The organism is Sanguibacter sp. TS_SC_8, from assembly GCF_055361235.1.
The window spans coordinates 2,169,704-2,225,012 of sequence record NZ_CM143955.1 but is presented as its reverse complement, the minus strand read 5'-3'; the positions used below and the strand labels follow the sequence as shown (position 1 = coordinate 2,225,012).

56 protein-coding genes (2 of these 56 cut by a window edge) are annotated in these 55,309 nt (G+C 71.7%); 28 read left to right on the top strand and 28 right to left on the bottom strand.

The window, feature by feature from the left end; translation table 11 throughout:
* Positions 1 to 142 carry the 5' portion of a tyrosine-type recombinase/integrase gene (locus ACWA15_RS10090; RefSeq protein WP_464054989.1) on the bottom strand. It extends 380 nt beyond the left edge of the window, so the window shows 142 of its 522 coding nt (coding positions 1–142); its start codon is at positions 140 to 142; the stop codon falls past the left edge of the window.
* Positions 143 to 518: 376 nt separating this feature from the next.
* Here ACWA15_RS10090 and ACWA15_RS10085 point away from each other — a divergent pair, with 376 nt between their 5' ends.
* The 6 genes from ACWA15_RS10085 to ACWA15_RS10060 all read left to right on the top strand — a co-directional run bounded on the left by ACWA15_RS10085 (position 519) and on the right by ACWA15_RS10060 (position 5,107).
* The gene (locus ACWA15_RS10085; RefSeq protein WP_464054987.1) at positions 519 to 1,007 is read left to right on the top strand and encodes a thioredoxin family protein; all 489 of its coding nucleotides are present in this window, start codon (positions 519 to 521) and stop codon (positions 1,005 to 1,007) included.
* Positions 1,004 to 1,465, top strand: coding sequence for a DUF4395 domain-containing protein (locus ACWA15_RS10080; protein WP_464054985.1), 462 nt, complete (start codon positions 1,004 to 1,006; stop codon positions 1,463 to 1,465). Before ACWA15_RS10085 ends, ACWA15_RS10080 begins: the two co-directional genes overlap by 4 nt.
* Positions 1,466 to 1,560: 95 nt before the next feature.
* Entirely contained in the window at positions 1,561 to 2,703 is a 1,143-nt protein-coding gene (locus ACWA15_RS10075) for an LLM class flavin-dependent oxidoreductase (RefSeq protein ID WP_464054983.1), read from the top strand.
* Positions 2,700 to 3,185 (top strand): MarR family winged helix-turn-helix transcriptional regulator, encoded by a 486-nt coding sequence (locus ACWA15_RS10070; RefSeq protein WP_464054982.1) that lies wholly within the window; start codon positions 2,700 to 2,702, stop codon positions 3,183 to 3,185. The genes ACWA15_RS10075 and ACWA15_RS10070 overlap by 4 nt, the downstream gene beginning before the upstream one ends.
* A 34-nt stretch (positions 3,186 to 3,219) precedes the next feature.
* Positions 3,220 to 3,864 carry an FMN reductase gene (locus ACWA15_RS10065; RefSeq protein ID WP_464054980.1) on the top strand — a complete coding sequence of 215 codons (645 nt, stop codon included), beginning with the start codon at positions 3,220 to 3,222 and terminating at the stop codon, positions 3,862 to 3,864.
* Positions 3,865 to 3,973: 109 nt separating this feature from the next.
* Positions 3,974 to 5,107, top strand: coding sequence for an ATP-grasp domain-containing protein (locus tag ACWA15_RS10060; RefSeq protein WP_464054978.1), 1,134 nt, complete (start codon positions 3,974 to 3,976; stop codon positions 5,105 to 5,107).
* Between the two features lie 92 nt (positions 5,108 to 5,199).
* On the opposite strand, the gene ACWA15_RS10055 is transcribed toward ACWA15_RS10060, so the two are convergent.
* Positions 5,200 to 5,655, bottom strand: coding sequence for a tellurite resistance TerB family protein (locus tag ACWA15_RS10055; protein ID WP_464054976.1), 456 nt, complete (start codon positions 5,653 to 5,655; stop codon positions 5,200 to 5,202).
* A 184-nt stretch (positions 5,656 to 5,839) separates the two neighbouring features.
* Here ACWA15_RS10055 and ACWA15_RS10050 point away from each other — a divergent pair, with 184 nt between their 5' ends.
* Positions 5,840 to 6,856: a magnesium and cobalt transport protein CorA gene (locus ACWA15_RS10050; protein WP_464054975.1), complete on the top strand. Its 1,017-nt coding sequence runs from the start codon at positions 5,840 to 5,842 to the stop codon at positions 6,854 to 6,856.
* 68 nt (positions 6,857 to 6,924) lie between these two features.
* A complete protein-coding gene (locus ACWA15_RS10045; protein WP_464054973.1) occupies positions 6,925 to 8,457 on the top strand; it encodes an SDR family oxidoreductase in 1,533 nt (510 codons plus the stop codon).
* Between the two features lie 26 nt (positions 8,458 to 8,483).
* Here ACWA15_RS10045 and ACWA15_RS10040 read toward each other — a convergent pair whose 3' ends face one another.
* From ACWA15_RS10040 to ACWA15_RS10015, 6 genes are all read right to left on the bottom strand, one after another.
* Positions 8,484 to 9,284 (bottom strand): ABC transporter ATP-binding protein, encoded by an 801-nt coding sequence (locus ACWA15_RS10040; protein WP_464054972.1) that lies wholly within the window; start codon positions 9,282 to 9,284, stop codon positions 8,484 to 8,486.
* Positions 9,281 to 10,006, bottom strand: a complete 726-nt coding sequence (locus ACWA15_RS10035) for an ABC transporter ATP-binding protein (RefSeq protein WP_464054971.1) — start codon at positions 10,004 to 10,006, stop codon at positions 9,281 to 9,283. Before ACWA15_RS10035 ends, ACWA15_RS10040 begins: the two co-directional genes overlap by 4 nt.
* Positions 10,003 to 10,833, bottom strand: a complete 831-nt coding sequence (locus tag ACWA15_RS10030; RefSeq protein WP_464054970.1) for an ABC transporter permease — start codon at positions 10,831 to 10,833, stop codon at positions 10,003 to 10,005. Before ACWA15_RS10030 ends, ACWA15_RS10035 begins: the two co-directional genes overlap by 4 nt.
* Positions 10,830 to 11,765 carry an ABC transporter permease gene (locus ACWA15_RS10025; protein WP_464054969.1) on the bottom strand — a complete coding sequence of 312 codons (936 nt, stop codon included), beginning with the start codon at positions 11,763 to 11,765 and terminating at the stop codon, positions 10,830 to 10,832. Before ACWA15_RS10025 ends, ACWA15_RS10030 begins: the two co-directional genes overlap by 4 nt.
* A gap of 26 nt (positions 11,766 to 11,791) precedes the next feature.
* A complete protein-coding gene (locus ACWA15_RS10020) occupies positions 11,792 to 13,378 on the bottom strand; it encodes an ABC transporter substrate-binding protein (RefSeq protein ID WP_464054968.1) in 1,587 nt (528 codons plus the stop codon).
* 71 nt (positions 13,379 to 13,449) lie between these two features.
* The gene (locus ACWA15_RS10015; protein ID WP_464054967.1) at positions 13,450 to 14,583 is read right to left on the bottom strand and encodes an amidohydrolase family protein; all 1,134 of its coding nucleotides are present in this window, start codon (positions 14,581 to 14,583) and stop codon (positions 13,450 to 13,452) included.
* Between the two features lie 216 nt (positions 14,584 to 14,799).
* On the opposite strand from ACWA15_RS10015, the gene ACWA15_RS10010 reads away from it, so the two are divergent.
* The 4 genes from ACWA15_RS10010 (at position 14,800) to ACWA15_RS09995 (ending at position 18,922) form a co-directional block, all read left to right on the top strand.
* Positions 14,800 to 15,741, top strand: coding sequence for a carbohydrate ABC transporter permease (locus tag ACWA15_RS10010; protein ID WP_464054966.1), 942 nt, complete (start codon positions 14,800 to 14,802; stop codon positions 15,739 to 15,741).
* Positions 15,741 to 16,721, top strand: coding sequence for a carbohydrate ABC transporter permease (locus tag ACWA15_RS10005; RefSeq protein ID WP_464054964.1), 981 nt, complete (start codon positions 15,741 to 15,743; stop codon positions 16,719 to 16,721). Before ACWA15_RS10010 ends, ACWA15_RS10005 begins: the two co-directional genes overlap by 1 nt.
* A 66-nt stretch (positions 16,722 to 16,787) precedes the next feature.
* Positions 16,788 to 18,170 carry an ABC transporter substrate-binding protein gene (locus ACWA15_RS10000; protein ID WP_464054963.1) on the top strand — a complete coding sequence of 461 codons (1,383 nt, stop codon included), beginning with the start codon at positions 16,788 to 16,790 and terminating at the stop codon, positions 18,168 to 18,170.
* Positions 18,167 to 18,922: a glycerophosphodiester phosphodiesterase gene (locus ACWA15_RS09995; protein WP_464054961.1), complete on the top strand. Its 756-nt coding sequence runs from the start codon at positions 18,167 to 18,169 to the stop codon at positions 18,920 to 18,922. The genes ACWA15_RS10000 and ACWA15_RS09995 overlap by 4 nt, the downstream gene beginning before the upstream one ends.
* Before the next feature lie 51 nt (positions 18,923 to 18,973).
* Here ACWA15_RS09995 and ACWA15_RS09990 read toward each other — a convergent pair whose 3' ends face one another.
* Entirely contained in the window at positions 18,974 to 19,789 is an 816-nt protein-coding gene (locus ACWA15_RS09990) for a shikimate 5-dehydrogenase (RefSeq protein WP_464054959.1), read from the bottom strand.
* Positions 19,790 to 19,878: 89 nt separating this feature from the next.
* Here ACWA15_RS09990 and ACWA15_RS09985 point away from each other — a divergent pair, with 89 nt between their 5' ends.
* Genes ACWA15_RS09985 through ACWA15_RS09975 form a run of 3 tightly spaced genes read left to right on the top strand, consistent with a single transcriptional unit; the run spans position 19,879 to position 22,983 of the window.
* Positions 19,879 to 21,042, top strand: a complete 1,164-nt coding sequence (locus ACWA15_RS09985; RefSeq protein WP_464054957.1) for a type III polyketide synthase — start codon at positions 19,879 to 19,881, stop codon at positions 21,040 to 21,042.
* Entirely contained in the window at positions 21,039 to 21,770 is a 732-nt protein-coding gene (locus ACWA15_RS09980; protein WP_464054956.1) for a class I SAM-dependent methyltransferase, read from the top strand. Before ACWA15_RS09985 ends, ACWA15_RS09980 begins: the two co-directional genes overlap by 4 nt.
* On the top strand, positions 21,763 to 22,983 hold the full coding sequence (locus ACWA15_RS09975; protein WP_464054954.1) for an FAD-dependent oxidoreductase: 1,221 nt from the start codon (positions 21,763 to 21,765) through the stop codon (positions 22,981 to 22,983). Before ACWA15_RS09980 ends, ACWA15_RS09975 begins: the two co-directional genes overlap by 8 nt.
* A gap of 25 nt (positions 22,984 to 23,008) precedes the next feature.
* Here the strand turns inward: ACWA15_RS09975 and ACWA15_RS09970 are convergent, their stop codons facing one another.
* From ACWA15_RS09970 to ACWA15_RS09960, 3 genes are read right to left on the bottom strand one after another with little or no spacing between them, the layout of a single operon-like run.
* Complete coding sequence (locus ACWA15_RS09970) at positions 23,009 to 24,592, bottom strand: class I SAM-dependent methyltransferase (RefSeq protein WP_464054953.1); 1,584 nt, start codon at positions 24,590 to 24,592, stop codon at positions 23,009 to 23,011.
* Entirely contained in the window at positions 24,589 to 25,446 is an 858-nt protein-coding gene (locus ACWA15_RS09965; protein ID WP_464054951.1) for a UbiA family prenyltransferase, read from the bottom strand. The genes ACWA15_RS09970 and ACWA15_RS09965 overlap by 4 nt, the downstream gene beginning before the upstream one ends.
* A gap of 9 nt (positions 25,447 to 25,455) precedes the next feature.
* A complete protein-coding gene (locus ACWA15_RS09960) occupies positions 25,456 to 27,168 on the bottom strand; it encodes a BCCT family transporter (protein ID WP_464054950.1) in 1,713 nt (570 codons plus the stop codon).
* Positions 27,169 to 27,261: 93 nt separating this feature from the next.
* Here ACWA15_RS09960 and ACWA15_RS09955 point away from each other — a divergent pair, with 93 nt between their 5' ends.
* From ACWA15_RS09955 to ACWA15_RS09935, 5 genes are all read left to right on the top strand, one after another.
* Complete coding sequence (locus tag ACWA15_RS09955; protein WP_464054948.1) at positions 27,262 to 27,684, top strand: universal stress protein; 423 nt, start codon at positions 27,262 to 27,264, stop codon at positions 27,682 to 27,684.
* A complete protein-coding gene (locus ACWA15_RS09950) occupies positions 27,681 to 28,097 on the top strand; it encodes a fluoride efflux transporter FluC (protein ID WP_464054947.1) in 417 nt (138 codons plus the stop codon). Before ACWA15_RS09955 ends, ACWA15_RS09950 begins: the two co-directional genes overlap by 4 nt.
* Positions 28,094 to 28,474: a CrcB family protein gene (locus ACWA15_RS09945; RefSeq protein ID WP_464054946.1), complete on the top strand. Its 381-nt coding sequence runs from the start codon at positions 28,094 to 28,096 to the stop codon at positions 28,472 to 28,474. The genes ACWA15_RS09950 and ACWA15_RS09945 overlap by 4 nt, the downstream gene beginning before the upstream one ends.
* 40 nt (positions 28,475 to 28,514) lie before the next feature.
* Entirely contained in the window at positions 28,515 to 28,931 is a 417-nt protein-coding gene (locus ACWA15_RS09940) for a VOC family protein (protein ID WP_464054944.1), read from the top strand.
* Between the two features lie 100 nt (positions 28,932 to 29,031).
* Positions 29,032 to 31,491, top strand: a complete 2,460-nt coding sequence (locus ACWA15_RS09935) for a glycogen/starch/alpha-glucan phosphorylase (protein WP_464059475.1) — start codon at positions 29,032 to 29,034, stop codon at positions 31,489 to 31,491.
* A gap of 97 nt (positions 31,492 to 31,588) precedes the next feature.
* Here the strand turns inward: ACWA15_RS09935 and hrpB are convergent, their stop codons facing one another.
* A complete protein-coding gene (gene hrpB, locus ACWA15_RS09930; RefSeq protein ID WP_464054942.1) occupies positions 31,589 to 34,096 on the bottom strand; it encodes an ATP-dependent helicase HrpB in 2,508 nt (835 codons plus the stop codon).
* Positions 34,097 to 34,147: 51 nt separating this feature from the next.
* Here hrpB and ACWA15_RS09925 point away from each other — a divergent pair, with 51 nt between their 5' ends.
* Positions 34,148 to 34,582: a DUF1294 domain-containing protein gene (locus ACWA15_RS09925; RefSeq protein ID WP_464054941.1), complete on the top strand. Its 435-nt coding sequence runs from the start codon at positions 34,148 to 34,150 to the stop codon at positions 34,580 to 34,582.
* 189 nt (positions 34,583 to 34,771) lie between these two features.
* Here the strand turns inward: ACWA15_RS09925 and ACWA15_RS09920 are convergent, their stop codons facing one another.
* On the bottom strand, positions 34,772 to 35,857 hold the full coding sequence (locus ACWA15_RS09920) for a LacI family DNA-binding transcriptional regulator (RefSeq protein ID WP_464054940.1): 1,086 nt from the start codon (positions 35,855 to 35,857) through the stop codon (positions 34,772 to 34,774).
* A gap of 136 nt (positions 35,858 to 35,993) precedes the next feature.
* Between ACWA15_RS09920 and ACWA15_RS09915 the strand changes: the two genes are divergently transcribed.
* Positions 35,994 to 36,635 (top strand): phosphoribosyltransferase, encoded by a 642-nt coding sequence (locus ACWA15_RS09915; protein WP_464054939.1) that lies wholly within the window; start codon positions 35,994 to 35,996, stop codon positions 36,633 to 36,635.
* Here ACWA15_RS09915 and nirD read toward each other — a convergent pair.
* Together nirD and nirB are read right to left on the bottom strand one after the other, a co-directional pair.
* Positions 36,632 to 36,967 (bottom strand): nitrite reductase small subunit NirD, encoded by a 336-nt coding sequence (gene nirD, locus ACWA15_RS09910; RefSeq protein WP_464054938.1) that lies wholly within the window; start codon positions 36,965 to 36,967, stop codon positions 36,632 to 36,634. The two genes, ACWA15_RS09915 and nirD, sit on opposite strands and share 4 nt — an antisense overlap.
* Entirely contained in the window at positions 36,964 to 39,537 is a 2,574-nt protein-coding gene (gene nirB, locus ACWA15_RS09905; protein ID WP_464054936.1) for a nitrite reductase large subunit NirB, read from the bottom strand. The genes nirD and nirB overlap by 4 nt, the downstream gene beginning before the upstream one ends.
* A gap of 184 nt (positions 39,538 to 39,721) precedes the next feature.
* Here nirB and ACWA15_RS09900 point away from each other — a divergent pair, with 184 nt between their 5' ends.
* Positions 39,722 to 40,105 carry a VOC family protein gene (locus ACWA15_RS09900; protein ID WP_464054934.1) on the top strand — a complete coding sequence of 128 codons (384 nt, stop codon included), beginning with the start codon at positions 39,722 to 39,724 and terminating at the stop codon, positions 40,103 to 40,105.
* Between the two features lie 55 nt (positions 40,106 to 40,160).
* On the opposite strand, the gene ACWA15_RS09895 is transcribed toward ACWA15_RS09900, so the two are convergent.
* From ACWA15_RS09895 to ACWA15_RS09870, 6 genes are all read right to left on the bottom strand, one after another.
* Positions 40,161 to 41,867 carry an HNH endonuclease signature motif containing protein gene (locus ACWA15_RS09895; RefSeq protein WP_464054933.1) on the bottom strand — a complete coding sequence of 569 codons (1,707 nt, stop codon included), beginning with the start codon at positions 41,865 to 41,867 and terminating at the stop codon, positions 40,161 to 40,163.
* 185 nt (positions 41,868 to 42,052) lie between these two features.
* The gene (locus tag ACWA15_RS09890; protein WP_464054932.1) at positions 42,053 to 42,703 is read right to left on the bottom strand and encodes a dihydrofolate reductase family protein; all 651 of its coding nucleotides are present in this window, start codon (positions 42,701 to 42,703) and stop codon (positions 42,053 to 42,055) included.
* Positions 42,704 to 42,796: 93 nt separating this feature from the next.
* A complete protein-coding gene (locus ACWA15_RS09885; RefSeq protein ID WP_464054931.1) occupies positions 42,797 to 43,390 on the bottom strand; it encodes a hypothetical protein in 594 nt (197 codons plus the stop codon).
* 48 nt (positions 43,391 to 43,438) lie between these two features.
* Positions 43,439 to 44,467, bottom strand: a complete 1,029-nt coding sequence (ligD, locus tag ACWA15_RS09880) for a non-homologous end-joining DNA ligase (protein ID WP_464054930.1) — start codon at positions 44,465 to 44,467, stop codon at positions 43,439 to 43,441.
* Positions 44,468 to 44,524: 57 nt separating this feature from the next.
* Positions 44,525 to 45,019 carry an SRPBCC family protein gene (locus ACWA15_RS09875; protein WP_464054928.1) on the bottom strand — a complete coding sequence of 165 codons (495 nt, stop codon included), beginning with the start codon at positions 45,017 to 45,019 and terminating at the stop codon, positions 44,525 to 44,527.
* Positions 45,016 to 45,366 carry an ArsR/SmtB family transcription factor gene (locus tag ACWA15_RS09870; protein ID WP_464054926.1) on the bottom strand — a complete coding sequence of 117 codons (351 nt, stop codon included), beginning with the start codon at positions 45,364 to 45,366 and terminating at the stop codon, positions 45,016 to 45,018. The genes ACWA15_RS09875 and ACWA15_RS09870 overlap by 4 nt, the downstream gene beginning before the upstream one ends.
* Positions 45,367 to 45,444: 78 nt before the next feature.
* On the opposite strand from ACWA15_RS09870, the gene ACWA15_RS09865 reads away from it, so the two are divergent.
* Together ACWA15_RS09865 and ACWA15_RS09860 are read left to right on the top strand one after the other, a co-directional pair.
* The gene (locus tag ACWA15_RS09865) at positions 45,445 to 45,609 is read left to right on the top strand and encodes a hypothetical protein (protein WP_464054924.1); all 165 of its coding nucleotides are present in this window, start codon (positions 45,445 to 45,447) and stop codon (positions 45,607 to 45,609) included.
* A gap of 6 nt (positions 45,610 to 45,615) precedes the next feature.
* On the top strand, positions 45,616 to 46,500 hold the full coding sequence (locus ACWA15_RS09860) for an MFS transporter (protein WP_464054923.1): 885 nt from the start codon (positions 45,616 to 45,618) through the stop codon (positions 46,498 to 46,500).
* On the opposite strand, the gene ACWA15_RS09855 is transcribed toward ACWA15_RS09860, so the two are convergent.
* Both ACWA15_RS09855 and ACWA15_RS09850 read right to left on the bottom strand, forming a co-directional pair.
* Positions 46,487 to 47,710, bottom strand: a complete 1,224-nt coding sequence (locus tag ACWA15_RS09855; protein ID WP_464054921.1) for a Fic family protein — start codon at positions 47,708 to 47,710, stop codon at positions 46,487 to 46,489. The genes ACWA15_RS09860 and ACWA15_RS09855 overlap by 14 nt on opposite strands.
* 147 nt (positions 47,711 to 47,857) lie before the next feature.
* Positions 47,858 to 47,983, bottom strand: coding sequence for a hypothetical protein (locus ACWA15_RS09850; protein WP_464054919.1), 126 nt, complete (start codon positions 47,981 to 47,983; stop codon positions 47,858 to 47,860).
* Between the two features lie 425 nt (positions 47,984 to 48,408).
* Here ACWA15_RS09850 and ACWA15_RS09845 point away from each other — a divergent pair, with 425 nt between their 5' ends.
* Both ACWA15_RS09845 and ACWA15_RS09840 read left to right on the top strand, forming a co-directional pair.
* A complete protein-coding gene (locus tag ACWA15_RS09845; protein WP_464054918.1) occupies positions 48,409 to 49,095 on the top strand; it encodes an NUDIX hydrolase in 687 nt (228 codons plus the stop codon).
* Between the two features lies 1 nt (position 49,096).
* A complete protein-coding gene (locus ACWA15_RS09840) occupies positions 49,097 to 51,028 on the top strand; it encodes a DEAD/DEAH box helicase (RefSeq protein ID WP_464054917.1) in 1,932 nt (643 codons plus the stop codon).
* Between the two features lie 13 nt (positions 51,029 to 51,041).
* Here the strand turns inward: ACWA15_RS09840 and ACWA15_RS09835 are convergent, their stop codons facing one another.
* Genes ACWA15_RS09835 through ACWA15_RS09820 form a run of 4 tightly spaced genes read right to left on the bottom strand, consistent with a single transcriptional unit; the run spans position 51,042 to position 54,007 of the window.
* Complete coding sequence (locus ACWA15_RS09835; RefSeq protein ID WP_464054915.1) at positions 51,042 to 51,980, bottom strand: pseudouridine synthase; 939 nt, start codon at positions 51,978 to 51,980, stop codon at positions 51,042 to 51,044.
* Between the two features lie 46 nt (positions 51,981 to 52,026).
* Positions 52,027 to 52,410: a hypothetical protein gene (locus ACWA15_RS09830; RefSeq protein ID WP_464054914.1), complete on the bottom strand. Its 384-nt coding sequence runs from the start codon at positions 52,408 to 52,410 to the stop codon at positions 52,027 to 52,029.
* Positions 52,407 to 52,871 carry a MarR family winged helix-turn-helix transcriptional regulator gene (locus ACWA15_RS09825; RefSeq protein ID WP_464054912.1) on the bottom strand — a complete coding sequence of 155 codons (465 nt, stop codon included), beginning with the start codon at positions 52,869 to 52,871 and terminating at the stop codon, positions 52,407 to 52,409. The genes ACWA15_RS09830 and ACWA15_RS09825 overlap by 4 nt, the downstream gene beginning before the upstream one ends.
* Positions 52,872 to 52,906: 35 nt before the next feature.
* Entirely contained in the window at positions 52,907 to 54,007 is a 1,101-nt protein-coding gene (locus ACWA15_RS09820; RefSeq protein WP_464054911.1) for a hypothetical protein, read from the bottom strand.
* A 153-nt stretch (positions 54,008 to 54,160) separates the two neighbouring features.
* On the opposite strand from ACWA15_RS09820, the gene ACWA15_RS09815 reads away from it, so the two are divergent.
* Positions 54,161 to 55,309: the 5' portion of an MFS transporter gene (locus ACWA15_RS09815; RefSeq protein WP_464054909.1), read on the top strand. Its footprint extends 549 nt past the window's final position; only the first 1,149 of its 1,698 coding nucleotides appear in the window; the start codon lies at positions 54,161 to 54,163; its stop codon lies beyond the right edge, outside the window.

Below are 55,309 nucleotides of genomic sequence, written 5' to 3'. Positions count from 1 at the left end.
GCAGCAGGTCCCCGTACCGGGCGCCGGTGCACCGGCTCAGGGCGACGATCACCGCGAGCCGCACGATCTCCGGCTTCGCTCCGGTGCGCAGCGCGTCCACGGACAGCTCACGCCAGAGCCAGTCGGCCTCGGCTCGCGTCACGGGCGGTCGTGGGTATCTGGGCGTCCCTGCTTGGTTGTGTGGTGAGGTCACCGTCTGAGTCTCTCCCATAGTTGGAAAGGCGCTTGGCACACTATTTTATCCTGACAACAGATGTGACGTCGATCGGCGGACCGTGCAGGGCCTGTTGCCGCGGGGTCGGGCGTGGTTGAATGCTCACCATGCAGCCCTTCCTCGACCTGACCCCCCACCGCGCTCCCCGCGCCGGGTGCGGGTGTCGCTCGTGCTGCTGTCCGGCCGCTCGCTAGACGCCGCCGTCCCGGGTCGCCGCGCTCCCCCGCCACCCCCTCGCACACTCCTTCGCGCACCACCAGACCGCGCCCTGTTCACCCGGGCGCACCCGACAGGATCACGCTCCATGGACCTCCTCCTCGGCACGACCTCAGGACGCGCCGTCCTCCTCCTCGCACTCCTCGCACTGACCAGCCTGGTCTGGTTCGTCGCCTCCCGACGCTCGGGACAGATGCGGACGACCGCACACGTCGACGTCATCGACCTCGCTGCCCTCGGCGCGGTCCCTGGTGCCCGGGCGACGTTCGTCCAGTTCTCCTCCGAGGTGTGCGCGCCGTGCCGCCAGGTCGCCCGGGTGCTGGGCGGGCTCAGCACCGGTGCGGACGGGGTGGCCCACGTCGAGCTGGACGTGGCGCGCCACCCCGAGCTCGTCCGCTCCCACGGGGTGCTGCGCACGCCCACCGTCTTTCTGCTCGGCCCCGGCGGCACGATCCACGCGCGCACGTCGGGGCCGATGACCCCGACCCAGGCGCGTGACGCGCTCGCTGCGCTCGAGCTCGACCTCCCGCACCACGGACGCGCCCGCGCCGTGACGACCTCGAAGGACCCCCGATGAACAGCTCCGCCGCACCACGCCCCACCGGCATCGACCCCCGCGGACCGCGCTTCGGCGCCGCCCTCACGTCCGTGCTGCTGGCCGCAACCGTCCTCGCGGGCACCTCGACCGCCGCGTTCGTGCTCCTGGGGATCGCCGTCGGGCTCTTCGTCCTGGGGGCGGTGCGCGGGGCGCAGGGGACCGTCCAGGGCTGGGTGTTCACGACGTTCGTCCGTCCGCGGATCGGTGCCCCGGCCGAGCTCGAAGACCCCCGTCCCCCGCGCTTCGCCCAGCAGGTCGGGCTCGTGATCACCGGTGCCGGGCTCGTGCTCGGGCTCCTCCTCGCACCGGTCGCTGTGCCCGTGGCAGCGGGGATCGCGCTCGTCGCGGCCTTCCTCAACGCCGCCTTCAACGTCTGCCTCGGCTGCGAGATGTACCTGCTCATCCAGCGCTTCGCCCCGGCCCGCCCCGCCGTGTGAGGGCCGTCACCGGTCGGTGACGGGAATAGGGTCGACGACCAGGTAGTTGAGACGTAAACTACATGCAAACGCATCTACCTCTGGAGCTGGTCCCCATGCAGTTCGGTATCTTCACCGTCGGTGACATCACCATGGACCCCACGACCGGACGGGCGCCCACGGAGAACGAACGGATCAAGGCGACCATCGAGATCGCCCTCAAGGCCGAAGAGGTCGGCCTCGACGTCTTCGCGACCGGCGAGCACCACAACCCGCCCTTCGTCCCGTCCTCCCCCACCACCACCCTCGCCTACATCGCCGCCAAGACGTCGACGATCATGCTCTCCACCGCGACCACCCTCATCACCACGAACGACCCGGTGAAGATCGCCGAGGACTACGCCACCCTGCAGCACCTCGCCGACGGGCGCCTGGACCTCATGATGGGCCGCGGCAACACCGGACCGGTCTACCCGTGGTTCGGGCGCGACATCCGCCAGGGCATCGAGCTCGCGGTCGAGAACTACGCGCTGCTGCGCCGGCTGTGGACCGAGGACGTCGTGGACTGGGAGGGAGAGTTCCGCACCCCGCTGCAGAGCTTCACCGCGACCCCCCGCCCGCTCGACGGCGTCGCGCCCTTCGTCTGGCACGGCTCGATCCGCAGCCCGCAGATCGCCGAGCAGGCCGCCTACTACGGCGACGGGTTCTTCCACAACAACATCTTCTGGCCCATCGAGCACACCCGGCAGATGGTCGCCCTGTACCGTCAGCGGTTCGAGCACTACGGGCACGGCACGGCCGACCAGGCGATCGTCGGGCTCGGCGGCCAGGTCTTCATGAGCAAGAACTCCCAGGACGCCAAGCGGGAGTTCCGGCCCTACTTCGACAACGCCCCCGTCTACGGCCACGGCCCCTCGATGGAGGACTTCACCCAGCAGACCCCGCTCACCGTGGGCAGCCCGCAGGAGGTCATCGACCGCTACGCGCGCATGCGCGAGGAGGTCGGGGACTACCAGCGTCAGCTGTTCCTCATGGACCACGCAGGCCTGCCGCTCAAGACCGTCCTGCACCAGCTCGACCTGCTGGGCGAAGAGGTGGTGCCGGTGCTGCGCAAGGAGTTCGACGCCAAGCGCCCCGCTCACGTGCCGGAGGCGCCCACCCACGCCTCGCTCGTGGTCAAGGCCGGCGGCACCCACGACTCGACGGTCTACGCGGCCGCCGACGACGTCACCGGGGCCTCACCCGTGGCCCAGCGATGACCATCACCACCGCGGCACCGGTCGACCCCCACCTCGCCGCCCGGTCCTGGGAGGCGCTGTTCCGGGCCCAGGTCGCGCTCATGCAACGGTTCTCCGCCGAGGACGTCTGGGCGCCGGCCACCGTCCGGGAGTACGACGTGCTCTTCACGCTGAGCCTCGCGGACCCGTGCGGCCTGCGACTCAACGAGCTCAACCGGGACGTGCTCATCTCCCAGCCCTCGCTCAGCCGGATGGTCGACCGGCTCGAGTCCAAGGGCCTCGTCACGAAACGACCCGCGCAGGGTGACGGGCGCGGCACGCTCATCGCGCTCACCCCGGAGGGCGCGCAGCTGCAGAAGTCCATCGGGCGCCGGCACGTGCGCTCCATCCGCGCCTACGTCGAGCCCGCGCTCAGCGCCACGGAGATGGCCACCCTCGAGGAGCTGTGCACCAAGCTGCGCCTCGCCCAGGCGCACATCCCCGATGCGCCACGTCGACCCTGACCGCACGGTTTCCCGCTCCACCCGAAAGGCCACCATGACCACCGTTCCCAGCGTCCCCACTGCTCCCACCCGCACGATCGTCGCCCTCACGGCAGGCCTGAGCCAGCCCTCCTCGACCCGGCTCCTCACCGACCGTCTGGTCTCCGACACCGTCACCGCGCTCACCGCACGGGGGGTGAGCGCCGATGTCACCGTCGTCGAGCTGCGCGACCTCGCCCACGAGATCATGGACATGATGCTCACCGGCTTCCCGGCACCGAGACTGCGCACCGTGATCGACGCGGTCGGCACCGCGGACGGGATCATCGCCGTCAGCCCGATCTTCACGGCCTCGTACTCGGGACTGTTCAAGGCGTTCTTCGACGTCATCGACTCGACCGCGATCGCCGGGATCCCGGTCCTCATGGGCGCGACGGCCGGCACCCCGCGCCACTCCCTCGCCCTCGAGCACGAGATGCGCCCGATGTTCTCCTACCTGCGGGCGATCGTCACACCGACGGCAGTCTTCGCGGCGTCCTCCGACTGGGGCACCGCCTCCACGACGGACGACCTTGCGGCCCGCATCGGGCGCGCGGCGCAGGAGTTCTCCGCCCTGGTCGCAGCCCACGAGCAGCCGGCGGCTCCGGCCAGCCCGCTCGGGGACTTCGTGCCCTTCGCCCAGCAGCTCGCCGGCACCTGAGCGCCGGGGAGTGCGCCGGGGAACGCGCCGAAGGCGAGTACTGTAGCGCCGGGGCGCCCGTGACCCGGCGCGCCTCCTCCCCCCACCTCGCGCACTCAGCAGGGATCTCGTGACACTGAACATCTGGCTCAATCGGACGTACGCCACCAACTACTGGTTCCTCCAGATGCTCCGGAACAATCCGGACCAGCGCGATGTCCGGCTGTTCGCCACCCACACCGACGCCACCTCTCCCGTGCTGCAGGCCGCGGACGTGTCGTTCCCCGAACCCCAGCTCTTCGGTGACGCCTACGTCGACTGGGTCCTGGAGTTCGCCCGGACGCACGCGATCGACGTGCTGCTCCCCGGCAAGGGGATCGAGGGCATCGCCGCCCGTCACCGGGAGTTCGAGGCGGCGGGCGTGAAGGTCCTGGCCTCCCCGGCGGCGTCGATCTCCCTGCTCGACGACAAGTGCGCCACCTACTCCTCGGCCGCCACGCTCGGCGTCCCGGTGCCGCCGTGGCGCAGGGCGCACGGCGCCGACGAGGTCGAGGCGGCGGTCGCCTCGCTGCGCGGCGAGCTCGACGCCTCCGAGAAGATCTGCATCAAGCCGCTCAGCGGCGTCGGTGCGGAAGGGTTCCGGCTGCTCGACGACGCCGCCCTGACCTTGGACGACCTGCTCGCCCCTCCCGCGCACCGGGTCCGGCTCGACGAGGTCACCGCGGCGCTGCGTGCCGCCGACGCCGAAGGGCGCGCGACCCCGGCCATGATGGTCATGCCCTACATGTCGTCCCCGGAGATCAGCGTCGACTGCCTCTCCAGCACCTTCGGTGAGCTGCTCGTCGCGCTGCCCCGGGCCAAGTCGGCGAGGCGCCGGACCTTCCTCGCCGACACCCCGCGCGCCATCGAGATCGCTCGCCAGATCACCGAGGCCTACCAGCTCGCCTACCTGTCCAACACCCAGCTGCGGTGGTGGCGCGGGGAGCTTGCCCTGCTCGAGGTCAACACCCGACCGTCCGGGGGGCTCTACGCCGCGTCCCTGACCGGGGTCAACCTGCCCTGGGCCGCGGTCCGGCTGGCTGTCGACGGCGACGCCGGGCCGCTGGCTCCGGTCCTCGGCGCCTCCTTCGTCACGGTCGAGACCCTCGTCCCGCTGCCCGCAGGGATGGCCGGTGGCGCTCTGCCCGAGCGGTCGCTGAACATCAACCCCGAACCACCGGCCAGGCTCACCGCGGACCACTCCCTGGTCCTGCCCGCACTCTGACCGGCCCCGCCCCGACCCGCTCCGACACGTCGATGGCGGCCGTCCCCGTGGGGACGGCCGCCATCGACGGTTCAGGCGGCGTCAGCCACCGGTCAGAGGTCGAACTCCGACGGCGCGATGCCCACCGCGAAGCAGGCCTCCTTGACGGCCTGGCGCTCGTCGGCGTCGAAGTCGCCGTCGGAACCGCCGATGATGATGCCGATCTGGATGACGGCACGCGCCTGGTCCTGCTTGGACTTGAGCTTGGCGACGGCCGAGATGGCCTCGACCTTGCCGAAGTCGTAGTCCCGGTCGAGGCGGTCGCAGTAGAAGTCGAACTTCTCGCGCAGATCGCTCGGGGAGAAGACGGCGAGGATCTCGTTGTTCATGATGAGGGCGGCGGTCTTGCCGCGCTCGGTCTGGTCGATCTTGCCGTCCGCCGCGGCGATCAGCGCGCACATCGCCATGCTGGCGTTGGCGAACTCCTTGTTCGTGAACTGCTTCGACTTCGTCTTGAGCTGGTCGCTCATCTCCGAGGTCTTCGTCTTGAGCTGGTCCCAGAACGCCATTGAACATCCTCCGCATGGTCTGCGGCGCGGGCGACCACCCACGCCGACTGCGATCCTAGCGTCGCCGGGCGCGCCCGGGGGGCGCCGGGCGGCGTCGGGCATGGTGAGAGCTCCCCACCGACCGGCGATACTTGCCCCAGACCTCCGCGCGCTCCGGCGCCCCCTGCGACGAAAGACCCCCACCATGCCGCTCATCGACAACGCCGTCTACGTCGACGGCCTGCGTCACGCCGACCCCGCCTCGCTCGAGCTCACCTTCGAGGCGATGCACGCTCAGCAGGGCATGGCGTGGATCGGGCTGTACCGCCCCGACGAGACCGAGATCGCCTCCCTGAAGGCCGAGTTCGGGATCCACCCGCTCGCCGTCGAGGACACCATCAAGGCCCACCAGCGGCCCAAGACCGAGCGCTACGGGGACGTGCTGTTCACGGTGCTGCGCCCGGCCCGCTACATCGACGCCGACGAGCGTGTGGAGTTCGGTGAGCTGCACGTCTTCACCGGACCCGACTTCGTCGTGACCGTCCGGCACGCGGAGGCACCCGACCTGGCCAAGGTCCGACGCCGGATGGAGAACTCCCCGGAGCTGCTCCGGCTGGGCCCGGAGGCCGTCCTCTACGCGATCCTCGACGAGGTCGTCGACGAGTACGCGCCCGTCGTCGCGGGGCTGGAGAACGACATCGACGAGATCGAGGACGAGCTCTTCGCCGGCAACCCGGCCGTCTCCCGGCGCATCTACGACCTCTACCGCGAGGTCATGGACTTCCAGCGGGCCACCCGCCCGCTGCTGGAGATGCTCGATGCGCTGAAGAACGGGGCCACGAAGTACCACGTCGACGACGAGCTCACCCGCTACCTGCGCGACGTGCACGACCACGTCGTGCGGGTCGTGGACCGGGCGGACTCCTTCCGGGCGCTGCTGCAGAACGCGCTCACGGTGAACGCGACGGTCGTGGCCCAGCGCCAGAACGAGGAGATGCGGGCGATGACCGTCTCCAGCCTCGAGCAGAACGAGGAGGTCAAGCGGATCTCGGCCTGGGCGGCGATCCTCTTCGCGCCGTCGCTGGTGGGGACGGTGTACGGGATGAACTTCGAGCACATGCCCGAGCTGTCGTGGGTCGCCGGGTACCCGATGGCGGTCGGGCTCATGGTCGCCGGGTCGTTCACCCTGTACCGGGTCTTCAAGTGGAAGAGGTGGCTCTAGCCGCGCAGGTCGGGCGCAGGTCGGGCGCAGGCTGGGCGCTGGCTGGTGGCGGCACCTAGCATCGACGGATGACCGACTCACCGCAGTCTCCTCCCCCGCAGTCCCCACCCCTGCTCGTCCTCGTCACCGGGGCCACCGGCTACATCGGCGGGCGGCTCGTGCCGCGGCTGCTCGCCCAGGGCTACCGGGTCCGGGTGCTCGTCCGCACCCCCGGTCGCCTCGAGCACGTCCCCTGGCGCGACGACGTCGAGGTGGTCACCGGTGACCTCTCCAGCGTCGCCGAGACCGCCGAGGCCTGTGCGGGGGTGCACACCGCCTTCCACCTCGTGCACTCCATGGGGTCGGGTGCGAGCTTCGAGGAGACCGAGCAGCAGACCGCGCAGGTCATGGCCGACGGCGCCGCCCGGGCCGGGGTGACGAGGATCGTGTACCTCGGCGGGCTGCACCCGAGCGGGGTCGCCCTGTCCCCGCACATGCGGTCGAGGACCGCCGTCGGGGAGGTCCTGCTCGCAGGTCCCGTCCCCGCACTCGTCTTCCAGGCTGGTGTGGTCATCGGCTCGGGGTCGGCGTCCTTCGAGATGATCCGTCACCTCACCGAGAACCTCCCGCTCATGCCCGCCCCGAGCTGGGTCAACAACCGGATCGAACCGATCGCGATCCGCGACGTGCTGCACTACCTCTCCCGCGCGCCGGGCCTGGACGGGGCGATCAACCGGACCTTCGACCTCGGGTCCCGGGAGGCTCTCACCTACGCGGCGCTCATGTACGGGTACGCCCGTGAGGCCGGGCTCGCCCGACGACGCATCTACGCCCTGCCGATCCCCGCCCCACGGCTGGCCGGCTGGTGGGTCGCCCTCGTCACGCCGATCCCGCACTCCATGGCCGTCCCCCTCGTCCAGTCCCTCCAGCACGACGCCGTGACCAGCGAGCACGACATCGACGAGCTCATCCCGCCGCCCCCCGGCGGGCTGACCGGGTACCGTGCCGCGGTGCGGCTCGCGCTGCGCAAGATCCAGCAGGGCGAGGTCGCGACGTCCTGGTCCAGCGCGTCGTCGGGCCCGCCCTCCGACCCGCTGCCGAGCGACCCCGACTGGGCCGGGCGGACGGTCTTCGTCGACGACCGGTCCCGGACCGCGCCGGTGAGCCCTGCCGCCGTGTGGTCGGTGATCGAGGGGATCGGCGGGGACAACGGCTGGTACTCCCTGCCCGCCGCCTGGGTGATCCGCGGCCTGGCCGACAAGCTCGTGGGCGGGGCCGGGCACAACCGGGGGCGGCGCAACCCCACGCGGCTCGTCGTGGGCGACGCCGTGGACTGGTGGCGGGTGGAGCACATCGAGCCGGGACGTCAGCTCCGGCTCCGGGCCGAGATGCGCGTCCCGGGCGGTGCGTGGCTCGAGCTCACGGCCGAGCCGGACGGCTCCGGGACGAGGTACCGGCAGCGGGCGATCTACTTCCCGCGCGGGTTGATCGGCAAGGTCTACTGGTGGGCGATCTTCCCGTTCCACCTGCTCATCTTCCCGTCGATGGCCTCCAACATCCTGGCCCGGGCAGCGGCGGCGGAGAGCCCCGATCCGCACGCATCGACACCGGCCGATGCTTGAGGGGGTCTCGCCCTTCCGACCTCAGGTCAGAGCAGCGACGTCGCGCCACCGCCCAGGCGTGGTGCGGCGTCGAGCAGGGACGTGCTGTACGGGTGGCGCGGCGCGGTGAAGAAGACCTCCGCCGGTGCGTCCTCGACGACCTCACCGGCGCGCATCACCACCACGCGGTCGCACAGCCGGTGCACGACCGCCAGGTCGTGGGAGATGAGCACGACGGTCAGGCCGAGGGTCCGCTGCAGCTCGGCGAGCAGGTCGAGGACCGTCGCCTGGACCGAGACGTCCAGGGCAGACGTCGGCTCGTCGGCGACGAGGACCCGCGGGCCGAGAGCGAGCGCCCGGGCGATCGCCACGCGCTGACGCTGCCCTCCGGAGAGCTGACGGGGGTAGGCGTCGAGCACCGCGGCGGGCAGCCGCACGAGGTCCATGAGCTCGGCACAGCGCGCGCGGACCCGGTCCCGCGGGACGATCCTGTGCACCCTGAGCAGCTCGGAGAGCACCTGGACCACGGTCATGCGGGGGTTGAGGGTGGCGAACGGGTCCTGGTAGACGACCTGGATCGCGCGGCGCAGCTCACGGGTGCGGTGGCTGATGGCGTGGCCGTCGAGCAGCACGGCGCCCGCGGACGGCTCCAGCTCGCCGGCGATCACCCGCGCGATCGTGGTCTTGCCCGACCCGGACTCCCCCACCACCCCCACGACCGAGCCTGCCGCGACGGTGAAGGTCACCCCGTGCACCACCCGGGTGGTCCCGTAGGAGACCTGCAGGCCGCGGACCTCGAGCCGCGGCGTCGCCGAGCCGGTCACCACGGCGGTCACCGAGCCGGTCATCGGGGCACCTCCAGGACCGCGTCGACGAGGGCGCGGGTGGCGGGGTGGCGCGGGCGGGCCACGACGTCGTCGGTCGGCCCGACCTCCACGATCCGGCCCGCGTGCATGACGGCGACGCTCGAGCACACCTGGCTCACCACGGCGAGGTCGTGGCTGACGAAGACGACGGTCAGCCCGCGGTCCCGGCGCAGCGTCTCGATGAGCGCGAGGACCTGCGCCTGGACGGTGACGTCCAGGGCCGTGGTGGGTTCGTCGCAGAGCAGGATGTCGGGCTCGGCGGCCAGCGCGACCGCGAGCACCACCCGCTGGCGCTGGCCGCCGGAGAGCTGGTGCGGGTAGGACCGGAGCGTCGCGGCCGGGTCGGGCAGCCCGACCTCGGTGAACAGCTCGACGGCCCGGGCCCGGGCCGCGGACCGGGGCATGCCGCGCGCGTGGCGGCAGACCTCGATCACGTGGTTGCCCACGGTCGTCAGCGGGTCGAGGGCGCTGAGCGGGTCCTGGAAGATCATCCCGACCCGGCCCGACGTGCTCACCTGCCCGCCCGAGACCCGGACCCCGCGGGGCAGCAGCCCGATGACCGCCTTGAGCGTGAGGGACTTGCCGGAGCCGGACTCCCCGACGATGCCGACCGCCGCACCGGCCTCGACGTGGAGGTCGATCCCGTGCACGATCCTTCCGCGGGGGCCGTCGATGCTCAGCCCGGCGATCGTCACGGCGCTCATTCGACCCTCCAGACGTCGGCCACGCCGTCGCCGAGCAGCGACAGCCCGATCCCGGTGTAGACGACCGCGGCACCGGGGACGACCGAGAGCCACCACTTCGTGGCGACGAAGGCCTGGCCGTCGCTGATCATGATGCCCCAGTCCGCGGTGGGCGGCTGCACCCCGAGGCCGAGATAGCTGAGCGTGACGACGGCGACGATGACAAAGACGATGTCGTTCATGAGCAGCACGATCGCCTGGGTGAGGGTGTTAGGGAGGATGTGGCGCCCGAGGATCCGCGCGTGGGACAGCCCCCCGCCGCGCGCCGCGACGACCCAGCCGGACCGTGCGTGCACGGCCGTCGTCGCGCGGAGCACCCGGGCGTAGGTCACCCAGCCGACCAGGGCCAGCGCGACGTAGATCCCCTGCTCGCCCGCACCGACCGCGAAGACCACCGCGACGACGATGACGTAGAACGGGAAGGCCACCACGGTGTCCACCACCCGGGAGACCACCCAGTCGAACCACCCGCCGACATACCCGCTCAGGGTCCCCACGAGGACGCCGACGGCGAAGGGGACGATCACCGCGAGGCCCGCGATCCGCAGGTCGGTCCGGGCGGCGAAGAGCAGCCGGGAGTAGATGTCCCGGCCGAGCTGGTCGGTCCCGAGCCAGTGCTCTCCGGAGGGTCCCTGGAGCCCGCCGAGCAGGTTCTGGGCCCCCGGGTCGTGGGTGGCCAGCACGGGGGCGAGCACGGCGACGAGGACGACGCTGAGGGTGATCACCGCACCGGCCACGAAGGCCGGGGTGGTGGCCATCCGCCGCCACAGTCCGTCCTGGCCCGTCATGGCAGCCTCGAGCGCGGGTCGAGGCGGTCGACGAGGAAGTCCGTGGCGACGGTGACGACCACCACGGCCACCGCGCAGAACAGCGCGACGCCCTGGACCACGGGAAAGTCGCGGTTGCCGATCGCCTCGAACATGAGCGCTCCCAGTCCGTTGAGAGCGAAGACCCGTTCGATGACGAGGGTCCCCCCGACCAGGTACGCGATGTTCAGGCCGAAGAGGGTGAGGGTGGGCAGGGCGGCGTTGCGCAGCACGTGCACGAGCACGCGGCGGCGCCCCAGCCCGGCGGCGGTGAGGGTGTCCACGAAGTCGGCGTCGAGCACCTCGAGGAGCTGGGCACGCAGGGTCCGCACGAGGACCGGTGTCATGGAGATCGCGAGGGCGACGGCGGGCAGGATCAGGGAGCGTACCCCGTCCCCGGACCCGCCGGCAGGCAGCCACCCGAGGGTGACCGCGAAGACCAGGACGAGCAGCAGCCCGATCCAGAACGTCGGCATGGCGAGGCCGATCGCCGGGACGACCCGGATGAGGTGGTCGACGACCCCGTCCTTGCGCAGCGCGGCCGCCAGGGCCAGCGGCACCACGAGCACGACGGTGAGGGCGACGGCCAGCGCGACCACCGAGAGGGTGACCCCCACCCGGCCGGCGATGAGGTCGCCCGTGGGGACGTCGTAGACGAGGGAGGCCCCCACGTCCCCGCGCAGCACGATGCCGGTGAGGTAGCTCCACAACTGGGTCGCCAGCGGCCGGTCCAGACCCATCTCGACCTCGAGGGCGGCGACGGCCTCGTCGGTGGCCTGGTCACCGAGCACCGCGGCGGCCGGTCCGCCGGGGACGAGGCGGAGCAGGAAGAAGGTCGCCAGGACCACCCCGGCGACCACCGGCACGACACGCAGCGCCGTGCGTGCCAGCCACCGGAGCGAGCCCCTCAGCATCGGATCACCATCGGATCATCCGCGAGCTACGGGGTGATCCAGGTGTCCTGGAGCCGGACGCTGCCGTTGGGGAGCACCGTCAGGCCCTGGACGCTCACCTGGGACGCCTTGATGTTGGACGGGTAGGACAACGGGATGAACGGGGCGTCGCCGGCGATGAGGGTCTGGATCTGGGAGTAGACCGCGGTGCGCTCGGCGCCGTCGGGCAGCGTGCGTCCCTGCGCGATGAGCGCGGTGACCTCAGGGTTGTCGTAGTGGGTCCAGTACCCGTTGGTGCCCCCGGCGGGGTCGGCCTGGAAGGTGACGATCCCGTTGGGGTCGGCCACGTCCGACGTCGCGGAGTTGAGCATGAAGGAGTAGTCGAAGGCCCGGAACCGCTCACGGAAGGCCGCGAGGTCGATCGACTCGATCTCCACGGTGATGCCGATCTGGGCCAGCTGGGCCTGGACGATCTGTGCCTCCTGGGCGCGCAGCGTGTTCCCGCTCGCCACGAGGAGCGTCGTGGCGAAGCCGTCCGGGTAGGCGGAGGCGGCGATCGACGCCTTGGCGGCGTCGAGGTCGTAGCCGAGCGGGTCGATCGCGGCGTCGTGGCCGGGGATGGTCGGGGGCAGCACGGACCCGGCGACCTCGGCGGTGCCGAAGCTCGTCGCGGCCACGATGCCCTCGCGGTCGAGGGCGTAGGACACCGCGCGCCGCACGTCACGGTCGGCGAAGTGCTCGTCGAGGGTGTTGAAGAAGAGCTCCTCCACGACCCAGCTGGGCGTGGTGGACACCGTCAGGGAGGAGTTGCCCTCGAGCGCGGCGACGTTGGCGCCGGCGACGGAGTCGATGACGTGGACCTGCCCGGCCTGCAGCTGGGCCACGAGCTGGTTGTCGTCCTGGACGAGCTTGTAGACGACGGAGTCGAGGTAGGGCTTGCCCTCCTGCCAGTAGTGCTCGTTCTTCGTGAAGGAGATGTCCCCGCCCTCGGTCCAGGAGTCGACGACGAACGGTCCGGTGCCGACGGGGTTCTTGAAGAACGTCGCCTCGTCGAGGCCGCCGAGGTCGGCCGGGAGGATGCCGTTGGAGAACCCGGCGAGCTCGGCGGCGAAGGGGGTGTAGGGAGCGCTCAGGGTGATGACGACGGTGTCGGTGCCGGAGGCCTCGATCGAGGTGATCGGGGCGTGCAGCGGCAGCGGCCCGCCGACCTCGAGGTGACGGTCCAGGGAGTAGACGACGTCGGCGGGGGTGAGGTCGGTCCCGTCGGAGAACTGCACGCCCGGGCGCAGTGTGAAGGTCCACACGAGCCCGTCCTCGCTCGAGGTGTAGTCGCTCGCCAGCCACGGCTCGATCTCGCCCTCGGCGTTGAAGGAGAGCAGCGGCTCGAAGACCTTGTCGATCGCGAAGGCGTTGTTCGCGGTGATCTGGCTGTGCAGGTCGAGCGAGGTGGGCGACTGCGTCCGGGCGAAGGTCAGCGTCCCGCCGGGGGTGGGCACGGCGCTCGTGGTGGAGCCGGCCGGTCGGGGGGTCGCGGACGAGGTGCACCCCGCCAGCACGAGGACCCCGGCGGTCAGGACGGCCACGCCGGTGCGGGCGAGCGTCGTGGTCGAGGTGCGTGCTCTGGTGAGGGTCACGTCCGTGCCTTCTTCTGTGGGGACAGCGGCTCCAACAGCCGGCCCAGACATCCTACGTTTTCGGAGGCCGGTCACCGCACCGCACGGCCGTCCTGATAGACACCGACGACCGTCTCCCGCCGGAGGAAGACCCCCGTCACGCTCGGGTCCTCCGCGAGCAGCACCGCGTCGAAGACCTCCCCGACCTCGAGCAGACCGGTCCCCGTGCCGAGCAGCTCGGCCCCGGTGCGGGTCGCGGCGAGCAGCGCCCCCCGGGCGCCCAGGCCCGCCCGCGCCAGGTGGTCGATCTCGACGAGGTTGCGTCCGTGCTGGTCGCTCGTGCCGAAGTCGGAGCCCAGCGCGACCTTCATGCCCGCCTCGTGAGCGGTCCGCACGGCGCGCGGGTGGGCAGCCACGATGCGTCGCACCCGGTCCAGGTCCGCTCCGGGCAGCGCGCCGCGCTCGGCCATCCGGGCCACCTCGGCATAGATCGCCAGGGTGGGCACGAGCGCCGTGCCGGCCGCTGCGCCGGCGGCCGCCTGCTCCGGGGTGAGGAAGATCCCGTGCTCGATCGACGCCGCCCCGGCGGCGATCGCGTGCGTCACCGCGTCCCCTCCCCAGGCGTGGACCATGACCGGGACCCCGAGCGCCCGCGCCTGGTCCACGACCGCGGTGATCTCGGCCGCGCTGAACGCCGACTCGAGCTCGGTGCCCGCGGGAGCCATGACGCCGCCGGTGGCCATGACCTTGATCCAGTCCGCGCCGTCGTCCACCAGGGCCCGCACCCGCTCCCGCAGCGCCCCGACACCGCCCGTCTGCGCGGTGATCATCTCGATCGCGACAGCCAGCCGGGGCCCGGGCAGCGCCCCGCCCGCGACCTCGTCCCGCAGCCCCGACCCGGCGCCGCCCGCGTCGCGGGCGCTCGTCACCCCGGCCGCCAGGGTGGCTGCCAGCCCGGGGGCGAGGTCGCCGGGTTCGTCGTCGGGCAGGAAGGTGGTCCAGCCCAGGTGGGTGTGGCAGTCGACGATGCCGGGGATCAGCCAGCGGCCGGCGGCCTCGACGACCGTCGCCCCGGCCGTGGCCCCGTCAAGCGTGCCGGGGCGGCGGTCCACGGCGACGATCCGTGCCCCGGCCACGTGGACCTGCGCGAGGGAGAAGGACCCGTCGGACTCCATGACCTGGGCGCCGCGGACCACGAGGTCCACCGGCGCGGTGAAGGGGCTCATGGACCCGGAGACTATCAGCGCCCGATCGAGGAAAAGGCTTTCAGGCGAACAGCCGGGGGTCGTCGCATGACGCCCCGGCGACCCGGAGGACCGGTATCCGAGCACGGGATGAACTCCCTACGAACAGTCGCCGAACTCGGCCAGAAATGGCTGCTCAGCGCCCTGGGACGTCCCTAGGGTTGCGGCGTTGCCCCGCCCACGACTGGAGTTCCCCCGATGACCACCGCGGCCCCGGACGCGCTCGCCCCACCCGCACCCCTCGCCCCACCCCGCCGGCGCATGACCCGCGCCCGGTGGAAGACGTACCTGACGTTCCTCCTGCTCGCCGGCCCCAACGTCGCCCTGCTCATCGTCTTCGTCTACAAGCCGCTGCTGCAGAGCTTCCAGTACTCGACCCTGCAGTGGAACATCGGCGCCCCGAACGCCCGCCCGGTGGGTCTGGGCAACTACCTCGAGTGGTTCGCGGACCCGCGCACCGCCCAGGTGCTCACCACGACGGCGATCTTCACGGTCGCCACGGTCGGCGGCTCGCTGCTCATCGGCCTCGGCCTGGCCCTGCTGCTCGACCGCAAGCTCGTCGGCCGCGGCGTGGCGCGCACCGTGGTGTTCGCCCCGTACGTGCTCTCCGGCATCGCGGTGGGCATGCTCTGGCTGTTCATCTTCGACCCGCGGTACGGCCTCATGTCCGTGGCCCTGAAGTGGGTGGGTCTGGCCTCGCCCGACTGGTACAACGACTCACCGTGGGCGCTGACCATGGTCATCGTCGTGTACCTGTGGAAGAACGTCGGCTACGTCGCCCTCATCTACCTCGCCGGCCTGCAGGCGGTCCCGCAGGAGCTGCGCGACGCCGCGGCCCTCGACGGCGCCGGTCCCGGCCGGACGCTCCGCTCGGTCGTCCTCCCGCTGCTCGGCCCGACGACGTTCTTCCTGTCGGTGACCAGCCTGCTCAGCTCGCTGCAGTCCTTCGACATCATCCACGCGATGACCCAGGGTGGTCCGCTCGGCGGCACCACCACCCTCATGTACCAGATCTACCAGGAGAGCTTCGTCTCCGGCCGCGCGGGCTACGCCTCCGCCGTCGCCACGATCCTCTTCCTCATCCTCCTGGTGATCACGGTCGTCCAGCTGAAGTTCGTGGAACGGAAGGTGCACTACTGATGAGCGTCGATCTCCCCATCCGATCCGGGTCCCCCGCTGCGGGCGCCGCCGGTGCTCCCGGTGCCGCCGGCCCGACGCCGCCCGGCACCCCCTTCGACCAGCGTCACCCGGGTAGCCCCTCCGCCCCCGGCCCAGGCGGGGACCGGCGCGCGGCCCGGCGTCGGGTCTCGGCCGACGCGGCGTCCTACCTGACGATGCTGGCGGCCGTGGCGGTCATGTCGGTCCCGCTGGTCTGGATGGTCTTCGCGAGCTTCAAGGAGCCGACCGAGCTGTACTCCCTGCCGCTGCAGTGGCTCCCGGCCAGCCTCGACCCGGCCAACTACGCCCAGGTCGCCGACACCCTGCCGGTGGGGCGCCTGTTCCTCAACAGCCTCGGTCTGACCCTCGCCGGCGCGAGCCTGAAGCTGCTCCTCGGGCTGTGCTGCGCCTACGCGCTCGTCTTCCTCGAGTTCCCCTTCAAGAAGGCGATCTTCGCCCTGGTGATCTTCGCGCTGCTGATCCCCGCGCAGATCACCATCATCCCGAACTACACCCTCGTGGCATCCCTGGGCTGGCTCAACACCTACCAGGGGATCCTCGTGCCCGGCCTGGCCAGCGCCTTCGGGACGTTCCTGTTCCGCCAGCACTTCCTCACCCTGCCCGCCTCGATCCTCGAGGCCGCCCAGCTCGACGGCGCCGGCCACTGGCGCCGGCTGTGGGGCTTCGTCATCCCCATGTCGCTGCCGACCATCGCGGCGGTCGGGCTGGTCTCGATGGTCGCGGAGTGGAACGACTACCTCTGGCCCTTCCTCGTCATCGACAACGCCGAGATGATGACGCTGCCGCTCGGCCTCACCCTGCTGCAGAACGTCGACGGGATGAACAACTGGGGCGTCCTCATGGCCGCCACGGTGCTCGTCACCGCGCCGATCCTGGCCGTCTTCCTCGTCCTGCAGCGCCGGCTCGTCGCCGGTCTGACCGCGGGCGCCGTCACCGGCTGACCCTCACGACCTCCCCCCTCCACCTCACCCACCCCACCGCACCACCCCACCCAAGGAGCACCTCACGTGTCGACTTCGTCCCCCGCGTTCTCGTCCGGCCCCGCCTGGCAGCCTTCGCGCCGCAACGTCCTCCAGCTCGGTGGCCTGGGCGCCCTCGGCCTGTCCCTGGCCGCCTGCTCCGGCCCCTCCGTCACGGAGGACACCGCCCGTGCCAAGGACACCGCCACGACCGACTGGTCCACGATCACCCCGGCGAGCGAGATCACCTGGTGGAGCAACCACCCCGGCGCCTCCAAGGCGATCGAGGAGGAGCTCATCGCCCGCTTCCAGAAGGTCCACCCCGAGATCACCGTCAAGCACGTGACCGCGGGCGCGAACTACGACGAGGTCGCCCAGCGCTTCCAGGCCGCCTCCTCGACCGACAGCCTCCCCGACCTCGTCATCTCGAGCGACGTCTGGTGGTTCCGCTACTTCCTCAACGGCCAGATCATGCCCCTCGACGACGTGTTCGCCCACCTCGAGGTCGACACCGCGGACTTCAACGCCACGCTGTACTCCGACTACGAGTTCGACTCCCTGCACTGGGCGGCGCCCTACGCCCGCTCCACCCCGCTCTTCTACTACAACCGTGACCTGTGGGCCGCGGCCGGCCTGCCCGACCGCGGGCCCGAGACGTGGGCCGAGCTCGAGGAGTGGGCGCCCGCCCTCGCCGCGCTGCTCCCCGCCGACGGCGCCCCCCTCGGCCTGGCCACCGGCCCGAGCTGGGCCGGCTGGTGGATGGAGAACATCATCTGGGGCCAGGGCGGCGCATACTCCGAGGACTGGACCGTCACCCTCGACACCCCCGAGGCCGAGGCCGCGGGCGAGTTCGTCCGCGGGATGTACCACGACTCCAAGATCGCCGGCCTGGGCGCGGACACGAACGCGGACTTCGCCGCCGGGATCTTCGGCTCCCTGATCGGCTCGACCGGCTCCCTCAAAGGCCTGCTCGAGGCCGTGACCTTCGACCTGGGCACGAGCTTCCTGCCTGACGGGCCCCAGGGCTCGGGCGTGCCGACCGGTGGGACGGGCCTGGCCATCCCGGCCTCGCGGACCCCCGAGCAGCAGCTCGCCGCCGCGATGTTCCTCGCCTTCATCACCGACGCCGAGAACACCGCGTACTTCTCCCAGAACACCGGGTACGTGCCGGTGCGCACCTCCGCCCAGGAGGGTGAGATCATGACGGAGCTCTACGCGACCATCCCCCAGTTCCGGACCGCGATCGACCAGCTCGAGACGAAGACCCGCACTCAGGACTGGGTCCGGGTGTTCGTGCCGGGCGGTGACCAGATCATCACCGAAGGGATCGAGCAGATGGTGCTCAACAACACCCCCGCCGCCACGGCCTGGGCCTCGATCACCCCCCGCCTGCAGAAGGCCTTCCAGGAGAACGTGGAGCCCTACCTGTGACCCACCCTCACCCCCTCGCCCCCCGCGTCGTCGCGCACCGGGGCAGCTCCCGCACCGCCCCGCAGAACACCCTGGTCGCCCTCGAGGCGGCCTGGCGGGCGGGTGCGGACAGCATCGAGATCGACCTCCAGCGCAGCGCCGACGGAGTGGCCGTGGTCATCCACGACGACACCGTCGACGCGACCACCGACGGCTCGGGGGCGGTGAGCGACCTCGACCTGGTCGAGCTGCGCCGTCTCGACGCCGGCAGCTGGTTCTCCCCCGCCTACGCCGGCCAGCGGGTGCCGACCTTCACCGAGGTCATCGGCTTCCTCGTGGCCCGGCCGGGGATCGACCTGCTCCTCGAGCTCAAGGGCGCCTGGGACGCCGACGGGGCGTCCAGCGTGGTCGAGGCGATCCGCGCGGCCGATCTGGGCGACCGGGTGATCGTGCAGAGCTTCGACCCCGCCACGGTCGCGGTGCTCGCCGGCGCAGCACCCGAGCTGCGCCGGGGGCTGCTCATCGCGGCAGCGGACGGGTCGCTGCTCGACCTGTGCGCCGAGCTCGGGGTGATGGCGTGCAACCCGCACGGGGGGCTGCTGCGGGCCCGTCCCGAGCTGCTCGCTGAGCTGCACGGAGCGGGTCTGCAGGTCATGGTCTGGACGGCGAACGAGCCCGAGGAGTGGGCAGCGCTCACCGCTGCGGGCGTCGACGCGATCATCACCGACCGCCCGGACGCGCTCCGCGGGTGGTTGTCCGCCCAGCACGACTGACCCGGGCACTTCACACGGGCCGCGCAGGGTCACCTGCGCGGCCCGTTCGCGTCACGAGCGGGAGAACTCCGACGCCCGGGCGACCTGCTCCGGCGTCGGGCGCACCCCGGTGTACAGCGCGAACTGCTCGGCGGCCTGGAGGGCGATGACCTCGGCCCCGGTGATCACGGCCCGCCCGGCCGTCCGTGCCGCTCGGACCAGCGGCGTCTCGGAGGGGAAGGCCACCACGTCGAAGACGGTGGAGGCCGCAGCGACCGCCCGGTCGTCGAAGGACGCCGCGTCCGTCTGGTCCGACCCGGCCATCCCGATCGGGGTGACGTTGACCAGCAGGTCGGCGGTGGTGAGCCCGGTCTCGCGCTGCCAGGTGAACCCGGCGAGGGCCGCGAGCGCCGGTCCGGTGACCTCGTTGCGGGCCACGACCGTCCCGCGGGTGAACCCGGCGTCGCGCAGCGCCGCGACGACCGCCTTGGCCATCCCCCCGCTGCCGCGCACCAGCACCGAGCTCGCCGGATCGACGCGGTGGGTGTCCAGGAGGGTCGCCACGGCGGAGTAGTCGGTGTTGTAGGCGGTGAGCACGCCGTCGTCGTTGACGATCGTGTTGACGGAGTCGATGGCCAGGGCCGAGGCGTCCAGGTGGTCGACGAGGTCGATGACGGCCTCCTTGTACGGCATGGACACCGAGGCGCCGCGGATGCCCAGGCCGCGGACCCCCGTGATCGCGTCGGTGATCGAGGTGGGGGCGAAGGCCTTGTAGACGTAGGGGAGGCCGAGCTCGTCGTAGAGGTAGTTGTGGAACCGGGTCCCGATGTTGCTCGGGCGCTCGGCCAACGAGATGCACAGGGTCATGTCCTTGTCGAGCATCGGCACGCAGGTCCTCCAGGGTGGTCTCGGCCCGACCATCCTGCCAGGTGCGGGGCCACCGAGCGGGCACCACGGGCCGCAGCTACAGTGACGAAATGGCCATCAGCATCCGATCGATCGAGACCGCCGTGCCGTCCGTCGAGGTCAAGCAGGGGGAGATCCGCGATCTCTTCCTGGCCCAGCCGGGCCGCAGCCGTCTCGCCCAGCGGCTCATCACCGCATCCTTCGACGCGTCGGCGATCGACACCCGGCACTCCGTCATCGACGAGCTGGACGGTTCCCCCCGGGACCTGCCGGGTGCGGGAGACTCCGCGCCGCCGGTGTTCTACGACGCCGAGTCCGGCCTGGTCCTCACCCCGAGCACCGGGACCCGCAACGCCGTCTACGCCGCGCGGTGCCCGGAGCTGGTCCTGGCCGCCGCGCGCCGGGCTATCGAGGCGGCTCCCGGGATCACCGCCGACGACGTCACGCACGTGGTGACCGTCTCGTGCACCGGCTTCTACGCCCCCGGTCCCGACTTCGCGCTCGTGCGCGACCTGGGCCTGTCCCCCCGCACCCAGCGGTTCCACCTGGGCTTCATGGGCTGCTACGCGGCCTTCCCGGCACTGCGGGCGGCCCGGTCCTTCTGCGTGAGCGACCCGGACGCCGTCGTGCTCGTCGTGTGCGTCGAGCTGTGCTCCCTGCACCTGCGGGCCAGCGACGACCCGGACACGATCGTGGCGTCGTCGGTGTTCTCCGACGGCGCGGCGGCGGCGGTGGTGTCCGGGCGGGACGTCGCCGGGCCCCCCGGTGCAGTCCTCGAGCTCGACTCCTTCGCCACGACGATCACCCCGGTCGGTGAGGAGGACATGGCCTGGACCATCGGGGACCTGGGCTTCGAGATGGTGCTCAGCCGATACGTGCCGGCGATCATCGCCGAGCACATCGACTCCGCGCTCGCCCCGCTGTTCGCCGGCGACCCCACCCTGGCCGGCAGGCCCGCCGGCGACGTCGACCTGTGGGCCGTCCATCCGGGCGGCCGGTCGATCCTGGACAAGGTGCAGCACGCGCTGACGCTCACCGACGCCCAGCTGGAACCCTCCCGCAGCACCCTGGCCGAGCACGGCAACATGTCGAGCGCGACGGTCCTGTTCATCCTGCGACGGCTGCTGCACGGGAGCGATCCGGGCGGGTCGTCCGGCGCGCCGCGGGTGTGCGCGATGGCCTTCGGGCCCGGCCTCACGGTCGAGTCCGCACTGCTGACCCTGCGCCGGCCATGAAGCTGACCCACCGTGAGCTCGACGCCCGCGAGCTCATGGACTCCCCCGACTGCGACCTCGCCGCGCTCGAGCGCACCTACCGCCACTTCCGGGTGATCAACGCGCTCGTCTCGCGGTGGCGCCAGGTCTACACCTCCCGGGTGCGCCCCGTGCTGTCCCCGACGGTGCCCACCTCGCTGCTGGACATCGGCTGCGGCGGTGGCGACGTGCCCCGGGCCCTGGCCCGGTGGGCGGCGCGCGACGGGCTGGCCCTGGAGATCACGGCGATCGACCCCGACCCCCGCGCGGCGGCCTTCGCCGCCGCCGCACCCCCCGTCCCCGGGCTGACCTTCGCCCGGACCACGAGCTCGGACCTGGTCCGCGCCGGCGCCCGCTTCGACGTCGTCACCTCCAACCACCTGCTCCACCACCTCGACGCCGACGAGCGCGACGCGCTGCTCGCGGACAGCGAGGCGCTCTCCCGGCGCCTCGTGGTGCACAACGACATCGCCCGGAGCCCGGTGGCCTACGGGGCCTACCTCGTGGGGACGCTGCCGTGGCGCCGGACCCGCCCGGACGGGTCCTTCATCCACCATGACGGGCTCCTCTCGGTCCGGCGCAGCTACCGCAGAGGCGAGCTCGCCGCGGTGGTCCCCCCCGGGTGGCATGTCGCACGCCAGCTGCCCTACCGGCTGCTCCTCGTGCGCGACACCCCCGGCCCCGAGACGCAGGCTGAGACGCGTGCGTGACGTCCTCGTCGTCGGTGGTGGGCCGGTCGGCCTCTACCTCGGGGCGCTGCTCGCCCGGTCGGGCCTCGACGTCGCCGTCTGGGAACGGCGCACCCAGGCCTCCGGCTCCTCGCGGGCGATCGGCATCCACGCCCCCGCCCTGCACGCCCTCGAGGCCGTCGACCTCACCTCCTCCCTGCTCGAGCAGGCGGTCCTCGTGCGCCGCGGGGTGGCGCGCAGCCGCGGGCGGGTGCTCGGGGAGGTCTCCTTCGCGCGCGCCGACCCCCGTTACCCCTTCGTCGCCGCCGTCCCGCAGTCGGTCACCGAGGCGTTGCTCACCGAGCGCCTGCACGACGTCGCCCCCGGCGCCCTCGTGCGCGGGGTCCAGCTCGGTGCCCTGCAGGTGCTCGGTGCCCAGGACGGGCAGCTCGGGTCCGCGGTGCGCGCCGTCGGGCACCCGACCCTGTCCACCGCGACCGGGGGCGCGGTCGCGGTGCCGGCCACCCACCTGGTCGAGGAGACGGCGCGGTTCGTCGTGGGGGCCGACGGCGCGCGCAGCACCGTCCGGTCGGTCATGGGCATCGCGACGACGCTGCGCCAGTACCCCGACACCTACGTCATGGGCGACTTCGCGGACACGACCGGCGCCGGCCCCGACGCGGTCGTCCACCTCGAGCCCGACGGCGTCGTGGAGTCCTTCCCGCTGCCCGGGGACCGGCGCCGGTTCGTCGTGCGGACCACCGCTCTGGTCGCCGACCCCCGCCCGGAGCACCTCGCCGAGGTGGTGACCCACCGCACCGGTGCCCGGGTCGAGGCCGACACGTGCACGATGATCAGCGCGTTCACGGTCCGGCGGCGCCTCGCCGAACAGATGGTCGCCGGCCGCACGATGCTCGTGGGCGACGCGGCTCACGAGATCAGCCCGATCGGCGGCCAGGGCATGACCCTCGGCTGGTTGGACGCGGCCGCCTTCGCCCCGGTCCTGGTGGAGGCGCTGCGCTCCCCCCGGCCCGACGCCGCTCCCGACGCCGCGCTGCGCCACGCCCTGGCCCGGGTGGGCCACACCCGGTCGGTGAGCGCACGCCGGGCCGCCCGGCAGGCCGAGGTGAACATGGCTCTCGGGCGACCGGCTCGGGGGCTGCGGCTCGCGCTGCGTGACCTGGCCCTGGCGGGGGTGCTCGCCACCCCGGCCAGCCACCGGCTCGCCGCGAGGTACGCGATGCGCTGGTCGTAGCGGCGGAGCCAGCGGCAGGCCCAGCTCAGCCGGGTCGCCGGGCCACCAGGAACACGTGCGTGGCCGGCCAGGGCACGGTCTCACCGGTGACCGCGTCGGCGATCCGCGCACCGACCGACAGCCGGTTCTCGACGAGCCAGTCGTTGCGCCAGGCGCTGCTGTCCCGGTCCACCGCGAAGCCCGCACCGGTGAGCAGCTCCGACCAGCCGGCGAAGGTGAGGTCGCAGAACCGCTCGTGGCACTCGGAGAGGTAGTTGCCGGTGTAGTCGCGGGTGTAGAGGAACTCCATCGCGGTGCGCAGGTCGAGCTCGGCCACCCCGGGCGAGATCCACACCACGTCGCAGGCCCCGCCGGACAGGGCCGGGAAATCGCGGGCGAACTGGCGCAGCCGACCGGCCGGGGAGAGCGCGGCGCAGTGCGCGGCGACCGCCTCGCGGGACCACCCGGTCAGATCGACAGTGCTGTCGGCGCCGGAGTCGGTGTCCGCGGTGTCGTCGGTGCTGCCCGTGTCCAGGTGCAGGTGCACGAGGCGGTCGCCGTCGTCGGGCCCGACGACGTCGGAGTTGATCCACACCCCGCCCGGGGCGGTGTGCTCGAAGATCCGGCGGGCGAGGGTCGTGAGGTCGTCCACGCCGTCGCCGTAGCTGGAGATCTCGTGGGTGAGCGCGACGGTCAGGGTCGTGTTGACGCTCGCGTCGGGGAACACCGGGGCCCGGAGCAGGTTGCGCTGGGCGAAGAAGATGTTCGGGTTGGCGAAGACGCCCTGCGCCTTGCGGTGCTCGGCCTCGGCGATGAGGTGGCGGGCGACGTCGACCCCGTAGAGGTCCGACTCCTCCAGGGCCGGCTCGCGGGCGGCCCGCTCGAGCAGCCCACCGGCCGCGCACCCCAGGTCGACCACCCGGCCGGGCTGGACGTACCCGGACACCTGGTCCCACTTGCGGTCGGAGGCACCGTCGAAGTCCGCGGCGTAGCTGGCGTAGTCCCGGGTCTCGGTGAGGTCACCCTCGGCCGAGACGGTCGGGTCGTGGTGGATCAGCCGGATGGCCGCGGCCAGGGCGTACCGGTCGATGTAGTCGACCGCCTGGGGGTGGGCGAGGTCGCGCCACGCCGCGTTCTCGGTGGCGAGCATCTCCAGCACGTCCCAGGGGCGGACCGGCTCCGGGTCGGCCCCGAGCTCGACCGGGGCGAGGGTGAACCCGGCGGCGGCGTAGAGCGCGGCGACGGCCGGCGTCGAGCACGCGACCACGGTCGTGGCCGGGGTGAGGCGGATGCCCAGGCTCGCCTCGACCGCGGCGACGACCGTGTGCGCGAACCCGTCGCTGCGTGGCACGTCGCCCACCGGCACGACGAGGGAGGGCAGGTCGGCTGCGAGCGCGACCCGCTCGATGAGGGCTTCGCGGCGGTGCGCGGGGACCGGGTTGCGCCGGGTGCCGCTGTGCGTGGCGGAGGTGAGCGCCCACACCACCTGGGCGCCAGGGGCGAAGGTGAGCGTCGCCCCGTCGGCGGTGGTCTCCTCGCCGGCGAGCAGCCGCGAGAGGTAGTCGACCTGGAAGCGTGTCACGAGGTGGTGGCGGCCGGGGAACAGGACGAAGGTGGGGTCGGGTGTCACGGCCCCAACTCTGCCACGAGCCGGGTGCCGCTCAGCGCGAGCTGGGTGGCCAGCAGCAACGAGGCGACGACGATGAGCTGGAAGAGCAGCCGCCCCGGCGGGCGGGTGAGCACGAGGACCGCACCCCACACGGCGATGGACACCGCCGCGAGCACCCCCACGACGGCGATCACCGGTGGTGTCCCCCCGACCGGTCCGAGCGCCGCGACCACGGCCGCGAGCGCGAGGGCGCCGAAGGCGACCAGCCCGGACACGCGGCGCCCGGCCCGGTGCGGCAGGCCTGCCACCCCGGTCGCAGCGTCGTCGGCGAGGTCGGGGAGGACGTTGGTGAAGTGGATCGCCACCCCCAGCACCGCGCCGACCACGACCGCCCAGCCTGCGGGCAGGGCCGGGTCGGGCAGGGCCAGGGTGACCACGGCGGGCAGCAGCCCGAAGCTCACCATGAACGGCACGACCGAGAAAGGGGTGCGTTTGAGCCCGGCGTTGTAGGACCACCCCGAGGCCACGAGCAGCACGTGCACCGCGCCGGCCGCCCAGCCCAGCGCGAAGGAGAGGATCACCGTGGCGCCGGCGGCCACGAGCGCGGCGGTGCGGACGACCGCGACGTCGATGTGCCCCTGGGCGACGGGCTTGTCGGTACGCCCGACCGCAGCGTCCCGCTCGGCGTCGATCCAGTCGTTCGACCAGCCGATGGAGAGCTGCCCGGCGAGGAACGCGAGCGCGAGCAGGGCGAGCGTGGGCGCGGGCAGGGCGACGCCCAGACCGAGCACGACGGCGAGCACGGTGACCGCCGCCGTCGGACCGGGGTGGGACGCGAGCACCAGCAGGGTGAGGGTGGGCGCAGGGGAGGCCATCCGCCCAGCCTAGGGCGGATCTGTCGGTCCTGGCGCGGGGGGTGGAGTGTTCTTGCCGGTCCTGCGCAGCGGGTGCAGCGGGTGCAGGCGCAGCCGTTGCACGAACAGCGAACCCAGGGGCGGTCCGACCGGGCGCTCGAGAGGTGCTTCCACCTCGAGCCCGTAGTAGTCACCGATGTGGTCCAGGAAGGTGGCCCGCCTGGCCCGCTCGTAGGCACGGTTCTCCCGCGCGAACGCGAGCGCCGTCGACCAGCACATGGCGAGCATGATCACGGAGAAGGGCAGGGCGATGATGATCGCCGCGGTCTTGAGCGCCTCCAGGCCCCCCGAGAGCAGCAGGGCGATCGCGAGCGCCGACGTGGTGCCGGCGAAGAACACCCGGATCCAGTGCTTCGGCTCGACCTGCCCGCCGGTGGCGATCATCCCCATGACGAGCGACCCGGAGTCGGCGGAGGTGACGAAGAAGATCGCGATGAGCATGATCGCCCCGATCGTCAGTGCCACACCCCCGGGGAGCTGGTCGAGCAGGGCGAAGAGCGCGCCCTCCAGGTCGACCGTCCCGTCCGCGGAGATCAGCCCGCCCTGGCCGAACACCTCGGAGTGCAGTGCCATCCCCCCGATCACGGAGAACCAGACGAAGGTCATGACGGTGGGGACCATGAGCACCCCGATGACGAACTGGCGCACGGTGCGCCCGCGGGAGATCCGGGCGATGAAGATGCCGACGAACGGCGCCCAGGAGATCCACCATCCCCAGTAGAACGTGGTCCAGGACGCCTGCCACGCCTCCCCCGCCGGTCCCTGGAACGCGCTCACGTTCAGGGCCATCCCGACCAGCCCCTGGAAGTAGTTCCCCACGGACTCCACGAAGTTGCGCAGCAGGAACTGCGTCGGGCCGACGACGAGGACGAGCGCGATGAGCGCCACGGCGAGCATGAGGTTGAAGTTGGAGAGCCACTTCATGCCCCGCCCCACCCCGGAGACCACCGAGAGCAGCACCACCCCGGTGATGCCCAGGATGAGCAGCACGTTGACGAGGTCGGAGGACTCGAGGTAGCCGGCGGCCTCCAGGCCGGCGCTGATCTGCAGCACACCCAGCCCCAGCGACGTCGCCACCCCGAACAGCGTCCCGACGAGGGCGACGACGTCGATGAGGTCACCCCACCGGCCCCGCACCCGCCGCCCGAGCAACGGCTCCAGGGTCCACCGGATGGAGATCGGGCGCCCCCGTCGGTGGATCGCGTAGGCGAGGGCGAGCCCGATGGTCACGTAGATCGACCACGGGTGCACGCCCCAGTGCAGGAAGGTCTGCGCCATGCTCGCCTGGGCGAGCTCGACCTGCGTCCCGGTGGTCCCGGGCTTGGGTTGGGCGAGGTGGCTGAGCGGTTCGCTCACCCCGTAGAAGACGAGCCCGATCCCCATCCCCGCCGCGAACAGCAGGGAGAACCAGGACCCGAGGGAGAACTCCGGGGTGTCGTCGTCCTTCCCGAGCTTGATGTCCCCGTACCGGGTGAACCCCATCCACAGGCAGAACACGACGAAGAACGCCGTGATGAGCACGTAGTACCAGCTGAAGTTCGTCACGATGGACGACTGGACGCTGGCGAAGGTGGATTCCGCGGCCCGGGGGAAGATCATGGCGAAGGCGACGAAGACGACGACGATGATGGCTGCGGGCCAGAAGACCCGACGATTCACCGCTGGTTGCCGCACCGCACTCATGCCCTCCAGGTTAGGCACGTCCGGTCCGACCCGTCGAGACCCCCAGGACGGTGGATTCTTGCAGCGCTCACCACCGAGGCATACGCTCGCGGCATGGACGAGACAGCGGACCACCGTCAACCGGTCATCGTCGGTGTCTTCCCCGGCCAGCCCGCCCACATCGTCGAGCAGGCAGCACGGTTCGCCGCCGCCTTCCGCGCCGAGCTCCTCTGCGCCCACGTCCGCACCGGCCACGACGCGGAGCTGGTCGACGCCGAGCTGGAGGCCCAGCTGGAGGCCCAGCTGGCCCAGGTCCTCGCCGGTTCGACCGTCGCGTGGAGCATCCGGCTCCTGGCAGGGGACATCACCGCCGCGCTCGGTCACCTGGCCACCACGGTCGACGCCGCGATGATCGTCGTGGGCAGCCACGAGCGGTCCTTCGGGGGTGGGGTGCAGGAGTTCTTCAACCGTTCGGTCGCCGTGCACCTGGCCCACCGTCAGGACCGGCCCGTCGTCGTCGTCCCGGCCCGCCCGTGAGCGGTGCGGGGCGTCCCCACCACCTGCGGTTCGTTCCTCTGGCCCTCGTCGCGCTCGGCGGCGCGGTCGGCGCGGCGAGCCGGGAGAGCGTCTCGTTGCTGGTCCCGGACGCAGCGGGGGTCCCGGTCGCGATCGCGATCGTCAACCTCGTCGGTGCCTTCGCTCTCGGCTACCTCTACGAGGCCGTGACCCGGATACCGTCGGACTCCACGGCGGTGCGGCTCAAGCTGCTGCTCGGCACCGGGTTCTGCGGGGGGTTCACGACCTACAGCGCCCTCGCGACCGACTCCGCCCTGCTGCTGTCCGACGGCCGGCTGGGGATCGCCTGCCTCTACGCCCTGGGCACCGTCCTGGTCGGTGCGTGCGCCACCTTCGCCGGGATCGCCGTCGCTGCCCGGGCGGACGCCCGATGACCCCGCTGGTCTTCGTCCTGCTCGCGCTGGCCGGCGGCGTCGGCGCCGCAGCCCGGTTCGTCGTCGACGGGCTCATCCGGTCGCGCGTGGCGACGGCCTTCGCATGGGCCACGACGATCATCAACGTCTCCGGGTCGCTGCTGCTCGGCCTTCTCACCGGGCTCACCGCTTCCCACCTCCTGCCGAGCGAGCTCGCCCTGATCCTCGGGACGGGCCTGCTGGGCGGGTACACGACCTTCAGCACCGCCAGCTACGAGACCGTGCAGCTCATCCGGGCGCACCGCTACGGCCTCGCCTTCGCCTCCGGCGTGGTCGTGCTCGTGGTGTGCGTGGCCGCTGCGGGTGCGGGCCTGTGGCTGGGGTCCACAATGGGATGAGGACTCCAGTACACCTTCAGACCACCAAGGCGGTACGACCATGGCGACCCAGCTCAACCCGTACCTGAGCTTCCGCGACACCGCGCGGCAGGCGATCGAGTTCTACCATTCCGTGTTCGGCGGCGAGCTGACGATGAGCACCTTCGCGGACTTCCAGGCCAGCGAGGACCCCGCCGAGGCGGACAAGATCATGCACTCGATGATCGAGACTCCGGGCGGGCTGGCGCTCATGGCGGCCGACACCCCGAACTCCATGGACTACACCCCGGGGAACGCCATGTCCGTCTCCCTCAGCGGCGACGACGAGCCAGAGCTGCGCGGCTACTGGGACCGGCTCTCCGCGGACGGGACGATCACCATGCCTCTGGAGCGTGCGCCGTGGGGCGACACCTTCGGCATGTGCACCGACAGGTTCGGGGTCGCGTGGCTGGTGAACATCTTCGGTCCGAAGCAGTAGCCCCACCGTGGCGGTAAGCCTTTGCCTCCACTTGCCGATCAGCAGGTCCTATGCCCGGGGTATGTCTCGGGGTAGCGTTGTCGCCGTGACTGATACTCCCATGGAGCTTCCCTCCTCCCCTGTGACCGTCCACTCGTTCGCTGACGAGTTCGTCCGCCAGCTGCGTTACGAGCAGGGCGTCGACTTCGCCTTCGCCACCAAGGACAACCTCTACCAGGCCCTCGCCGGCACGGTTCGCGGCTTCATGATCGACAACTGGTTGGCGACGCTGCGGACCCAGAGGGCGTCGGAGTCGAAGGTGGTGGCCTACCTGTCCGCCGAGTACCTGCTCGGCCCGCAGCTGGAGAACGCCCTCCTCGCCACAGGCCTCGAGCCCCTCGCCCGCGACGCGCTGACCAGCCTCGGACTCAACCTCGACGACCTGGAAGGGATCGAGATCGAGCCCGGTCTGGGCAACGGCGGGCTCGGCCGGCTCGCCGCCTGCTTCATCGACTCCCTCGCGACCCTCAACATCCCCGCGGTCGGCTACGGCATCCGCTACGAGTACGGCATCTTCCGCCAGACCTTCGTCGACGGCCGCCAGGCCGAGCAGCCGGACAGCTGGCTGTCCAAGGGGTCCCCGTGGGAGTTCCCGCACCCCGACATGGCCGTCGAGGTGGGCTTCGGTGGCTACACCGAGCAGCTCACCGACGAGACCGGACGCATCCGTTCGCGCTGGGTCCCCTCCGAGAGCGTCTCGGCCGTTCCCTACAACTACATGGTCCCCGGCTACGGCACCCACAACGTCAACACCCTGCGTCTGTGGAGCGCCAAGGCCACCAACGCCTTCGACCTGCAGATCTTCAACTCCGGCGACTACGAGGCCGCCGTCCGTGCCCAGACCGTGGCGGAGAACATCTCCAAGGTCCTCTACCCCGAGGACTCCACCCCTCAGGGCAAGGAGCTGCGCCTCAAGCAGCAGTACTTCTTCGTCGCCGCCTCGATCCAGGACTTCTTCACCCGGATGATCCCGAACGGCTTCGAGCTGACGAACCTCCCCGACCGCGTCACCTTCCAGCTCAACGACACCCACCCAGTCATCGCCATCCCCGAGCTCATGCGGCTCCTCGTCGACGAGCACGACCTGGCCTGGGACGCGGCCTGGGACATCACCCGCCGCAGCTTCAACTACACCTGTCACACGCTGCTGCCCGAGGCGCTCGAGGTGTGGTCGGTGGATCTGCTGGGTCGTCTGCTGCCCCGCCACCTCGAGATCATCTACCGGATCAACGAGCAGTTCCTCACCGACGTCCGCGCCGCCTTCCCCGGCCAGGAGCTGCGCGCCCGACGCATGTCGATCGTCCAGGAGCAGCCCGAACGCGCCGTCCGGATGGCCTTCCTCGCCACCGTCGGCAGCTCCAAGGTCAACGGCGTCGCCGCTCTGCACTCGGAGCTGCTGCGGGACAAGGTGCTCAACGACTTCTCGGGCTACTGGCCCGAGAAGTTCACGAACGTCACCAACGGTGTCACCCCGCGCCGCTTCATCAAGCTGAGCAACCCTGGTCTGTCCGACCTCATCGACTCGGCCATCGGCACCGGCTGGGTCAACGACCTCGAACGGCTGCGTGAGCTCGAGCCCTTCGCCGAGGACGCCTCGTTCCGGTCCGCCTTCCGCACGGTCAAGGCCGACAACAAGAAGCGTTTCGTCGACCTGCTCTCCGTCCGCGACGGGATCGAGCTGTCCTCCGACGCGCTCTTCGACGTCATGGTCAAGCGCCTGCACGAGTACAAGCGTCAGATGCTCAAGGTGCTGCACGTCATCACCACCTACGACCGGGTGCTCAAGGGCGAGCTGCGTGCAGCCGACCTCACCCCCCGCGTGGTGACCTTCGGCGCGAAGGCGGCCCCCGGGTACCGGATGGCGAAGGAGATCATCGCGCTGATCAACGCGGTCGCCAAGGTGGTCAACACCGCCCCCGAGCTCGAGGGTCGGCTGCGGATCGCCTTCCCGGCGAACTACAACGTCACCCTCGCCGAGAAGCTCATCCCCGCCGCGGACCTCTCCGAGCAGATCTCGCTCGCCGGCAAGGAGGCGTCCGGGACCGGGAACATGAAGTTCGCGCTCAACGGTGCGCTCACCATCGGCACCCTGGACGGCGCGAACGTCGAGATCTACGACCTCGTCGGCAAGGAGAACTTCTTCCTCTTCGGGCTCACCGAGCCCGAGGTCCAGGACCTCTCCGACGCGGGCTACCACCCCGGGTCCTACTACCAGTCGAACGCGTCGCTGCGCGGTGCGATCGACCTCATCGCCTCGGGGGCCTTCTCCGACGGCGACCGCACGACCTTCCAGATGGTCGTCTCGGACATGCTCGACAAGGACCGCTTCATGGTCCTGGCCGACTACCAGGCCTACATCGACGCCCAGGACAAGGTCGACATCGCGTACGCCGACCAGGATGCCTGGTCCCGCGCGGCGATCCTCAACGTCGCCCGCACCGGCTTCTTCAGCTCGGACCGCTCGATCCAGGACTACCTCGACCGCATCTGGCACGCGACCCCGGTGCCCGCGGTCAAGTAGGCAGTGCCGGTAGGCGCTTCCGGCTCCTGACCGCCCGACGGGCCGTCGTCGTCCTCCCCACCGGGGTGATCGACGGCGGCCCGTCGTGCGTGCGACCTCACCCGGCGAGGGGGTCCTGCGGCCACGCGTGCTTGGGGTACCGCCCGCGCAGCTCCGCGCGGACCTGGGGGTATCCGGTCCGCCAGAACGACTCCAGGTCGGCCGTCACGGCCGCCGGGCGGCGCGCCGGGGAGAGCAGGTGGAGCAGCAGCGGCACCCGGCCGCCGGCCAGCCGTGGGGTCGCCTTCCACCCGAAGACCTCCTGCACCTTGACCGCGAGCACCGGCTGGTCCCCGGAGTAGTCGACCCGCACCCGGGCCCCGCTGGGGATGGTCACCCGCTCGGGTGCCATCTCCTCGAGGCGTCCGGCCACCTCCCACGGCACGAGCCGGCGCAGCGCGGCCACCACGTCGATCCGTTGCAGGTCCCGGGCCGCGCGGATCCGGCCGAGGTCTGGGCCGAGCCACCGGTCGAGGTCGGTGAGCAGCGCGGCGTCGCTCACGTCGGGCCACGGCGCACCGCACGCACGGTGCACGAACGCCAGCCGTGCGCGCAGCTCCCGAGCCGCTTCCCGCCAGGGCAGCAGGTCGATCCCGTCCCGTTCCAGGCCGGTGCGGATCGCGGCGACGACCTGCTCCCGGGGTGGGGCGGTCAGCGGGACCGAGGTCAGCTCGATCGCGCCCAGGCGCTTCGTGCGACGCGCGACGACCCGGCCGTCGACCCAGGAGACGTCTTCCTCCTCGCACAGCGCGGACCCGGCGGCCTGGACGGCCAGGTCCTCGTCGAGCGGCGCGGCCGAGCGGATGACGGCGTCGCGCCGGCCCGCGCCGCGGTCGGCGTCGGCGATCGCGAGCCAGTCGTAGCCGGACAGCGGGGACCCCGGGGGGAGGTCGGCGCCGGTCCCGGAGACCATGAGGTAGCGGGTGCCGCCGGGGCGGCGGCGTGCCACCCGGTCGGGGTGGGCGAGCGCGACGACGAGTCCGACCGCGAGGTCGTCGGTGAGGTCACCCCGGGCGCCGGGCGCGCTCCGCCCACCCGGCACGGCCCGCTGCAGGCGTGTCGTCTGCTTCGCCCACGCCGCGCCCTCGGGCCCGCCGCGGCGCAGGTCCCGCAACGCCGCGACGAGGTCACCGCCGGGGGCCCGGGAGTCCTGGGAGAGCAGCGCGACCACCTCCGCCGCGCGCCGCGCCCCGATCACCGCGCTCGCGTCGACGAGGGCGCGGGCCAGGCGCGGGTCGACGCCGATCCGGGAGATCTCGCGGCCACGGGGGGTGACCCGGCCGTCAGGGGTGAGGGCCCCCAGCCCCACGAGGGTCTGGTGGGCGACCGCCATCGCCGCGCGGGGCGGGGCGTCCATGAGGGCCAGTCCCGCGCCGTCGGCGCTGCCCCAGCACGCGAGCTCGAGCGCGAAGTCGGTCAGGTCCGCGGTCATGATCTCCGGGGTCGGGTGCGCGTCCAGTCGTGCGTGGTCCTCGGGCGACCAGCAGCGGTACGCGGTCCCCGGGCCCTCACGGCCGCTGCGACCGGCGCGCTGGGCGGCGCCGGCGCGGCTCACCCGGACCGTCACGAGCCCCGCGAGCCCGCGCCGGTGGTCCGTGCGCGGCTCCCGGGACAGCCCGGCGTCGACCACCACGCGCACCCCGGGGACGGTCAGCGACGACTCGGCCACCGCGGTGGACACCACGACGCGCCGTCGGGCACCGGCAGCCAGAGCGAGGTCCTGGTCGCGGGAGGGCAGGCGGCCGTGCAGCGGCCGGACGTCCACGCCCAGCCCACCGAGGCGGCGCACGACGGCGTTGACCTCCCCGGCCCCGGGCACGAACACCAGGACGTCGCCGGTCTGCTCCGTGAGCGCCCGCCGGACCGTGGCCGCGACGTGGTCGAGGAAGGGCTGGGTCACCCCGCGCTCGTCGAGGGCGGCGGCCCGTGGGGGGCACCAGACGTCAGTGACCGGGAACAGTGCGCTCTCCACGGCGACGACCGGGGCCGGCGCGCCCGTCTGCGCGCCGCTGCCGTCGCCGCCGAGCAGCTCGGCGGTGCGCTCCGCCTCGACCGTGGCCGACATCGCGACGACCACGAGGTCGTCGCGCAGGTTCGCGCGGACGTCGACGAGCAGCGCGAGGGCGAGGTCGGCGTCCACCTGCCGTTCGTGGCACTCGTCGAGGACGACGGCGCCGACGCCGACCAGCTCCGGGTCGTTCTGCAGCCGGCGCAGCAGCACCCCGGTCGTGACGATCTCGACCCGGGTCGCCGCGGTCGTGGTGGACTCCCCCCGGACGGTGAACCCCACGGTCTCCCCGACCGGTTCCCCGAGCAGCTGAGCCAGGCGCCGGGCGGCCGCCCGGGCGGCGATGCGTCGCGGCTGGGTGACGATGACCCGGCCCGCCACGGCTGCGGCCAGCGCAGGCGGGACGAGCGTCGTCTTGCCGGTCCCGGGTGGAGCATGGACGACCGCCACCCCGCGGGCCTCCACCGCGCGGACCAGCTCGGCGAGGCCGGCCCGGACCGGGAGGTCCGGCGGGTCGGCGAGCAGACGCGCGATCGGGTCGCCGGTGGGTGGGGTCATGGCACCCATTCTCCCCGACGGCGGCCTCACGACCGCCGCTGCACTCTCCGCATGACCCCACCCAGGACGCGCGACCGCGCTTCGACCACCACCCGGGCGCGGCAGGGGTCGCGGGTGGCCAAGGTCCTCGTGCCGCTCGTGGTGGGCGTCGGCGCCGTGGTGGCGCTGAGCACCGTCTGGCCGATCCCGTCGTGGGCAGGCTGGGTGTATGCCGGGATGAGCCTGGTGACCTTCCTCGCCTACGCGAAGGACAAGGCCGCAGCGCGGGCTGGGCGCTGGCGGGTGGCCGAGAGCACGCTGCACCTGCTGTCCCTGCTCGGTGGGTGGCCGGGTGCGCTCATCGCACAGCAAGGGCTGCGCCACAAGACCGTCAAGGCGAGCTTCCGTGCGGTGTTCTGGCTCACCGTGGTCGCCAACCTCGTCCTGCTGGCCGTGGTGTGCTCACCCGCGGCGTCGTCCCTGGTCGATCTCGTCGATCTGGGCTAGAGCCCGCATCCCGCAGACCGCGGCGCACCGTGTCGGTCGCCGCGAGCTGTCCGCGCACATTCCGCGCACCTGAATGGCAACCGATTGCCACTCGGTGCGGACGAGCGCTCCCACTGACGCCGTGGCAAGCGGTTGCCACTCCGTCCGTCGCACTGACTCGACCGGCCCGTGAGCGGAGCGCTGCTCGGCTCAGGCGCCCCTGGGCGCCCCGGTCGAGCCACGGACCACGAGGTCGGTGGCCAGGACGCCCGCGGGGGTCGGCAGGGCCTGGACTCCGAGCTCGGGCTCCGCGATCGCGTGCAGCACCAGCTCGACCGCCCGGGCTCCCGCCTCGAACACCGGTGAGCGCACCGTGGTCAGCGGCGGCGAGGTGAAATCACTGCCGAAGATGTTGTCGAAGCCGACGATGCTCAGGTCGTCGGGGACGGTCCCACCCCGCTGGCTGGTCTCGCGGAGCAGCCCGATGGCCATGAGGTCGTTGTAGGCGACCACCGCGGTCGCCCCCGAGAGCCGGACCCGGGCCACGGCGTCGCGCCCGCCCGCGAGGGTGGGCGCGTTCGGGCCGATCTCGACGAGGGACATCCCGCGCGCCATGACGCTCGCGCTCAGCGCGTCCCAGCGACGGCCGCTCATCCACGAGGTCGTCGGCCCGGAGAGGTAGACGATCGAGCGGTGCCCGAGCCCGTGCAGGTGGGCCACCGCCTCGTCGACGCCAGGCTCGATGTCCGGGACGACCGACGCGATCGTTGCCACCTCGCGGTTCATGAGCACCACGGGCTTGCGCCGGGCGAGCCCGAGGATCCGCTCGTCGCTCAGCCGGGTGGTCGCCAGGACCAGGCCGTCGACCGAGGGCAGGATCCGCTCGATGGCGGTCTCCTCGAGCGCGCCGGACTCCTGCGACTCGGCGAAGACGAGGCTCCGCCCGGCAGCCGTGGCAGCCCGCTCGGCCCCGCGCACGACATCGAAGACGAGGGGGTGGGTGATGTCGGCGAGGACGAGGCCAAGGGTGTTCGTCCGCCCCGTCGGCAGCGCTCTGGCCATCGGGTTCGCGTGGTAGTCGAGCTCCTTCGCCGCGGCCCGCACCCGCTCCTCGGTCTTCGCGTTGATCCGGCCCGGTTGGTTGAGCGCGCGGGAGACCGTCGACGGGTTGACGCCGGCGAGCTGGGCGATGTCGTAGATCGTGGGGGCTCCCCCGGTCCGCGTACGCGGGCGCGGTGCGTCGGGCACCACGGAACTGCTGTCACTGACCACGATGTGCTCCCCGACGACCGACACGACTGATGTGCTGCCATCCTGCCATCGGGGCAGACGACTCCCGGTCCTGCCCCATGCAGGACCCATCTGTGGCCCGCAACTTCCCCCAGCCGCCCGACGGGGTGAAGATGGACGCAGGACCACACGGGAGACGACGATGTCAGGGTTCGTAGATCGCCGCGACGCCGGGCGGCAGCTCGCCCGGCGGCTGGAGCACCTGCGCGGGCAGGACGTCGTCGTGCTCGCCCTGCCGCGCGGCGGCGTCCCGGTCGCGGTCGAGGTGGCGCGGGCGCTCGAGGCGCCGCTCGACATCATCGTGGTCCGCAAGCTCGGCCTGCCGACGCAGCCGGAGGTGGCCATGGGTGCGGTCGGCGAAGGGTCCGTGGGGGTGCTGGACCTCGCGATGCTCGCCCACGTCTCCGACCGCGAGCTCGACGCCGTGCAGCGCGCCGAGCGCACCGCGGTCGAGGTGCTCGTCACCCGGCTGCGTCACGGGCACACCCCGCTCGACCTCACCGGCAAGGTGGCCCTCGTCGTCGACGACGGCCTGGCCACCGGGGCGACCGCACGGGTCGCCGTCGAGGCGGCCCGCACCCGGGGCGCGGCCCGGGTGGTCGTCGCCGTGCCGGTCGCACCGCCCGACGCGACCGCGGCGACGCTCGCCGCCGACGAGCTCGTCCAGGTGCTCAGCCCTCGTGACTTCCGCGCGGTGGGACAGTTCTACGCGGACTTCTCCCCCACCACGACGGACGAGGTCATCGAGCTGCTGAGCAAGGGCACGGGCACGGGCGAGACCTAGCCGAGCGAGACCCGCACCTGACCGTCGGACACCTCGACCGCGACGGTCCGCAGGTCCACCGGCTCCTTGCCGACCGGGTCCAGGCACTCCCCCGTGGCCAGGTTCCACACCTGCTTGTACATCGGCGACGTCACCGTCGCCGTGTCCCCGCGCGACCCGATGATCCCGCGGGAGAGGACGTTCGCCCCGGAGAACGGGTCGCGCTGCTGGACCGCGAGCACGCGGTCGTCGGCAAGACGGAACAGCGCGACCTGCACGCCGTCGACCATCGCCGGGACACCCACCTCGGGGAGCAGGTCGTCCATCGCACACACTGCGGTCCAGCTGGTCATGAGCGCACCTCGATCGTCCGGGCAATCACCGGGTTGTTGTTGGACGTCTCGCCCGCACGGGCCGGGCGGACCTGGCCTCGTTCGGAGGTGTACGCCAGGTCGGGGTCGTGCTCGCCGGGCAGGTTGACGAAGGACACGAAGCGCTTGAGCTTCTCCGGGTCGGCCAGCGTGTCGGCCCACTCGTCGGTGTACGCGTCCACGTGCTCGGCGATGGTCTGCTCCAGGTCGGCGCCCAGCCCGAGGGAGTCCTCGACGAGCACCTCCCGCAGGGCGGTGATGCCGCCCGGGTAGCCCGCCACCCATGGCGCGGTCCGCTCGAGGCGGTCGGCCTCGCGGATGTAGAGGGCGAGGAACCGGTCGATCACCTGGACCAGGCGGTCGTCGTCGAGGTCCTCGGCGAGCAGCTCGGCGTGGCGTGGGGTGAACCCACCGTTGCCGCCGACATAGACGTTCCAGCCCTTGTCCGTGGCGATGATGCCGACGTCCTTGCCGCGGGCCTCCGCGCACTCGCGCGCACAGCCCGAGACCCCGAACTTGAACTTGTGCGGGGACCGCAGGCCCCGGTAGCGCAGCTCCAGCTTGATCCCCATGCCGACGGAGTCCTGCACACCGAAGCGGCACCAGGACTGCCCGACGCAGGACTTCACCGCACGCAACGACTTCCCGTAGGCCTGCCCCGACTCCATCCCGGCGTCGATGAGCCGCTGCCAGATCTCGGGCAGCTGGTCGATCCGCGCGCCGAACATCCCGATCCGCTGCGCTCCGGTCACCCGGGTGTACAGCCCGAAGTCCGCCGCCACCTGGGCGATGACCATGAGCTTCTCCGGGGTGATCTCTCCGCCCGGGACCCGCGGGATGACGGAGTACGTGCCGTCCTTCTGCATGTTCGCCAGCGCGTGGTCGTTGGTGTCCTGGAGAGCCATGTGCTCGCGGGAGAGCACGTGGCCGGCCCCCTGGGAGGACAGGATCGAGGCGACGGCAGGCTTGCAGATGACACACCCGCGCCCGGTGCCGTGCTCGGTGACCACCTCGGTGAAGGTGCGCAGCCCCTCGGCGCGCACGAGCGCGAAGAGCTCCGCGCGCGACATCGAGAAGTGCTCGCACATCGCGTGGGAGACCTCGATGCCCGCCTTCTCGAGGGTGGTGTTGACGAGCTTGGTCAGCAGCGGCACGCACGATCCGCAGATCGTCCCGGCCTTGGTGCACGCCTTGACCGCTCCGACGTCCATGCAGCCGTGCTCGGTGACGGCGCCGCGGATGGTGCCGGCGGTGACGTTCGCGCAGGAGCACACCACGACGTCGTCGGGCAGGTCGGTGCTGGGGATGCCGGCCCCGCCCTCGGGGGCGAGGAACGCGGACGGGTCGGCCCCGAGCGGGCGGCCCAGCATGGGGCGCAGCGAGGGGTAGAGCGTGGTGTCGCCGACGAAGACGCCGCCGAGCAGGATCTTGGCGTCGTCGGAGACGACGAGCTTCTTGTAGGTCTTGGCGACCGGGTCGGCGAAGGTCACCTCGAGCGCACCCGGGGCGAGGGCGAAGACGTCGCCGAAGCTCGCGGCGTCGATCCCGACGCCCTTGAGCTTCGCGCCGGCCGGCTGGCTCGCGTAGGTCACCTCGCTGCCGAGCAGCTGCCCGACGACGACGTCGGCCATGACGTTGCCCGGCGCGATGAGGCCGGTGCACTCGCCCTCGTAGGACGCGCACTCCCCGATCGCCCAGACCGCCTGGTCGGAGGTGCGGCAGGTCGGTCCGACGACGACGCCGCCGCGCTCGCCGATCGCCAGCCCGGACTCGCGGGCGATGCGGTCGCGGGGGCGGATGCCGGTCGAGAAGATGACGATGTCGGCGGGCAGCTCGGAGCCGTTGGAGAGCGCCATCGTGCCGACGGGACCGTCCGGGGCCGCGCCGAGCGCCGAGGCACCGGTCGAGGTGTGCACGTCGATGCCCATGTCGGTGATGAGCACCCGCAGGGCCTGCCCGCCGCCGTCGTCGAGCTGGACGTTCATGAGGCGGTCGGCGAACTCCACGACGCTCGCGTGCGCGCCGAGCTTCTGCAGCGAGGCCGCGGCCTCGAGCCCGAGCAGCCCACCTCCGACGACGACGCCGCGCAGCGGCCGTCCCAGGGTCGCCTCGCGGTCGGTGATCCAGGACGCGATGCCCGCGACGTCGGCCATGGTGCGGTAGCTGAACACGCCGGCCAGGTCGGTGCCCTCAGCGCGCGGGCTCCACGGCCAGGAGCCGGTCGCGAGAACGAGGGTGTCGTAGGCGAACGCCGCGCCGGAGCGCGTCTTGACGAGCTGGGCGTCCCTGTCGATGGCCTCGACGCGGTCGTCGGCGACGAGCTCGACCCGCGAGTCGTCCCAGACCGAGGGGTTCATGGCGAGGGCGGCCGGGCTGCGTCCGTCGAAGAACTCCGACAGGTGCACACGGTCGTAGGGCAGGTGCCCCTCGTCGCCGAGGACGGTGAGCGTCCAGCCGCCCTCGGGTGCGCGGGCGATGAGCTGCTCGACGAAGCGGTGCGCGACCATGCCGGCGCCGGCAACGACGATCCTGCCGAGGTGAGTGGTGTTCATGAAGGTGCTTTCGGTCGGGTGCGAGCGGTGGGACGTCCGATGGACTGGCTGCCCAGAACTATTCTCCCGGCGGCTTCCGTGCTTAACCGGGCCCTAGGGCCCAGCATGATGGTCCCTGGTCGTCGTAGGAATGCGCCCGTGGCACGCCGAGACGTGACGTTGCCAACAGGTGAATACTGGACGGATGACTCGATGGGTACAGGGCATCAGCGCCATCACGCTGTTCGCGGACGACCTCCCCGCGACGAAGCAGTTCTACCACGACGTGTTCGGGGTGCCGCTGGTCTTCGAGGACGACCAGTCCGCGGCCTTCGACTTCGGCAGCACGGTGATCAACCTCCTCGCCTCCCCGGAGGCGCCTGGGCTCATCGGCCCGGCGCCGGTCGCCGCGCAGACCGACGGGTCACGGGCGCAGCTGACGCTCACGGTCGACGACGTCGATGCGGTGTGCGCGCTGCTCGCCGCCCGCGGGGTCGCCCTCATCAACGGCCCCATGGACCGGCCGTGGGGCATCCGGACCGCGTGCTTCGCCGACCCGGCCGGGCATGTGTGGGAGGTCGCGCGGTAGCGCAGAGTCCGCGCGGGTCAGGCGGCGTGGGTCAGGCTGCTCGACCGGGGCGTGGTCAGGCTGCGGCGTCGCCTGCGTGGTAGCTGCCGGGGACGTCGATGCGCCAGGTCCCGCCGGTGTGGGTCATGGCGATGTTCTCGCCGTCGACGCGGTGGTGGTGGTGCCTGCAGAGCAGCGCCCCGTTCGACGGGGTCGTCTGACCGTTGTCGGCCCAGTGGCGTAGGGCGTGGTGAATCTCGCAGACCCGCGGTGGCGCGTCGCAGCCTGGCCAGACGCAGGTGCGGTCGCGGGCGATGATGGCGCGGCGATGCTCTCTGGTGAAGGTGCGTTTCGACCGGGAGATGTTGAGGATCTGAGAGTCGGGGCCGAAGATGATCCGGGTCATCTCCCCATCGCACGCGATCCGTCTCAGGACCGCGTCGGGGATGGGACCGGTGCCGTCCTCCCAGGTCGCATACCCGGCCTTGAGGCGGGCCTCCAAGGTCTGCGGGGACCATCTCTGGCCGGAACCGGAGCCAGAAGGGTTGGCCCCGGTGCCGTCTGAATCGGTGCAGTCCGCGACTGCGCCGGTGCTGTCTGCGCCGCCGTCGGCCGCGTCGGTGCTGGTGGTGCCGTCGGTGCTGGTGGTGCCGTCGGTGCTGTCGGCGTCGTCGTGGTGGGTGGCCTCGTAGACCCGGGTGAACTCCTCCCAGGTGACGTGCACCGACAGGTGGGGGCGCACGTTGGCGCCCTTGCCGGCGATCCCGCCGTCCAGGAACAGCTGGCACAGGTCCACCAGGGCATCCACCTTGCGCAGGTCCGCCGGGAGCAGGGTGTCGGCGGCGGCCGGGACCCCGGCCACCGCGCGCAACGTCGTGGTGATCAGCTGGGCGTGCTCGGTGGTGACGAACCCGCTGATCTGCGACCCACCCAGGGTCGGGGATATCTGCAAGAACTCCCGCTCACTGGCGTCCTTGAACGCCTTCTCCTGCGCTACGGGGTCGGCGGAGAGCGTGAAGGTCTTGACGACCTGGTTGAACTTCTCCAACCGCCACGTCGCGCCCCCCAGGAGGTTCTCCTCCCACGTGCACACCGGAGTGCCGCCGGTCGCTGGGCTGTCCTCGATCACGGGGCTGGCCAGGGCCTCGCACAACTCCTGCGTCTTGGTCGCCTTGACCATGATCGCCACGTGCTCACCGGTGATCGTCCCGGCCCGCGCCGCAGCGGCTGTGGCGGGCAGGTGCTCACGCAGCGCCCGCGCCGCGGCGACGGTCCGCTGGGCCAGTCCCTTCGAGAGGTTCTCCGCCTTCTCCAACCACGTGGTGAAGGAATGCATCGTCTCCTGATGCCACGACCCCTCGGTCTCGGTGCGGGCGATGCACCCCAACCGCTCGGCTTCCAACCGCCCCACCGCGACGCGAATCCGCTGAGACACCTCCGCAGCCACCGACCCCGGCAACGACGCCGGATCGATCGCCGTGAGCGACTCCACCAACGACTCCATCTGGTCCAGCAGCGCCAACACACTCACCGGCACGTCTACTTGCACGTCTGCTGACTCGTCCGCCGGTCCCATGAGCAGACCGTCGCCGGCAGAGACTGCCTGCGCGCAGACCTCCCTGCGCGACCCCGGCCTGCGAGGTGCAGGCCCCACCGCGTCCGGGGCAGCCTCGGCCTCGTCGTCCGTAGCCAGCCAGCCCGCGCGCATCAGGTCCTCGAACGCCGCCTCGATGCACTCCTCAACCAGCGTGTCCCCCGGCCTGGCCTCCGCAGCAGCGACCACGTCACCCCAGATTCCGGGAGCGAGTTCCTTGCGCTCGGCAGCGGGGGCAGAACGGCGAGAGAATGAGCCCGTCGACGCCATGACACCCCTCCCAACCTTGCTCGAACTGTCCGGTTAACTCCGGATTAGTCTATCGAACAGACGTTCATCTGGCAAGGGTTTGAGCGCTCGATCCGCATACCAGCTCACGAGGACGTTCCTTGTCCCTCCTCGCTGCGGTTGGACATGTCCCCGACGCCCGGTGTCCCCTCGGCGAGCGCGTAGCGCAGCATCACCGCGCCGTTGGGCGAGGTGACGACCGGCTCGACGAGCCTGAGGTTCGTCGGAACCACACCGTCGCCGAACACCTTCTTTCCAGTGCCGAGAAGGATCGGGTACACCCAGAGCGTGAGCCGATCGAAGAGCCGCTCGGCGAACAAGGTCTGCACGAGGTCGAGGCTGCCGATGACGTGGATCTTCGCGTGCCGGTCACGCAGCTCACGGACGGCGGCGGGCACATCCGGACCGAGCAGCGTGGAGCTGGCCCAGTCGAGGGTCGGTGCCTGGCGCGAGGCGACGTACTTCGGAATGCGGTTGAACAGCCGCGCGATATCACTGTCCATACCATCTTCCTGGTGCGGCCAGTACCCGGCGAAGATGTCGTAGGTCCGGCGTCCGAGCAGCAGCGCGTCCATCCCCGCCATCCCGGAGCTGACCTGCTCGCCGACGACCTCGTCCAGGAGGGGCGCCTGCCAGCCGCCGAACGCGAAGCCGTCGTCGGTGTCCTCCTCCGGCCCGCCGGGTGCCTGCGCGACTCCGTCGAGGGTGGTGAACAGGTCGATGTGGATGAGTCCCATGTCGTGCTCCGTCCGGTCGGCCGTCGACACCCGGCGAGGGGTCAGTTCGAGGCTGTCACCCGGCTCCCCGCCCAGCAACCGCAAGATCGCGACCTAGTAGTACGTGGGAACGCCCTCTCCCGGCTGCACCCGGACCACATCGAGGACCGGGTCGGCGACGAGCGCATCAACCGCGGCGCGGCTGGCCGCGATCCCCGCGAAGTGCGGGTCCACGTCGCTGGCGAAGCACCAGGCGTGGTCGGCCGGCCAGACGATCGCGGGCGGGAGGTTCCCTCCCTGGGTACCGAGCAGCGTCTCCCACTCGTCGATGTCCGTCACCTGCCCCCGGAACAGGGCGAACTCGCGACTGATCGTCCCCCGCGGAACAGAGACGAGGGCACCGGCCGCCACCCCGTGCAGCTGCCCCGCGTAGCCGTCCCACAGACAGAAGTAGCAGTCCTGCGGGGTGGCGGTGAACCGCCAGAGCCGATGGAGCACCCGTACTGCCTGGGCGAGGTCGCGGAGATGGTCGTCAGGGAGCGTGACGTCCGTCTCGGACTGACCGGGCGCGGTGGGATCGGGAATGAAGCGGAGTCGGGCGTGGGCTGGGAAGTCGTCCGGGCCTAGGGTGACGAGGCGTTCCCACGGCGTGCCCGAGTCGGCGATCCAGTCCGCCGCGGACATGTCGGTGCAGCGCTGGAGTCCCATCACCAGAACATACCAAAGTGGCCCGACCCGCCGCCGATCACCCGCCGGTCAACCGCCTTCATCCTTCTTCGCCCGGCTCGGTTGTACCCGCGGCGGCTCCCCGGGCATCTTGGGGAAGTCGGGTGGGAACACCAGCTCACCGAGCCCTGCCTTGAGGTCCCTCTCCCACCATCCGAGCAGGTCGTCGATCGTTCCCGGGTGCTCATGCATGCTCGCCCACGGGTCCCCCACGGTCGCCAGCCGCTCCGGCACCGTGAGCACGGTGAACGACTCCGGCGCGGCGCCCGCGAGCTCGTCCCATGCCAGCGGGCAGGACACAGGCGCGTGCGGCAGCGCGCGCGGGCTGTACGCCCCGGCCATCGTGCGGTCGCGGTTGGCCTGGTTGTAGTCGACGAAGATCTTGCTCCCGCGCTCCTCCTTCCACCACGCGGTCGTCACGAGGTCCGGCAGGCGCCGCTCGAGCTCGCGGGCCGCGCCGATGACGGCGTGGCGCACGTCGAGGAACTCGTGGGTGGGTTCGATCGGGGCGAAGACGTGCAGCCCGCGGTTGCCGGACGTCTTGACGAAGGCGGTCAGCCCCGCATCTGCCAGCACCGTCCTCAGCTCCTGCGCGACGGCGATCGTGTCACCGAAGTCGGTGCCGGGCTGGGGGTCGAGGTCGATCCGGAGCTGGTCGGGGTTGTCGGGGTCCCCGGCCCGGGAGGCCCACGGGTGGAAGACGACGGTGTTCATCTGCACCGCCCAGACAGCGGCGGCTGGTTCGTCGATGACGAGCTGGGGATGGGATCGGCCGCTGGGGTAGACGACGGTCACCGCCCGGACGAACTCCGGCACGCCGCGCGGTGGGTTCTTGGAGAAGAACTGCTCCCCGTCGACGTCCGTGGAGAACCGCTGCAGCGAGACGGGCCGGTCGCCGTTGTTGGCGACGAACGGCCCGCCGACGTCGACCATGTACTGGGCGAGGTCGGCCTTGGTGATCCCGAGCTCGGGCCACAGCACCCGGCTCGGGCTCGACACCCGGATCTCCCGCTCGCCGTGCGGCCCGGGCACCGTCAGGACTACCGCTTCGCTGGCCATGGGTCCAACGTACCCACCACCAACGAAGCGGCATCCTGGGAAGACAGTCGCGCCCAGTCAGGCGCGGGCGACGACCAGGAGGTCGTCGATCTGCCCCATCGCCTCGCGCATGCCTTCTTCCATGCCCATGGCTGAGACCTGCTCGAGGTGCTCGGCGTCGGCGAAGCGCGTGAGGGTGGTCATCCGGGTCTTGCCCTCGAAGGACTCGAAGGTCACGACGCAGGCGACCGGTTTCATCGCCGGGTCGGGCTCACCGTCGGGCCCGGCGAAGCCGTCGTCGAACTCGAACCGGTGCGGTGCATCGATGGCGGTGATGGCCCACCACCCGGCAGCCCTCTCCCCCTCCGGGCCGGTCATGTGATAGCGGGACTGCCCGCCGACGACGAAGTCGTGCGAGTCGAAGGTGGCCGGCCAGGTGGGCGGCCCCCACCAGCGTTCGAGCTGACGCGGGTCCTGCCAGACCTGCCACAGGCGCTCGACGCTCACGTCGAACTCCGCGACGAAGGTCATGGTCAGGGCGCTGGGGTCCTTGTGGGTGCTGATGACGGTCATGGTCGTGTTCCTCTCGGGTCTTCAGCCAAGATTTCATCGATGCTCTGTGCTCGCAGGCGCCAGATCTCTTCGTAGGCGTCGAGCAGACGGGCGGCCTTGCGCAGCGTTGCGGGGTCCCCGTGCACGATCTGCTCCCTCCCTCGTCGTTCCTTGGTCACGAGCGATGCCCGCTCGAGGACCGCGACGTGCTTCTGCACTGCCGCGAAACTCATCGCGTAGTGCTGCGCGAGCGTGGAGACGGACTGCTCGTGGGCGATGACCCGGGTGACGATGTCCCGTCGGGTAGCGTCGGCCAGGGCGTGGAAGATGCGGTCGACCTCGGAGTCGCTCAGATTATCTACAACCATTTGGTTGTAGATTACCTCGCTCCCGCCCACCGCCGCAAGAGATGCCGGGCGAGACACCGCAAAGACCTAGAGAAGACCGTGACACGCCGCGCGTCCACGAACCTGGGGCCCGAGTTCCGCCGCATCTGGGTGGGCAACGCCGCAGCGAACCTGGCCGACGGCGTCACCTTCATCACGATGCCGTTGCTGGCCGCGGCCCTCACCCAGGACCCGCTCGCCATCGCCGGCTTGTCGATCGCCTAGGTCCTCGTGGCGATCGGCGCCGCGCCGCTCGTGGTCCTGTACCTCGTCTATGCCACGGTCGGCGTGATCGAGACCGTGTCCGACACCTCCGCCTTCGCCGTGCTGCCCCAGGCCGTCGCGGCGAGAGACCTCGACCGGGCGAACTCGCGGATCGCCAGCACGCAGGTGGTCGTCGACGAGTTTGTCGGTCCGCCGCTGGGCGGGCTGCTCGTCGGGGCGGCCGGCACCGGCACCGCGCCGACCGTCCTCGCCGACATCAGGGAGGGCGCGGTCTGGACGCTCCGGCACCCCGTCGTGCGCACCCTCGTCGTCGTCGCCGCGCTCGCGAGCGTCGGCTACATGATCCCGTTCTCCTACCTCGTGCTCTACGCCGACGACGTCCTCGGCCTGGACTCGACCGGCTACGGCCTGCTCCTGTCGTTCTCGGCCCTCGGTGGTCTCGCCGGCAGCTGGCTGGCCGGCCGGCTGCGCAGGAGGCTCGGCTACGGCTGGTCGATCGTCGCGGCGCTCGGGCTGGGAGCGACGTCGTTCAGCGTCATCTCGGCGTCGACCGACGTCGTGGTCGTCGCGGTCGCACTGGCGGCGTATTTCTGCCACGCGGTCGTCTGGAACGTGCTCGCCGCCTCGGTGCGCCAGCAGGCCATCCCCGCAGAGCTACTGGGCCGCGTGACCTCGCTGACCCGCCTGCTGAGCCTGCTCGGCCTGGCCGCCGGAGCCCTCCTCGGCGGGACACTCGCAGGGCTGCTGGGGTTCCGGGCGCCCTTCCTCGTCGCCGGCGGGGTGTTCCTCCTCGCCGGCCTGGTCTGCCTGCACGCCCTGCCGCACCTGCGCGACTGGGAGGCGGGCCTGGGCCGCGCGACCCACGACCAGTCCCGGATCAGCGCCGGCTGATCCCCTGAGCGAAGAGGTCGAGCACGCCCAGCACCCCGTCGTGCTGCCAGACGCGGTTGCGCTGCCGTCCGGTGCGCTCGACCAGCACGCCTGCCTCGGTGAGCTGGGTCAGCGCACGCTGGGCGGTGACCGCACTCATCCCCAGCGCTGTGGTGAGGAACGACGAGCTGATCACCGGGTGCGCGACGAGGTGCGGCAGTACCGTCCATGCGGCGGCCTGTGGTCGCAGCCCGGCCAGCTTCTCTCTCGCATCGGCCACCTGCTCTGCCAGGTCGTCCACGAGCCCAGCGCCGCTGGCCGCGGCGTAGCGGCCGGCGCGGGCGAACTGCTCGACGATCGGTCGAGCGTCGCCCTCCCGATACGCGGTGAGCGCGGAGAAGTACGCCCCGGTGTCGACAAGCAGCCCTGCCGAGACCGGGGCAGTGGTGTGCCGGGTGATGCCCTTGGCGCGCAGCATGGCGTGGACGAGGGCCCGGCCGGTGCGCCCGTTGCCGTCGGCGAACGGGTGGATCGTCTCGAACTGCGCATGAGCGAGGGCGACCTGCACCAGGACCGGGAGGTCGTCGCGGCGCATGAACTCCACGAGGTCACCGATCGCCGGGCCCACCACCTCGGGCTGCGGGGCGATGTGGGTGGCACCGCGAGGGCTGATGCTGGACGTCCCCACCCAGACCAGGCCCTCCCGGAAGCGATCCGCGTGCTGTTCCCAGCCGCGTTGGCCCGAGAGCAGCGCCTCGTGCATGGCGAGGATGGCCCGCTCATCCAGACGGTCGGCGAAGGCGAGGGCGGCCTCCATCGACCGGACGTTCGCGACGACCGTCTGGGCGTTGGTGCTGCTGGACTGGTTGATCTCGGCCAGGGCGAGCTGCTTGGCACCGACGGTGAGGTTCTCGATCTGGGACGAGGACGCAGACTCGGTGCGCAGCAGGATCGACGCCATCGGTCCCAGTGCGGGACTGTCAGCACCCAGCGCGGCGCGCGCATAGGTGTCGAAGCGCGCGAGCTCTGCGGTCGCCTCCTCGGCGTCGGCTGCCAGGTCCGTCGGGAGGACGGAGGCAAGCGCGGCGATCATGGACGGGACCGTGGATGCGTACGGGCCGGATCCCGCGGTGACCTGGGCACGTGAGGACAGCCCGTCGTTCTCCGCCAACCACGAGTGCTCCTCGTGACCGACCGGGTCGACGACGAATGGCGAGGGTTCTGTGCTCATGTCGACTACGTTACTAACAGTTTAAGCAAAAGTGTTAGTAAGGACCCGGGCCGGTGGACAGGTCGCCGTCAGCTCGAGTACGACGAAAAATCTGGCGCAAGGCCCAGCCCCTTGAGCCAGGTCAGCTCGCCCGCGCGCACGACCGTCTCACCGTTCACCCGCCTCACCGTCCACCCCCAGCAGCTCCAGGACGGCGTCGCCCGAGGAGCCGGCCTCCCCGCCCAGCGTGGTGACCACGACCGGGACGGGCGTGGTGGTGATCGCCGACCACACGCCCTGCAGGGCCTGGACGACCCACCCGTTGCAGGGGAAGTCCGCCGGAACCTTGGCCTCGGCCTCCTCGATGCGCGCGGACCAGAGCGGGCGACGGTCGTGCGGCAGCAGCCCCCCCCCCCCCCGGCGGAGGTCGAGCTCGGCGGTCAGGACCGCGTGCCGGATCGCCGCGCACCACAGGACGCACGCGTCGGCGGCGTCGGACAGCGACCGCGCCGAGGGCGTCGCCGCAGGCCATCCCCATGACGCCAGCGGCGCGGTCGTTGAGCGCCAGTGTCGGGGAGAACACGGGACCAGGCGGGACGGACGGGCGAGTGGGTGTTGGCATGGGACCTCCGTCGATCGGCGCCGCCGCTGCGGCCTCCAAGTGATTAGCGCACTTGCGCGCCATCTCGGGAATAGCGCACTGATGCGATAATCGGCGGGTGAACAACGAACCCCCTCCCGCCGACGGCTATCTCGACACCGCCGGGCGCGAGCTCACGAGCTATCCACGGCCCTCGATCGCGGTCGACGTCGCGGTGCTCACGGTGCCCCCCGGGCCCACCGCCGGGCTGCACGTCGTGACCATCGAGCGCACCGGGCTGCACCGCCGCGGCCAGCGCCAGCTCCCCGGCACCTTCCTGCACCCAGGCGAGCGGCTCGCCGGCGCCGCGCTGCGAGCGCTCGCGGAGAAGGCCCAGCTGGCCGGGATCCACCCGCGCCAGGTGCAGGTGTTCGACGCGCCCGACCGCGACGACCGCGGGTGGGTGCTCTCCGTGGCGCACCTGGACGTCGTGCCCTACGAACGTGTGTCGGCCGCGCTGAGCTCCCAGGTGCAGCTCCAGGCGGTCGACCCCTCCCCGGGGCTCGCCTTCGACCACGACCAGATCGTCGAGGTCGCAGCCGAGCGCGTCCGCGCGGCCCACCTCGACCGGGCCGACCCGTTTGCGCTGCTGCCCGAGCCGTTCACGCTGCTCGACCTGCAGCGTCTGCACGAGGCGGTCGCCGGTCAGCCCCTGGTCAAAGACTCCTTCCGACGACGCATGCAAGGCCTGCTGGAGCCGACCGGGGAGGTCCGCGACGGCGTCGTCGGCAAACCGGCGCGGCTGTGGCGGCGGGGCAGGCGCTGAGATGACAGTGCACGCACCCCCGATCGAGACCACCCCCGTCCCCGGGGACCGTTGGACCGGCGAGCGCGGCGAGGACCGATGGCGGCTGAGCAGGTCTCCCCAGTCGCTGACGCGCCTCACGGACGACACCTCCCTCGCCGAGATCGTCGGGACCGACGCCGCGCTCCTGGTCGTCACCACGTTCCTGGCCGTCCGTCCGGGCGGTGGGCGGGTCTGGGTCGACGACGCCGGTCACGCCACCACGCAGGTCGACGGCCACGACATCTACCTCGGCACGCTGCAGGCCTCGGCCACCCTGACGCACGTCGACGACGGCACCCTGCGGAGCGCGATCCTCGGCGTGCTCTCGAGCACCCCGCAGTCCACCGTCCGGGAGATCACCTTCCAGCTCACCCGCGACGGTCGCCCGACCGGCCGGTCCGAGGTCAACCAGGTGCTCTACGGCGAACGCGGCGTCTTCGCCAAGGACGACGCGACGCCTCCCCGGTGGCACGTCACCGGGGAGTCCAGTGGCACCGCGCCGCCTGCCTCACGCGCACCCCGCTCCCGCAGGGACGTCCAGGACCGCGACACCTATGCACACCTGCTCGAGCCGGAACCGTCCGCCGCGCCCCGCATCACCGCGGTTGCGCGGAGCGCGCAGCCGGCACCCCCTCACGTCCTTGACCTCATGACGTGGCAGCACGAGGCCATGGCGGCCTGGTACGCCCACGGGTGCCACGGGATCATCGAGGCGGTCACCGGGACCGGCAAGACCCACGTCGGGCTGGAGGCCGTCGCCCATGCCGCCGCGCGCGCCGAGCGGTCCACGGTCCTCGTCCCCTCGGTCGACCTCCAGGAGCAATGGACAGCCCGGTTCGCGAGCTTCCTGCCCAGCCTCACCATGGCGTGGCTCGGTGGCCGGTCCTCGGGGAACCCGGCGTCCGCAGACGTGACCATCGCCGTGGTGAACTCCGCGACGAAGACCGACCTGACCGCCGTCGGTCGCGCCAGCCTCCTCGTGGCCGACGAGGTCCACCGCTACGGGGCCGAGGGCTTCCAGGTCGCGCTCCGCGACGGGTACGCACGGCGACTGGGTCTCACCGCGACCCTGGAACGGACCGACGACGCCATCGAGGCGGTGCTCCACCCCTACTTCGGCGGGACGCGCCTCGTCGTCGGATTCGACCGCGCCATCCGGGAGAAGGTCGTCGCCCCCTTCCGCCTCGTCATGGCGCCGGTGACGATGACCGACGACGAACAAGGCGAGTACGACGTCCTGAGCCAGACGATCTCCACCTCGATCCGGGCTCTGCGCAGCCAGGGCGCCCTCGGGCAGGGTGGCGGTTCCCTGCTGCTCCAGATCGGCCGCCTGTGCGGCGCCCCCGGCCGCGTCGGCCACGCCGCCCGCACCGCCACCGGTGCGATGCGGGACCGGCGGCGGATGCTGGCAGTGCTCTCGGGCAAGCTCGACGCGATCGAGGAGCTCTCCGAGGCGGTGGCCGCCAGCCAGGGCGCGGTCCTGTTCACCCAGACGAAGGAGGTCGCCGAGGAGGCGGCGATCCGGCTGCGGGAGTGGGGGGTGGCCGCGTCTGCCCTGCACAGCGGCATGTCGGCGAGCGAGCGCGGGGCGGCACTGCGCGGCTTGGAGCGCGGGGACCTGCAGGCGCTGGCCGCGCCCAAGCTGCTCGACGAGGGCATCGACCTGCCCTCGGTCGACCTGGGGATCGTCATGACGGCGAGCCGGTCGCGTCGCCAGATGGTCCAGCGGCTGGGGCGCGTCATCCGGCGCAAGGCCGACGGGCGCCCGGTCGACTTCGTCATCCTCTACGCCGCCGGGACCGTCGAGGACCCCTCCGACGACGGCGTCCACGAGGGCTTCTTCGACCTCGTCGGCGAGGTCGCCACCCACCGGCTCGAGCTGGAGGCCGGGTGGACCGCCGCCCAGCTCTGAACCGTCGGGCCCCTCAGCCCGGCGCCGCCGTCGCGGCGCTGCTCAGCGGGAGCCGGCGCGCGCTCTCGAAGCGGCGCGGGGTCCCGTCGACCGGGTCCTGGAACCACACCGCGCGCGCGAGGAGCTGCAGGGGCGTGGAGAAGTCGTCGGTGGAGACGTCTCGGACGACCGGGTAGAGCGGGTCACCGCTGATGGGGATGCCCAGCCCGAGCATGTGCATCCGCAGCTGGTGGGTACGTCCGGTCCGCGGGGTGAGCCGATACACGCCCATGTCCCCCACGACGGTCTCGAGCTCGATCACCGACTCGGCGTTCGGCGCTGCGTCGGGCAGCACCTCGGCCTGCCAGTGGCCACGGCGCGTGAGGAGATGATTGTGCACGGTGACAGGAAGGTCGAGGTCCGGTCGCAGCGGGGCGAGGGCGTGATAGGTCTTGCCCACCTCACGACGCTGGAACATCGACTGATAGGCACCACGCCAGCGACGCTGCGTGGCCAGGACGAGCACTCCCGACGTGACCCGGTCCAGGCGGTGCAGCGGAGAGAGCTCGGGCAGCCCGAGCTCCTCACGCAGCCGCACCACGACGCTCTGCACCACGTGCCGGCCGCGGGGGATGGTCGAGAGGAAGGCCGGCTTGTCGACGACGACGACCCGCTCGTCCTGGTGGATGACGTGGATGTCGCCGGGGACGACCGCTTCGTCGGCGAGGTCGCGGTGGAACCAGACGAAGGCGCAGGACCGGTAGGCCTCGCCCGCGGCGACCGGGGCGCCCCTCTCGTCGACGAACCGTCCCGCTGCCAGGAAGCCCGCAACATCCACCCGCTCGGACAACCGGTCCTCGAGCCACGCCCCCATGGTCGGCCACGGCGGCGCCGGTGCGGGCCCGGCGTCCGGGGTGCGGACCCACGCGGCGTCGAGCCCGTGGCGCTGCGGCAGTGGGGAACGTGGAGGCACCCGCCGATGGTACGTCTCCCGGTGTTCATGGAGGAGAGCAGGCCGCTCAGCTCAGCGCGACGACCAGTGAGCAGAGTGCGAGCACCACGCATGCCGGCGTCATCCACCGGCGCTCGTCGGGGCTGCGGGAGATGGAGTTCAGGACCACGCCCAGGCAGAAGTACCCGAACAGCACCCAGGTCCCGGTCCCGCTGACCCCGTCCCCGACCACCGCCACAAGGCCGGCCCGGTCCGCGAGGACCAGGGCGAACGCCCCGTACGCCACGATCGAGACGGCGCTGCCGATCCGCAGCCGCGCCGGCAGGACCGTGTGCGCCCCGCCCCACACGAACCGGCCGTAGGGCCGCCCGAGCGCGACGAGAGCCTGCAGGACGGCCAGCGCGCCGAGCACAGCGACAGCGACAGCGACCCCGGTCGCCGCGCTGTTCACTGTCGACCTGCCCCGGCGGGCCCGAGGAGACGGCGGGCGTTGGCGATGAGGGTGTCGAGCTCGCGGCCCAGGCTCACCTGGTCGACGCCGCGGTCCAGGCCGTCGTCGTGCGCGTCGAGCCCGCGCCAGGCCGCCTCCAGCAGCGACTCCCCGTCGGGGGTGAGCGACACCCGGAGCACGCGGCCGTCGACGCCGTCCTGCGCGACCCGGACGAGTCCGCGCGTGCGGAGCTCGGTGACGCGCTGGGTGATCGAGGCCCGGGTGACGGCGAGACCGTCGGCCACCTCGCGGTGGCTCGACTCACCACGGGCACCGACGGTCATCAGCACGACGAACAGCGAGTAGCTGATCCCGTGCGCCTCGCGCAGATAGCGGTCAGCCGCCCGGTCGACGAGCACGGTCGCCTGGTGCAGCCGGAAGGCCAGACTGGTCTGGAGCGTGTCCAGGAAGTATCCATCCATAATGTTAAGCAGTTAACAGTATGGGCGGGTCCGCGTCAACGCGTCCGCCCCCACCCCCGGTCGGCGTCGTGGACCCATGTCTCGTCCGGCCCTTCCGCCTGCCCGACGTCGCAGAGCCAGAACGTCTCGTCCGGCGCCCATCCACCGATCACGCTGGAGGTTGCCTCGTCGACCTCGATCGGCGTTCCCGCGGCAGCCAGATAGCCAGCGACCGTGAGGTGCACGGCGTCGTAGCTGCTCGCGACCCGGGACCAGTCGGGGATCACCCAGTCGCCTGCGCGTCCGGTGGTGCGGTACCAGTCGTGGCGCTTCTCGGCGGTGACGCCGAGAGGGTGCCCGCGGCACAGGTCCGCCCACGCCTGCGCCCCGTCGATCTCGTACACCCGCACCCCGTCCGCGACGCTCACCGCGCGCGTCGTGGCGCGGTCCCAGCCGCTGCTGTCCTCCTCGAGCCAGAGCCCCGCCGGGCCGAGCTCCCCCAGGCCACGTGTGGTGCGCAGCAGCGTGTGCGGCGGGGTCGACCACCACTGCCCACCCCACCGCGCCTCCGGGTCTGTGGGGCGTTCGCGGCGCGCCCGTTCCTCACCCGCGATCGTCCGGGAACGCCACAGCTCGAGCGCCTCTGACGCCCCGGCCGACTCTGCTGGTGGGGTCCCGCCGGCCCCCTCGTCCCAGTGCACCTGCCACTGGTCGTCGCGGGCGACTCCTTCGCTCCACCAGGCGGCATGAGGTGACGCCGCGATCTGCGCGGCGATCGGCGCGAGCGCGGCGAGCACGGCCGGCGTGGCCGCGAGCGTGTCCTCCCCGTCGGGCTCCTGCCAGTACCGGGCACTGGCGACCGCGCGGTCCAGCGCCTGCAGCAGGCTGCCCTCGTCCGGCACCGTGATGCAGGCGTCGTCCAGGAGCGCAGCCACCTCCGCGGGTGACGGCATGGCGGTGTCCACCTGTGCCGCGCCGGGACCGAACATGACCCTCGAGGTGCCCCGGCCCGGATCGAGCCGGTACGCCGCGAGCATCACCGCCCCCGCCAGCTCGTCGCCGTCTCGCCCCGGCCCGCACCCGGCGGCCAGGGCGAGCTCCAGCACGAGCCGACGCCCCCGCGGGCTGGCCAGAAGTGCCTCGATGTCGATGCTCATCCGCGCATCTTTCCACCCCTGACCAAACCCGACAAGACGTGTATCGTGACAGGTCATGGCTGGTCAACGCGTCGCCCGCCTCGCATGAGTCTGGGTGCCACGCCTGCCGGCATCGTGAAGAGCGTCCGGCCACGGCCCGGAGAGGACCTGCTCATGAACGTCGCGTCGGCGAAGGCCCCCATCCACCAGGTGACAGCGTCCTGGGTTCCCCTCATCGTTGTCGTCCTCACCCAGATCCAGGCCTCGTTCGCGGTGAACGCCCTGACCGTCTCGATGGCGGGGATCACCGAAGATCTCGACACCGCAGCGACGTCGGTCGGGACGGCGATCACCGCGGGCACCTTCGCGATGGCCGCGTTCATCCTCCTCGGTGCGAAGGTCGGCGCCCGGTACGGGACGCGCTTCGTCTTCCAGATCGCCGTCGTCGTGCACGGCGTCGCGATGCTCGGTGTCGCCCTCAGCCAGAGCCCGACGATGCTCTTCATCGCCCAGGCCTCCTCCGGTGCGGTCATCGCCCTCATCGCCCCGGCGCTCACGGTCTTCATCGCCACGAACTACTCGGGCGCGCAGCAGGCCAAGTCGATCGGCCTGCTCGCCGCGGCCATCCCAGCGGCCGGGGTGCTCGCCCTCCTCATCGCCGGGTCCTTCGCCAACACGATCGGCTGGCGCTGGTCCTTCATCCTCGTGGTCGTCCTCGCGTGCATCAACTTCGCGCTGAGCTTCACGCTCAAGAGGGTGCCCGCCCAACCCGGGCTGACGATCGACTGGACCGGCGCGTTCATCGCCGCCACGGCCGTCATCCTGCTGAGCTTCGGCTTCAGCGGGCTCGCCAGCTGGGGCGTGTGGCTGGCCACCCCGCAGGCACCCTTCGACGTGCTGGGGATCTCCCCAGCACCGCTGCTGGTGATCGTCGGGCTCGTCGTCGGGCAGGTGTTCTTCGCGTGGCTGCGCAAGCGCGGGCGTGAGGGCAAGCCGCGGATCTTCGACCTGCGCGTCATCGCCACCTCCGCCGAGCGCGCCATCATCGCGTGCATGGCGACGATGCTCTTCGTGGGTACCGCGGCGAACTTCCTCATCCCGCTGTACATCCAGGTGGTGCAGGGTCGCACGAGCATCGAGACGTCGTTCGCGATCATCCCCTACACGCTGTCGATCTTTCTCGCCTCGACGTTCATCGCCTACCTCTACGGGCGGTTCAGCCCACGGGTCCTGGCCACCGCCGGCTTCGTCGTCGTGGCCACCGCGCTCACCCTGCTCGCCTTCACCGTCCGCGGGGAGTGGGGCCAGGCCTTCGTCGTGGTC

Excerpts from the sequence above, each read along its gene's own strand:
- ACWA15_RS10085 (WP_464054987.1), top strand. The coding sequence starts at position 519 with ATGGACCTCCTCCTCGGCACGACCTCAGGACGCGCCGTCCTCCTCCTC.
- ACWA15_RS10080 (WP_464054985.1), top strand. The coding sequence starts at position 1,004 with ATGAACAGCTCCGCCGCACCACGCCCCACCGGCATCGACCCCCGCGGA.
- ACWA15_RS10075 (WP_464054983.1), top strand. The coding sequence starts at position 1,561 with ATGCAGTTCGGTATCTTCACCGTCGGTGACATCACCATGGACCCCACG.
- ACWA15_RS10070 (WP_464054982.1), top strand. The coding sequence starts at position 2,700 with ATGACCATCACCACCGCGGCACCGGTCGACCCCCACCTCGCCGCCCGG.
- ACWA15_RS10065 (WP_464054980.1), top strand. The coding sequence starts at position 3,220 with ATGACCACCGTTCCCAGCGTCCCCACTGCTCCCACCCGCACGATCGTC.
- ACWA15_RS10055 (WP_464054976.1), bottom strand. The coding sequence starts at position 5,655 with ATGGCGTTCTGGGACCAGCTCAAGACGAAGACCTCGGAGATGAGCGAC.
- ACWA15_RS10050 (WP_464054975.1), top strand. The coding sequence starts at position 5,840 with ATGCCGCTCATCGACAACGCCGTCTACGTCGACGGCCTGCGTCACGCC.
- ACWA15_RS10045 (WP_464054973.1), top strand. The coding sequence starts at position 6,925 with ATGACCGACTCACCGCAGTCTCCTCCCCCGCAGTCCCCACCCCTGCTC.
- ACWA15_RS10040 (WP_464054972.1), bottom strand. The coding sequence starts at position 9,284 with ATGACCGGCTCGGTGACCGCCGTGGTGACCGGCTCGGCGACGCCGCGG.
- ACWA15_RS10035 (WP_464054971.1), bottom strand. The coding sequence starts at position 10,006 with ATGAGCGCCGTGACGATCGCCGGGCTGAGCATCGACGGCCCCCGCGGA.
- ACWA15_RS10030 (WP_464054970.1), bottom strand. The coding sequence starts at position 10,833 with ATGACGGGCCAGGACGGACTGTGGCGGCGGATGGCCACCACCCCGGCC.
- ACWA15_RS10025 (WP_464054969.1), bottom strand. The coding sequence starts at position 11,765 with ATGCTGAGGGGCTCGCTCCGGTGGCTGGCACGCACGGCGCTGCGTGTC.
- ACWA15_RS10015 (WP_464054967.1), bottom strand. The coding sequence starts at position 14,583 with ATGAGCCCCTTCACCGCGCCGGTGGACCTCGTGGTCCGCGGCGCCCAG.
- ACWA15_RS10010 (WP_464054966.1), top strand. The coding sequence starts at position 14,800 with ATGACCACCGCGGCCCCGGACGCGCTCGCCCCACCCGCACCCCTCGCC.
- ACWA15_RS10005 (WP_464054964.1), top strand. The coding sequence starts at position 15,741 with ATGAGCGTCGATCTCCCCATCCGATCCGGGTCCCCCGCTGCGGGCGCC.
- ACWA15_RS09985 (WP_464054957.1), top strand. The coding sequence starts at position 19,879 with ATGGCCATCAGCATCCGATCGATCGAGACCGCCGTGCCGTCCGTCGAG.
- ACWA15_RS09980 (WP_464054956.1), top strand. The coding sequence starts at position 21,039 with ATGAAGCTGACCCACCGTGAGCTCGACGCCCGCGAGCTCATGGACTCC.
- ACWA15_RS09965 (WP_464054951.1), bottom strand. The coding sequence starts at position 25,446 with ATGGCCTCCCCTGCGCCCACCCTCACCCTGCTGGTGCTCGCGTCCCAC.
- ACWA15_RS09960 (WP_464054950.1), bottom strand. The coding sequence starts at position 27,168 with ATGAGTGCGGTGCGGCAACCAGCGGTGAATCGTCGGGTCTTCTGGCCC.
- ACWA15_RS09955 (WP_464054948.1), top strand. The coding sequence starts at position 27,262 with ATGGACGAGACAGCGGACCACCGTCAACCGGTCATCGTCGGTGTCTTC.
- ACWA15_RS09945 (WP_464054946.1), top strand. The coding sequence starts at position 28,094 with ATGACCCCGCTGGTCTTCGTCCTGCTCGCGCTGGCCGGCGGCGTCGGC.
- ACWA15_RS09940 (WP_464054944.1), top strand. The coding sequence starts at position 28,515 with ATGGCGACCCAGCTCAACCCGTACCTGAGCTTCCGCGACACCGCGCGG.
- ACWA15_RS09935 (WP_464059475.1), top strand. The coding sequence starts at position 29,032 with ATGGAGCTTCCCTCCTCCCCTGTGACCGTCCACTCGTTCGCTGACGAG.
- hrpB (WP_464054942.1), bottom strand. The coding sequence starts at position 34,096 with ATGACCCCACCCACCGGCGACCCGATCGCGCGTCTGCTCGCCGACCCG.
- ACWA15_RS09925 (WP_464054941.1), top strand. The coding sequence starts at position 34,148 with ATGACCCCACCCAGGACGCGCGACCGCGCTTCGACCACCACCCGGGCG.
- ACWA15_RS09915 (WP_464054939.1), top strand. The coding sequence starts at position 35,994 with ATGTCAGGGTTCGTAGATCGCCGCGACGCCGGGCGGCAGCTCGCCCGG.
- nirD (WP_464054938.1), bottom strand. The coding sequence starts at position 36,967 with ATGACCAGCTGGACCGCAGTGTGTGCGATGGACGACCTGCTCCCCGAG.
- nirB (WP_464054936.1), bottom strand. The coding sequence starts at position 39,537 with ATGAACACCACTCACCTCGGCAGGATCGTCGTTGCCGGCGCCGGCATG.
- ACWA15_RS09900 (WP_464054934.1), top strand. The coding sequence starts at position 39,722 with ATGACTCGATGGGTACAGGGCATCAGCGCCATCACGCTGTTCGCGGAC.
- ACWA15_RS09890 (WP_464054932.1), bottom strand. The coding sequence starts at position 42,703 with ATGGGACTCATCCACATCGACCTGTTCACCACCCTCGACGGAGTCGCG.
- ACWA15_RS09885 (WP_464054931.1), bottom strand. The coding sequence starts at position 43,390 with ATGGGACTCCAGCGCTGCACCGACATGTCCGCGGCGGACTGGATCGCC.
- ligD (WP_464054930.1), bottom strand. The coding sequence starts at position 44,467 with ATGGCCAGCGAAGCGGTAGTCCTGACGGTGCCCGGGCCGCACGGCGAG.
- ACWA15_RS09875 (WP_464054928.1), bottom strand. The coding sequence starts at position 45,019 with ATGACCGTCATCAGCACCCACAAGGACCCCAGCGCCCTGACCATGACC.
- ACWA15_RS09870 (WP_464054926.1), bottom strand. The coding sequence starts at position 45,366 with ATGGTTGTAGATAATCTGAGCGACTCCGAGGTCGACCGCATCTTCCAC.
- ACWA15_RS09855 (WP_464054921.1), bottom strand. The coding sequence starts at position 47,710 with ATGAGCACAGAACCCTCGCCATTCGTCGTCGACCCGGTCGGTCACGAG.
- ACWA15_RS09840 (WP_464054917.1), top strand. The coding sequence starts at position 49,097 with ATGACAGTGCACGCACCCCCGATCGAGACCACCCCCGTCCCCGGGGAC.
- ACWA15_RS09825 (WP_464054912.1), bottom strand. The coding sequence starts at position 52,871 with ATGGATGGATACTTCCTGGACACGCTCCAGACCAGTCTGGCCTTCCGG.
- ACWA15_RS09820 (WP_464054911.1), bottom strand. The coding sequence starts at position 54,007 with ATGAGCATCGACATCGAGGCACTTCTGGCCAGCCCGCGGGGGCGTCGG.